Origin of the sequence: Rhizobium aouanii, from assembly GCF_037002925.1 — a bacterium.
Taxonomy (GTDB): domain Bacteria; phylum Pseudomonadota; class Alphaproteobacteria; order Rhizobiales; family Rhizobiaceae; genus Rhizobium; species Rhizobium aouanii.
In genome coordinates this window covers 341769-394547 of record NZ_JBAMYD010000005.1, presented here as the reverse complement: position 1 = coordinate 394547, position 52779 = coordinate 341769, and the positions used below count along the sequence as shown (strand labels likewise).

Sequence of the window (52779 nt, the reverse complement as noted above, 5' to 3'; positions counted from 1 at the left end):
CGCCTACAACATCATTCGTCTTCCGAAATTGATCGGATCGACGGGCGAAGTGTGTCTTATGGGAGGCAAATAGGCCAATATGATCAAGATATCGCCTGCGGCCAGCTCAAATACGGCCGATATCCGTCAAAAAATCGCACCCAAGCTCTCGATTGCGGCAACGCAGTGCCAATTTCAGCAGCCTGCTAGGGCATATCGAAGACAGCCGCATTGTCCTGAACCTCGCGAAGCCCCTTGTACGAGGCGTGGCGGAGATTGCCGTCATCCGTCCAGCCGCGAAACTCGATCTCGGCGATCAACGTCGGCTGCACGAGGACGAGGCGCTTGCCCTTCAGCGGAACGACCGGCTGGCTCGTCTTCAACCGGTCCAGCGTCTTTTTCAAATATTCAGCGTCGCTGGCAGTGAAACCGGTTCCGACGGAACCGACGTAAATCCAGTCGAGGCCTCGTCTGCCGGCCAGCAATAGGCTGCCGATGCCGCCGCGGGCGGCTGCAGACTGCTCATAGCCGACGATCATGAAGCTCTCGCTCTGGACGCACTTGATTTTCAGCCAATCGCCCGTGCGACCGCTACGGTAGGGCCGGTCGCGGTGCTTGGCAATGATGCCTTCCAGATGATGATGGCAAGCGTGCTCGAGGAGTTCTTCGGCCGGCAGATCTATCTCCTCGGAGATGCGGATCGTCTGATCGCCGCCGTCCGGTATCAGGTCTTCAAGCAGGTGCCGGCGTACATCAAGCTCGGTGCCTGTCAGATCGTGTCCATCGAGATAGAGAAGGTCGAAGGCAACGAGGATTGACTCGGTCGACACCCGCTTCCCGCCCCGCCCGCCGAGCGAACGCTGCAGGGCGCCAAAATCCGATCGGCCATGATCATCGAGTACAACGGCCTCGCCATCGAGAATGGCGGTCGTTACACCAAGCTCTTTCGCTGCCGCGGCTATGGTGGGGAAGCGGTGGGTCCAGTCATGTCCGCCGCGGGTGATGACCCGCACGCCCTTCGGCTCAATATGGATTGCCAATCGATAGCCATCCAACTTCACCTCATAGAGCCAATCCGGCCCCACGGGCACAGTCGGCTTCAGCAGTGCGAGGCAAGGCTCGATGCGCGACGGCATTGGATCGAAGGGCAGACTGGGCTGATCGGGATCGCGCTTGCGGATCGGACGAGACTGCAGCGTTGAGTGAGATTCGTCGAGCAAGGGCAGAATTGGGCGGCGCGGGCGCGTCATGATCAGGCCTAGCGCCTCCCCGGGCGGTTTTCCGCTTCGACCGACTTGCGCAGGGCATCCATGATGTTGATGACATTGCTCGGGGCCGGCTCTTGCTTTTCCTTGGACTTGGATTTTGCCCTGCTCGGCTTTTTCATCTGCTTCTTCTTCGCGTCGATGATGTCGAGGAGCTTGTCCTGAACCGGATCGGAAACCATCTTCGGGCTCCAGTGCTGCGTCTGCTTTTTAATGAGCTGCTGGACAAGCGGCATCATTTCGCTGTCGGCAGGCTGGCCATCGACTCTCTCGAAATAGGTCTCAGCGTCGCGCACCTCATCTCCATAACGTAGCGTCCAGAGCACGATGCCCTTGCCGCGTGGCTCCAGCATGACGGCGCGTTCCCGTCTCGAGATCACCAGTCTCGATATGCCGACCATATTCTCGGCGGCCATGGCGTCGCGAATGACCGAAAATGCCTCCTGGCCGACCGGATCGTCCGGAGAAAGATAATAGGGCGTATCGAGCCAAATCCAGTCGACGCCGTCACGCGGCGCGAAAACTTCGATGTCGATTGTCTTGGTACTGTCGAGCGCGATACTTTCGAGCTCCTCGTCTTCCAGAATAACATACTCGTTCTCACCGCGTTGATAACCCTTGACCTCGTCCTCATCCTTCACCTCCTTGCCGGTGACAGAATCCACGTAGTGGCTGACGACGCGGTTCTGCGTCTCTCGGTTCAAGGTGTGGAAGCGGACCTTCTCGTTTTCCGAGGTCGCCGGCATCATCTGCACGGGGCAGGTGACAAGCGAGAGCTTGAGGTAGCCTTTCCAGTGGGGACGAAGGGCCATGGCATCCTCCGATCAGCTGGCACGGCGGTGTTGAGCGGCGCCGGTGCCACGCGACTTCGCCGATGTAGCACGCGCTGCCTTCTGGCGACCTTTTCCGGCATTGGCGTTAGCTGCGGTGCGCTTGTTCTTGGCGGCCGCGGACATTCCGGCACTTTCACGCAGCGCCTGAAGCAGGTCGCTGGGCTTTGATGCGGGGGGTGCCTTCTTCTTCGGCAGCGTCCGGCCCTCGATCTTGGCCTTCACCAGCTCGGCGACTGCCTCCTCATAGCGGTCATCGAACTGCTTCGGATCAAATTCACCTTTCTTCGTATTGATGATGTGCTTGGCGAGTTCCAGCATCTCACCTTCGATCTTCAGGTCCGGCATTTCCTCGAAAGCCTTTTGCGACGAACGGACCTCATAGTCATAGTTCAAGGTGGAGCCGACCAAGCCGTTTCCGTGCGGCCGAATGAGAACGGTACGCAGACGCCGGAACAAGACCGTACGAGCAATTGCAGCAACCTTTGCCTTTTTCATGCCGTCGCGCAGCAGCTTATAGGCGTCTCCTCCTAACTTGTCGGGAGCAAGGTAGTAGGGCTTGTCGAAATAGACATCATCGACTTCATCGCATGGAATGAACGCCTCGACCGTAAGTGTCTTATCGCTGTTCGGAATCGCGGCCGCGACTTCGTCGGGTTCAAGGACGACATATCGCCCGTCCTCGATCTCGAAACCTTTGACCTGATCCTCGCGCTCGACGGGATCGCCGGTTTCGCTGTCGACGAACTCACGGCGAACCCGATTGCCGGTCTTTCGGTTCAGGGTGTTAAATGCGATCCGTTCGGACGAGGATGCGGCCGTGTAGAGCGCGACGGGAAACGCAACTTCTCCAAACTTGATGTAGCCTTTCCAATTCGCCCGCGGGGCAACCATCTGAGCGACTCCCTCACACAACCAACGCGAGTCAACTCAATCACCCGGCTGATTGTTCCGCCGCGAAACGAATCTAATTTCAAGGACTTAACGAACGACAGCCTCCCGTATTCCGAGTCTGGAGATGTTCTTGATTCGATGCATCTTTTTGCCACAGCGTGCGTTTCAAGAAGAAGGCAACCACAGGAATAGATGACATGACCAAGCGCGAACTTATCGATACCGGCACCGACAAACGCTATGTCCGCCGCAATAAGCAGGGACAGTTTAAGGAGAGCGACGACGTCGGACGCTCGCTAGCTGCCGATCGCCGTAAAAGGGCCAAGACGAAAGCAAAGGCCGGCGAGGGCGACCAAGGCGATCGCAACGTCAAGCATTGACGAGGTCGCCAATCGCATTGATCTCCCGCATCGGCCTCTTCGGCCACACAGCCGATGCTGGTCACCCGACAACCCCTTTTTCTTGGTCGCGGCAGGATCAGCGGGCGCTATACTTTGCGTCGAGATCATCCATGGCCTTGACGTTACCGGCAGAGCGGCCGTTCTCGTCAAAAGTCTGGGCAAGAAACGCGTCAGCGATCGACTTTGCAAGCTCCGTTCCGATGACGCGGGCTCCCATGGTGATGATCTGCGCATTGTTGGAAAGTGCTGCACGCTCGGCAGAATAGGTGTCGTGCGTCAGGGCGGCGCGGATGCCCGGAACCTTGTTGGCCGAGATGCAGACACCGATGCCGGTGCCGCAAACGAGAATCGCCTTGTCATAGGTGCCGTCGATGACGCCTGAGGCGACGCGGTCCGAGAGATTGGCGTAGAACGGATCGGCACCGGCGCTGGTGCGCGAGACTTCGTACACATCGAAGCGGTCCTTCAGATGGTCGGCCAGGATCTTGGCGAGACCTTCGCCGGCGCTGTCTCCTGCAATCGCAAGCTTCATTGTCTTTCTCCTCAGAGTTTGGCGGCGCATCTGGCCAGGATGTCGAGGTAACCTTCGACATCCCAGGCCGAACGGCCGATGAAGAGCCCGTCGATATGCGGGCTCGAAATCAGTTCTTCGCAGTTCTGCGGGTTGACCGACCCGCCGTAGAGGCAGGGGATCTTCCGGCCCAGCACAGTTTCGGCAACGGCGATGATTTCAGACTGGCGGGCATCCGCATAATCTGCGGTCGCCGGGATGCCCTTCTCGCCGATCGCCCAGACGGGCTCGTAGGCAAGCAGGATTTCGGCGCTTTTCTGGGCGCCCGAAAGTTTCGAAAGCGCGCCGCGCACCTGGGTTGCCAGGATGTCGGCGGCCTTTCCGCTCTCGCGGTCGGAAAGCGTCTCGCCAATGCAGATCAGCGGAATGAGACCGTGGCGAACGGCCGCTTCGGTCTTCAGACCCACAGTCTCGTCGGTCTCTCCAAAATGTTCGCGCCGTTCGGAATGGCCGAGCTCGACGAGATCGAGATTGCAGTCCTTCAGCATCACCGGCGAGACTTCGCCGGTCCAGGCGCCCTGGTCGGCCCAATGCATGTTCTGCGCGCCGACCTTCACCGAGGTCTTGGCAAGCATCGCCTTGACCTCGCGCACCGCCGTGAAGGGCGGAATGACGAAGCGCTGAATACGCGGGTCGCGCGCGGCATCGGCAGCTTCAAGACCGCGGGCGAAATGCTCGGCTTCACCAAGCGTCTTGTTCATCTTCCAGCTGGTGCCAATCCAGAAGCGCGGCTTTTCGGTCATGTCGGATCCTGCGTTGATGCAATGGTGAGCGTAATGCCCGCCTGCTCGAATTCCTCCAGAACAGCCGCATCCGGTGCGCTGTCGGTGATAATCGCGTCGAAATCGGCCAGATCCGCCATGACATGCAGGGCGGTGTGGCCGATGCGCTGGTGATTGACCAGAAGGCAGGTCCTGGTCGAGGACGCGATCATCGCCCGTTTGGCGCGAACGACGTTGTCGTCCATGTGATAGGCGCGCCCGCCGCTGACAGCGGGCGTCGAAATGAAGGCGATGTCGGCCCTCAGCCGCGACAGTGCCTCCTCGGTGACGACACCGAGATAGGCGTTGAATTTGGCCGAATAGATACCGCCGAGCGCGATCAGCCTGATGCCGGTTTCGCCTTTCAGCCGCTCCATGATCGCCGCGTTGTTGGTGATCAAGGTCAACGGCCGCTTCTGCAGCAGCATTTCTCCAAGTACGGCCGCCATCGAGCCGTCGTTTACCATCACCGTCATCCCCGGCTCGACCAGTTCCAGCGCGGTCTCGGCCATAGCCAGCTTGGCTTCGTTGCCCTGGCGTTCGCGAATGCGGAAGTCGCTTTCGAACTGCGTTCCGGCGTCAATGGTCGCGCCGCCGCGAACCTTGCGCAGGACGCCGGCCTGCTCGAGATCGTCGAGATCGCGATGGATCGTCATCTTTGACACGGTGAAGCGATCGGCAAGGTCGTCGAGATCGACGGTCTTGTTTTCGACGAGCAGGTTGACAATCAACTGCTGCCGCTCTTCCCGCCTCATCCCGGTCTCCACCCTCGTTTGATGTTAAGATAACGGAGTATGCGTGATAATCAACATTTATTATGTTATTTTGCGATCAAATGTTGTTGCTTTCGATCGTTACTTCAGCAGCGCCTGGGCGGTCCGCTCGTCGGTGATCAGCCCGAAAAGACGGCGGCTATTGAGAATTGCCCGGATGGCCGGCACTTTCGACTGTCCGCCCGCCAGCGCCACAAGCCGCTCTTTCTTGGTTTTGGGAAAAGACGCAGAGAGCGTGCGCGCCGTCAGCGCGGTCTCGAGGATATGGCCGTCGGCGTCGAAAAAATGTCCGAGGATTTCGCCGACGCCGCCCGCGGCAGCAATGTCGTCGATTTCACCGGGTTCAACCATGCCGGACAAAACAAGCTGCGCCTCGGCATCGACAGTTCCCAGGCCGACGAGCTTCAGATCGGCATTATTGGCAAGATCGAAGACCTCCTTGACGGCACGCTGCGCCTTCAGCACTTCGCGGTCCTCGCCGGTATTGGCGAAAAAGGGAACCGGCATCACATAGGCATGGGCGCCGGTCTTTTCGGCAATGCGATGCATCACGTCATAGGGATTGGCGCCGTAGTTTCGTGTCAGCCCGCCAAGCAAAGAGACGAAGCGCAGGTTCTTCGCACTCACCCTCGGCATATATTGGACGGCAGCGGAAAGCGTGCGGCCATGACCAAGGCCGATGACCGTATTTTCGCCGCGCTCGATCTCGCGCTTGAGATAGCCGGCGCCGGCATGGCCGAGTGCGCGAAGCGGCAAGCCTTCCTCGCCGAGATCGGGGGCGACCTCGCAATATTGAAGCCCGAACCGTTCCGAAAGCCGCATCTCCAGCTCGACGCATTCGACGATATCCCCGTCGATGGTAACTTTGACCACGCCATCGGCAACCGCTCTGGCGATCAGGCGATGAGCCTTTACCGACGGCACGCCGAGGCGACGAGCAACGTCGGACTGCGTCAGGCCACCGGCATAGTGAAGCCAGGCAGCACGCACGGCAAGCGTATCATCGGCGTCCGTCATCACGGCTCCTTTTCGAAGGTCATGCGGCGATTCCGCCGTATCGCAGTGCTGCCTTTTAAAGATCTCCGCCTCAGATGTTCAAGTCAGCGACGCCGGTGTCGATATGCGGCGCCCAGAAGGCGACGCTTTCGGCAATCTGCGGGATGACCTGGCGATCGTTCGGCTCGCGTTCCTTGAAGGAGAGTTCCAGGCAGATTTCATTGTCTTTCGCCCCACCTTCGGCCAGGGCCTGGAGCAGAGGTGCCGGCTGGATGCGGCCCTTGGCGTTGAATTCGGCGATAAAGGGCCGGTGCCCGCCCTTGTCCATCAGGCTCTGTTTGATGTGGATGATCGGCGATACCGGCGGGACGGCGCGCGCCCAGGCATAGGGGTCGTAGTCGTCGGGATCGGCGGAGGTGATGTCGCCATGATCGATATCCGCCATCATCCACATCGGGATGGCCATTCCGGCGGATGTCAGCCGCTCCTGCAGCGACAGGCAGGCGCCGATCGTCTCGCCGAACTCGCGGCCGATGCTCATCGGCTCCCAGAACATGTAGGAGAGGCCTGCAGCGCGCGCGTGCTCGGCGACATCGGCCCAACAATCGATGGCGATCTTGATCAGTTCCTCGCGTCTGACCGGATCGTCGAAGTCCTTATAGGTGAAGATCGCAAATTGCGTGCCGACCGAATGGCCGCCGAGATCGGCGGTGATGTCGGCAAAGGTCTTGAACCAGTCGACGTAGTAGCGGCGCACATCGGCATCCGGATGTCCGAAATGGTTGAGGCGCCCATAGGGACCGGTCATGCCCGAGGTGACCCGCACGCCGGTGCGCTTCATGGCAGCGCTCATCTTGCGCGTCAGGCGGTTAATCACGGGCGCCTGCCAGCTCGGATTGATGAACTCGTGGGTCAGCTGGAGGTCGCGGATTCGCAAATCACGCGCAACCGTATCGATCAGATCGTCTGGGTCGGCGAAGCGGTTCACCAGCGGATTGGTGTTGAGCGAAAGGGTCAGCGGCATGGCGGCATCCTTCAGGCGGCGGCAAGGCGGGTTGAAGCAAACCACTCGCCAAAGGCAGCGCGTTCCGCTTCGTTCAGATGGAGGTAGTGTTTGGTGCGGCGATAGAGGATGTCCTCGGCCGTTTCGGCCCATTCCGTGGCGACGAGATAGCGGGCCTCGGCCTCATAGAGCTGCCCACCGAAATGCCGCCCGAGCCCTTCTATGCCTGTCGCGCCGGCGACCACATTCCTGGCGCGGGCGCCATAGAGACGGCCGTAGTGATGCACGAGCTTGCGCGGCATCCAGGGATAGGTATCGCGCAGGCTGTTGGCGAAGCTCTCGTAATCGGCATTCGGAATTTCGCCGCCGGGCAGCGGCGCTTTCTCAGTCCAGTCGCCTCCCATGTTCGGGAAAATGTGCTTGAGACGCTGCATGCCGCGTTCGGCGAGCTCGCGGAATGTGGTGATCTTGCCGCCAAAGACGTTGAGCAGTGGAGCGCCGCTTGTCTCGTCGAGATCGAAGACATAGTCGCGGGTAACGGCAGACGGGTTGCCCTTGCCATCGTCAAACAGCGGGCGCACGCCGGAGAAGCTGTGCAGCACATCGTGGCGACGCAGCTTTTCCTTGAAGTAGCGATTGACCGCCTGGAGTAGATACTCGATCTCCGTCTCGTCGGCGGCGACATCCTCGGCCCGGCCTTCGTAGGCGATATCGGTCGTCCCGATCAGCGCCTTGTCACCCTCGTAGGGATTGATGAAAATGACGCGTTTGTCGTGGTTCTGCACCAGATAGGCATTGGCTCCCGGCCAGAACTTCGGCACGATGATGTGGCTGCCCTTGACGAGGCGAACATTGCGGCTGGAGTTCGACCCGGCGACGCGATTGATGATGTCCATCACCCAGGGGCCGGCGCAGTTCACCAGACATTTGGCACGAAAGGTTCGCGTCTCTCCCGTGGTGTTGCATTTCGTGACCACCGTCCAACCGCCGTTCTCGCGACGGGCCGACACGGCCGGCGAGCGGGTCAGCACCAAAGCGCCGTTTTCCGCTGCGCTCACCGCATTCAAGGTCACGAGGCGGGCGTCGTCGACCCAGCAATCGGAATATTCAAAACCGCGTGTGTATTGATCGAGGATCGGCGTGCCTTCCGGGTCGCGGAGCAGATTGAGCGTTCGGGTCCCGGGCAGCTTCTTGCGGCCGCCGAGATGATCATAGAGGAAGAGGCCGAGCCGCACGAGCCATGCGGGGCGATCTTCCGGGCTGTGCGGCAGGACGAAGCGCATCGGCCAGATGATATGCGGCGCGGCATTGAGCAGCACTTCACGCTCGATCAACGCCTCACGCACCAGGCGGAATTCGTAATATTCGAGGTAACGCAAACCGCCATGCACCAGCTTGCCCGAACGCGACGAGGTTCCCTGTGCCAGGTCGTCCTTTTCGCACAGCACGACCTTCAGGCCGCGGCCGGCAGCATCGCGTGCTATCCCCGCGCCGTTGATGCCTCCGCCGATGACGAAGAGATCCAGGAGTTCGGGTTCGGTCATGTCATGCTCCTTCGATGCCTGCTGCATCAGAATTACGCGCCCAGCGGCGACGTCGTTGCGGCTTCGGCAAGCTTGTCCCAGGCGGGTGCCATTGCCTGGCGTACATCGGTGTAGGCAGAAAAAAGCCGGTCGAACCTGTGGGCCTCGCTGGCATCCGGTATCTCCGGATCGCCGAGCAGCGGCGTCACCCAGTCGGCAATGCAATCGTCCATGCTGGAATAGACGCCGACAGCCACCGCGGCCATCATCGCCACGCCGGCCGCCCCGGTCTCCTCGCGGCGCGACTGGCGGATCGGTGCGTTGACGGCGGCCGAAAGTGAGCGGCGAAGGGCGACGGAGCGTGTTGCCCCGCCGGTGACCCGCAGCTCTTCGGGCATCGCGCCCATCGCCGCGTAGCAGTCGCGGGTGGCAAGCCCCAACCCTTCGACCACGCTGCGCAGCAGGTCGGGGAAGCCGTGACGCATCGAAAGCCCGGTGAAGCCCGCGCGCGCATTGGCGTTGACGAAAGGCCCACGTTCGCCCGCTTCGGAAATGTAGGGATGGTAAAGCACCGACCCCGGCCGGCTTTCTGCAAACCAGCCGTCGATGCGCGCAATGAGGTCTGCATGCGAAGCAGGCTTGCCCGCCTCAGCCATCAGATAGGCGGCGACATCGAGGATCCAGTCGATGTTGATCGTGGCGCCCATATTGGTCTGGACCTGAGTGACGATGCCGGGGATGGGCAGGGCGATCACATAGCCGGTGCCCTCGCGATTGAGCTGAACGTCGGCAACGGATTTGGCGCGCAAGTGCACGCCGGTCGAGCCGATCGTCGAGCAGGCGGCGTTGCGAGCGCCGCTGCGCACGCCTGCACCAAGCGCCGTCATCACCATGTCGACATAGCCGAGGCAGACCGGCGTTCCGGCAAGAAGCCCGCAGGCCTTCGCCGCCTCTGATGTCAGCTTGTGGCTGATCTCGCTGCCGTCGATGATTTCGGGCAGGAGCCCGCGTCTGTGGCCAAGGCCGAGCGCGTCGATCACGACGGCATCATACTGGCGCGTTCTGAAATTGCCGAAGGTGAAACTTGCCTCCGATGGATCGGTTGCCCGCACGCCTGTGAGGTTGAGATAGAGCCAGTCCTTGCAGTGCAGCGCCGCCTCCGCCCGATCGAGAAGATCCGGCGTGAAGCGGTCCATATGGGCGAGTTGCGCGCCCTGCTGGCAAGTGTTGAGACCGGTGCCCGTTGCCTCGAAGCGGGCCCGGTTCTGCGTTCCGCCGGCGAGCGACGTCACCGTCGGCGCGGCGCGCGCGTCGAGCCATAGCCAGGCATCGGCAACCGGCCTGTTGCCGCGGCCGACGAGCCAGGTGCCGTCGCCCTGTCCGGTGACGGCGATGGCTGCGGTGCGGGATGCGAGGGCGGGGACTTTTTCGCCGAGGCCACGCAACGCGCTGGCGCAATCGAGCCAGGTCTGATTCAGTGACTGCGTTGCCGAGCCATCATCTCCGGTGGCGTATCGGTTGCGAACGGAGGCGGTGGCGATCTGGCGGCCGGACAGATCGAAGGCGACAGCCTTGATGACCGAGGTGCCGGCATCTATCCCAATGATGATCTTCTCGGTCGATGTCATTGCAGGCCTATCTCGCCATCCTAGCAAGCGTCGCGACGGATAATACGCGCATCAAATTCATCTGAAGTCCTCCCGATCCCTCAACTCTCTGGGATGATGCATCCGGCTGCCAAATTCGGTTTTTAATCTCAGATCGAGCGCGCAGCCGAAACCTCCCTAAGCTCGCTTAAAAACATAACATAAAGATACCATAATGCCAGTAAGATTTTTCTAGCGATGTAATTTTTTTCATCTAAAATAGATGGGTACGGGCGTTGCGTCTGTGGCGCCCAGCGATTGCCGTGCGGCATCGAAAACGGTAGCGCCTGCAATGCTTAACGTGCAAAATATTGATGTGATAACAGATATATACTGCCATAATGCGATCGAATGACATGCGTGAAGCTGTTAGCATTTGCTGCCCCTTTTCGCTGCAGCGCAGCGTGATAAACAAGATGTGAGACCCTGCAATTTAATCGACAAACCTTGAAAGTGCCGTTGACAGCTCATAAAATTTATAACATCATTTACGGCATAAATAACATACTTCTATCACGGAAGCGCGCTTCCTGATGGAGAATTTGCAGGCCCAGGCGGTTGGAGGAGACGACCGCCGGTCTCGTTGAGGAGGCTTCCAATGCGAATTTTCGTCCAGAGTTGCGCTCTTGCGGGTGGCCCGCCGGCTTCTGTTCCGGTGCGACGCAATGCTTCAGCCCGCCTGCGATCATCGTCGCGCTAGCCCTCTCCATCTTGCCATTCCAAGCCAAGGCTGTCCGGACATGAGTACATCGCCCGATTATCCAGCATCAAAGCCGAGCAGCGGCAATCGCGGGCTCCTTGTCAGCGCGGCGTTGGCGGTTATCGTCGTTGCAGCGATCGCGTTCGATACGACGGTCGTCAGGATCGGTTCCGAAAACGATGTCCGCCAGCAGGCATTTTCTCCGGAAACCTTCGGCGCCGAGCAGTTCCCGAAGATCAAGGCGAATGTCGAGGAGCGGGCTGTTGCGGCCGGCGAGCTTGCGGCCGCCATTGCCGCCGACAAGAAGGCGGCGGCCGAGAAATACGGCACTGCGACGAGCACCGGACCGGTCATTCCCGTCACGCTGACCGGTGTTTTCGGCGCCCGCAAGTCGAATACCAACGAAATGAAGATCGATGGATTGCCTCCCGAGACGGTGGTCCGTGTCCAGACCGGCCCTGCGGTCAACGGCACGGACCTCCGCGATGCAACCGGCACCATCGAATTCGGCCAGTTTACCAACCAGATCCAGTATCAGGATGCCGGCTCGGCCATAAACAATGAGATGAAGAAGGCGGTTTTTGCGGGCCTGGATGCTGACGCCCTGGACGGAAAGCAGGCGACCGTGGTCGGCGTCTTCAAGCTCATCAACCCGAAGAACTGGCTCGTCACGCCGGTGAAGGTCGAGCTCAAATGAACCAGCCGCAACGCAGCAACGGGGCGAAAGGCGAGGTCGTCCTCGCTGCCCGCAACATCGCAAAATCCTACGGCAGCGTACATGCCCTGAAGGGAGTGAACTTCGACATTCGTCGCGGCCAGGTCACAACGCTGTTCGGAGAGAACGGCGCGGGCAAGTCGACCTTGATGAAGATCCTTTCGGGCGTCGCGCAGCCAAGCTCCGGCGAGATCATTCTCGACGGCTCGCCGATCAGCTTTAGCTCGTCGACCCATGCGCGCGAGTGCGGGATCTCGATCATTCACCAGGAGCTCAGCCTGGCCCCCAATCTCAGTGTCCGCGACAATATTTTCATGGGCCGGGAGATCATCAAGGGCGGTGTCGTCGACTTCGCTGAAGAGGCGCGTCAGACCCGCGCGCTGATGGAGGAACTCGAGGAAGACATCGATCCGCTGACGCGCGTCGAGGATCTTCGCCTCGGCCAGCAGCAGATCGTCGAAATTGCCCGGGCGCTCTCCGTCAATTCGCGCATCCTGATCATGGACGAGCCGACCTCGGCGCTGAGCGCGACCGAGGTGGAAGTGCTCTTCAAGGTCATCCACGATCTGACGAGCCGAGGCGTGTCGATCGTCTACATCTCGCATCATCTGGAAGAGGCGCTGCAGATCACCAATCATGCCGTCGTTCTGCGCGACGGAAACATGACGGCCTATGCCGAACGCAAGGATATCGATCTTGAGTGGATCGTCCGCAACATGGTCGGCGAGAATTTCGACCTCGGCAGCCCGCCGGAAGATCACCCGTTCGGAAACGTGTCGCTTTCCATCGAAAATCTCAGTGTCCCCGGTCCCTCCGGCGCCGCCTATAATGCAGTCGATCGTCTGTCTCTCAAGGTGCGTGCCGGCGAGATCGTCTGCATCTACGGGCTGATGGGCGCCGGGCGCACGGAACTGCTCGAGTGCGTTGCCGGACGTCTGCGCGCAAGCGGCGGACAGGTTCTGCTCGAAGGACAGGACGTCAGTGGGCTCAGCATAGCCGGGCGCATTGCCAGCGGTCTCGTGCTCGTGCCCGAAGATCGCCAGCGCGACGGCCTCGTCCAGACGATGACGGTCGGCTCCAATCTGTCGCTTGCGAGTATCCGCGCCTTCACCAAAGGGCTTTTCACCTCCGGCCATCGGGAGCGCGATCTCGTCAATGACGCGATCCGGCGGGTGCATGTGAAAACCGATGGCGGCGCAGCTTCGATCGGCTCGCTCTCCGGCGGCAACCAGCAGAAGGTCGTCATCGGCAAGATGCTGGCAACCCAGCCGAAAGTCATCCTGCTCGATGAGCCAAGCCGCGGCATCGACATCGGCGCCAAGGCGGAAGTTTTCAAGTTGCTCGCGGAGCGCGCCAAGCAGGGATTGGCGGTCATCTATTCGACGTCCGAAGTCAATGAATGCCTGAGCATCGCGCACCGCATCATCGTCATGCATCGCGGCAGGATATCGGCCGAGTTCGGCTCGGATGTCACCAAGGAAAAGATCATGGCCGCCTCCGGCGAAGCCGTGGTCGCGCACTAGATCAGGATGATTTTAGGCCCGATCAGCCTAAAATCTGAATCCTGATCTAAATCAAAGAAGTAGAGCATGATGTCGTCCGAAAACCGCGCACACTTTTCGGCATCATGCTCTAGCCTGGATTATGGAGCACTGATTATGTCAGTCACGAACGTCACCGAAAAGAAAACAGTTTCCAGCGGGCCGAAGCGCAATACCAATATCGTGCGTCTCATCCTGGAGGGCCGGGCCTTCTTCGCGCTGATCGTCATCATCGCGGTCTTCTCATTCCTGTCGCCCTATTACTTCACTCTGAACAACTTCCTGATCATGGCGTCGCACGTCGCGATCTTCGGCATTCTGGCGATCGGGATGCTGCTCGTCATCCTCAATGGCGGCATCGACCTTTCGGTCGGCTCGACGCTTGGGCTTGCAGGCTGCATTGCCGGTTTCCTGATGCAGGGCGTCACGCTCACCTATTTCGGCGTCATCCTTTATCCGCCGGTCTGGGCCGTCGTCGTCATCACATGTGCGCTCGGTGCGCTGGTCGGTGCAGTCAACGGCGTGCTGATCGCCTATCTCAAGGTGCCTGCCTTCGTCGCTTCGCTCGGCGTGCTCTACGTGGCCCGCGGTATCGCTCTCCTGATGACCAACGGCCTCACCTACAACAATCTCGGCGGCCGTCCGGAACTCGGCAATACCGGCTTCGACTGGCTCGGCTTCAACCGCCTCGCGGGCATTCCGATCGGCGTCATCGTGCTTGCGGTTCTCGCCATCATTTGCGGCATCGTGCTGAGCCGCACCGCCTTCGGCCGCTGGCTCTACGCCTCAGGTGGGAACGAGCGTGCCGCCGACCTCTCCGGCGTCCCGGTCAAGCGCGTGAAGATCATCGTCTATGTGCTTTCGGGCGTCTGTGCCGCAATCGCCGGCCTGGTCCTCTCCTCGCAGTTGACCTCGGCCGGTCCGACGGCAGGCACAACCTACGAGCTGACGGCAATCGCAGCCGTGGTTATCGGCGGCGCGGCGCTGACCGGCGGCCGCGGTACGGTCCGCGGCACCATGCTCGGCGCCTTCGTTATCGGCTTCCTTTCGGACGGCCTCGTGATCATCGGCGTCTCGGCCTACTGGCAGACCGTATTCACCGGCGCCGTGATCGTTCTCGCCGTCCTCATGAACAGCATCCAATACGGCCGCCGGGTCAAATCGTCCTGACGGCTGAGACCGAAACTTATCCACGACGGCAGGCTGGAGTCCAGAAAGCCGATTGGGGAAAGCAACGCCGGATCTTCGGCAATAACTGAGCTCACGAATGGGAGAGAGACTATGTTTAAGAAAGGCATGCGCATACTTCTGGCCGCCGCGGCCGTAGCACCGCTTCTGGCAAGCTCGGCTTGGGCAGCGGGTATGATGACGATCATCGTTAACGATCCGTCGAATCCCTATTGGCTGACGGAAGGCAATGTGGCCAAGGCAACCGCCGAAAAGCTGGGCTACACGGCCTCGGTCAACGCCCACAAGGGTGACACCAATACCGAAAGCAACCTGATCGATACGGCGATCACCAACAAGTCTGTGGCGATCATCCTCGACCCGGCAAACGCCGACGGTTCCGTCGGTGCGGTCAAGAAGGCCGTTGCTGCCGGCATCCCGGTCATCCTCGTCAACGCCGAAATCAACCAGGAAGGCCTGGCGAAGGCGCAGCTTGTTTCCAACAACGCACAGGGTGCCGCTCTCGGCGCGCAGCAATGGGTCGAAGCGATCGGCGACAAGGGCAACTATGCCGAACTGTTCGGCGCTCCATCCGACAACAACGCGGCGACGCGCTCGAACGGCTACGAGACTGTCCTTTCGCAGTATCCGGATCTGAAGAAGGTGGCCCAGGAAGTTGCCAACTGGGACCGCACCCAGGGCCACAACAAGATGCAGTCCATGCTGCAGGCCAACCCGGATATCGTCGGCGTCATCTCGGGCAATGACGAAATGGCGCTCGGTGCGATCGCCGCACTCAAGGAAGCCGGCAAGCTCGCCAATGTGAAGGTCGGCGGCTTCGACGGTTCTCCGGATGCCGTTGCTGCCATCAAGGCGGGCGAACTCCAATACACCGTCCTCCAACCGGTTGCCGTCTTCTCCGAAGAAGCCGTCAAGCAGGCCGACAACCTCATCAAGACGGGTAACACCGGCGCCAAGAGCGAGAAGCAGCTCTTCGATTGCCTGTTGATCACCAAGGACAACATCGACAAGTACACTGGCCCGTTCGTTCTGGCGCAGTAAACGGTAAAGGGCGCTCGCAAGAGCGCCCTCATTTTCGTGCTGGAAGCGATGGCCGACGATCCAACCGCCGGTTGCGTTTCGCCTTTTTGCCTTGGCGCGGCAATCACTGTACGAAGCTGGGATCCATAATTCAGCGACAGGGGTGACCCGTGACACAGAAGACCAGCCGGGACGACGATCTGTTGGACCAGCTCACCAGCGACAGCCGGCAGACGCGCCAGATCGCGCGCCGCCGCATGATTGCAGAGGCCGTGATGGGTGAAGGCTCGATGCGGATTGAAGACCTGACCGACCGCTTTGGGATCAGCCTGATGACGGCTCACCGCGATGTCGATGAACTCGTCAGCCGCGGCCTCTTCAGGAAGACGCGCGGCATCGTCACTGCGGCGGCGACCAATCTCATCGAATCCAGCGACGTCTATCGCTCGAACCGTCAGTCGGCCGAAAAGAAGCTGATCGCCGAGGCGGCAATGCAATTCGTCGAACCGGGGCAGGCGATCTTTTTCGACGACTCGACCACGGTTCTTCAGATGGCGGCACATCTGCCTTCGAAGGCGCCGGTCACCGCAATCACCAATTCCCTGACTCTGATGAATGCGCTGACGGGCCTGCATGACGTGACGCTGCTCGCCCTCGGCGGCCAGTATTACAATTGGTGCAATGCCTTCATGGGTCGCATGACCATCAACGAGATCAAGGCTCTCAGGGCCGATATCGCGTTCATCTCGATGTCGGCGATCAGCGATGGCACGGTGCTGCACCAGTCTCCTGAGACAGTCGATACTAAGCGCGCAATGTTCGATTGTTCCATAAAACGCATCCTGCTCGCCGATCATACCAAGTTCGAACGGCGTGCGCTCCACAGTTTCGCAGCACTGGATGAATTCGACGTCGTCATCGTCGACGACAAGACCCAGCCGGTGCACATCGACCGCATGCGGTCCAGAGATATCAACGTGGTCATCGCCAGGGGCGCCGGAGGGCGCTCCTGACGGCGCCGACCCGTTGCTCCTCATGAGGTAAACTTGAATGCCGACACTGCTCGGGATCGATAGTGGTTTGACAGTCACCAAGGCCGTCATCTTCGATATCGACGGCACGCCGCTTGCAGTCGCCCGTCGCCGCGTCACACAGTTCATTCCGAAGGCACGCCATATCGAGCGCGATATGGATGAATTGTGGAACGCGACGGCCGATGCCATCCGCGAAGCGATTTCACTCAGCGGACGGCCGGCAAGCGACATAGAGGGCATTGCCGCCACCGCACATGGAGACGGCATCTACCTGCTCGATCACGCCCGGAAGCCGCTCGGCCGGGCCATTCTCTCGCTGGACAGCCGGGCAGGGGCGATCGTCGACCGGTGGACAGATAGCGATGTCGCCGACCTGGCGATCGACCTGACGGGGCAGATCCCGCATGTCTCCGCGCCATCGGCATTGCTTGCCTGGATCCGTGAAATGGAGCCTGAGCGCTACAAGCGCATTGGCCATTTCATCAGCTGCAAGGATTGGCTGCGGTTCTGCCTGACCGGGATCATCGGTACGGATCGCACCGAAGCGAGCACCTCCTTCACCAATGTCAAAACGCAGAACTACAGTGAAGATGCCCTGCAGCTGTTTGGATTGCAGGATCTCGTCCACGCCCTGCCGCCAGCCTCCCGCTCCGACCAGATCGTCGGACGCGTCACCCCTGAAGCCGCGCAGCTAACGGGCCTTGCCGAAGGAACGCCTGTCGTTGCCGGTCTACACGACGTCACGGCCTCGGCGCTCGGGGCAGGAGGCTATGCCAAGGGCGTTGTCGCAGTCATTGCCGGGACCTATTCGATCAACGAGACGCTTTCGTCGGAACCGCGTGTCGACCGACGCTGGTTCTGCCGCAACGGGATTGCGCCCGGCATCTGGAACAGCATGTCGATTTCCCCTGCATCGACAGCCAATTACGACTGGTTTCTGGACACGCTCTGCGCTGCCGAGCGAACGAGTGGCGAGGTACAAGGCAACTCGATCCACGCCCTGCTGGCGCCCGAGATCGACGCCGCCTTCGAACGTCCCTCGACGGCGCTCTTCCATCCCTATCTCTTCGGCTCGCCTTACGGCGCAGCAGCCAGCGCCGGATTCTTCGGGCTCGGTGGATGGCACGATCGCGGCGACATGCTGCGCGCTGTGCTTGAAGGCATCGCTTTCAATCATCGCATCCATGTCGACGCGCTTCGCGACGGCTTTGCCTTCGATCAGGCGCGGCTCGCCGGTGGCGTCTCGCGCAATCCTGCCGTCGTGCAGATGTTTGCCGATGTGCTTGGCATGCCGGTCACGGTCACCGAGACGGATGAGGCGGCCGCCTGGGGTGCTGCGCTTTGTGCCGGGTCTGGCGCCGGTATCTTCGCCGATCCGCAGAGCGATCCGCGCGACACGGCCTCCATCACAAAGTCTTGCCAGCCCGATGCGGCGCGCAGCGCGGATTATGAAAAGCGTTACCGGGTATTCCGCGACATTGCCGACGCGATGATCCCCCTTTGGCCGAAGATTGCCGCGCTTGCGCCGGAGCAATCGGCAAACTGAAAGACAGATGCCTGCTGCGGCGGGCGATTTAGGACGATGAGCATGACCCCCGATTTGCAGCAGCGCTTCTCGAACCTCGGCGAGAACGATATCGACGTTTTGATCATCGGGGCGGGCATCAACGGCGTCGGCCTGTTCCGCGACCTCTCGCTACAGGGTGTCAATTGCCTGATCGTCGACAAGGCCGACTTTGGCTCCGGCACCAGCGCCGCACCATCGCGGCTCATTCACGGCGGCCTGAAATATCTGGAAACGGGTGAGTTCGGACTGGTTGCGCAGTCGACGCTTGAGCGCAACCTCCTGCTGAAGAACGCGCCGCATTGCGTCGAGCCGCTGCCGACCTTCATTCCGGTCTTTTCCTGGACCCGCGGCATCTGGGCAGCGATCAGGACGCTCTTCGGGTCGAAGACAGCGCCACGCAGCCGTGGTGCAGTTCTCATCAAGATCGGGCTTCGGCTCTACGACTTCTTCGGTTCCCGCGACCAGGTCATGCCGCGCCACCGGCTGATCCTGAAGAAACAGGCGCGCAGGGAGATGCCGCACATTACCCCCGCCATCGTCGCCGGGGGCATCTATTACGATGCCAAGATCAGCAGGCCGGAGCGGCTCGTCTATGAGCTCGTGCGTGATGGTCTCGATGCGAATGCGGGGAGCCTCGCGGGGAATTTCGCGACACTGGCCGCCGTTTCAGAAGGGCGTTTGACCTTCCTGCAGCCTGATGGTCGCGAGTTCAGCGTCGCTCCCAAGCTGGTCGTCAATGCGGCAGGCCCTTGGATCGATCAGGTCAACACTTTGCTCGGCGCTCCATCGCGGCTGATCGGCGGCACGAAGGGTTCCCATATCCTGCTTGACCATCCCGAATTGGTGCGAAGCCTCAACGGCCACATGATCTATTTCGAGGCCGACGACGGCCGCATCTGCCTGGTCTACGACTATCTCGGGCTGGCACTGGTCGGGTCGACCGACATTCCGGCAGGTGATCCGGACAATGTCTCCTGCGAGGAGCCCGAAACGGAGTATTTCCTCGAAAGCATCCGCTCGCTGCTGCCGACGCTTCGCTTTGATCGCGATCAGATCGTTTACAGCTATAGCGGCATCCGCCCGCTGCCGGCATCGGATGCGACCGCACCGGGGCTGATCAGCCGCGACCACTCCGCGCCGGTGAAGGAACCCGACGACGGCAGACCTTTTCCGGTCATTTCGCTGGTCGGAGGCAAGTGGACGACGTTCCGCGGCTTTGCGGAAGAGGTCGCCGACACCGTTCTCTCCCGGCTGCAGCGCCGACGCAGCCAGTCGACGCGCTATCTGGCGATCGGCGGCGGCAAGGCCTTTCCGGCGGATGCTGAGCAGCGTAACGCCTGGATCAGCGATGCCGCGGCGCGCAGCGGCGTTGCTGCCGAGCGTGCCGACGAACTGCTCGGCCGCTACGGCACGACGGCTGTGGCCCTGCTTTCTTCTGCTTCCAGCTATTCCGACGAACAACGCCTGACGGGTGCGCCGCACTACAGTCTCCGGGAGATCGACTGGATCGCCCGGAACGAAATCGTCGTCCATCTGTCGGACATCGTGATGCGCCGCACGACGCTCGCGATCGAGGGCCGGTTGACGCTGGAAGGCTTGCGGGAAATTGCCGGCGTTGCCGGGGCAGCGCTCGGCTGGAGTGCCGAACGCACGGCAAGCGAAGTCGAGGAGGTTGTCAGCCAGCTGAGCCGTTTCCACGGCCAAACGCTGACGGGCAAGCCTGCCGCTGCCCAGCCGGAAAAGGCCGCACGCCCGGTCTCAGGCTAACTTAGGTTCAAGAGAAAGCCGGATCGAGGGAACCGGATTTATAACGCTTCGCCATTTCCGAAACGGGAAGGGGCGTGATGCGGCCGGCCATGCCGGCAGTGCCGAACTGTTCGAAGCGCTCCTTGCAGAGCTTGGTCAGCGCCGTCATTGCCGGCTTCAGATATTTGCGCGGGTCGAACTCGCTTGGGTCCTCCTGCAGCACGCGGCGGATCTGACCGGTCATCGCCATTCTGCCATCGGTGTCGATATTGACCTTACGCACGCCGTTCTTGATGCCGCGCTGGATTTCCTCGACCGGCACTCCCCATGTCGGCTTCATCTGACCGCCATACTTGTTGATGATCTCCTGCAGCTCGATCGGGACCGAGGACGAGCCATGCATGACGAGATGCGTGTTGGGGAGCTTACGGTGAATTTCTTCGATAACGTTCATCGCCAGCACTGAACCGTCCGGCTTGCGGGTGAACTTGTAGGCGCCATGCGATGTGCCCATCGCGATGGCAAGTGCATCGACCTTGGTTTCGCGTACGAACTTCACAGCCTCGTCCGGATCGGTCAGCAGCTGGTCATGCGAAAGCTTGCCCTCGGCGCCGTGGCCGTCCTCGGCCTCGCCCATGCCGGTCTCCAGAGAACCGAGAACGCCGAGTTCGCCTTCCACCGAGATGCCGCCGAAATGCGCCATATCCGTCACCATCTTGGTGACGCCGACATTATAGGCCCAGTCGGCGGGCGTCTTGGCGTCCGCCTGCAGCGAACCATCCATCATCACCGAGGTGAAGCCCGCCTGGATCGCCGTCATGCAGTTGGAGGGATCGTTGCCATGGTCGAGATGCACGCAGACCGGAATATGCGGATAGATTTCGACGACGGCATCCATCATGTGCTTCAGCATGATGTCATGGGCGTAGGCGCGGGCTCCGCGCGACGCCTGCATGATAACCGGCGCCTGACACGCGTCGGCGGCCTCCATGATGGCGAGCGCCTGCTCCATGTTGTTAATGTTGAAAGCGGGAACGCCGTAGCCTTCCTCCGCAGCATGGTCGAGCAGTTGCCTCAGCGTAATGCGTGCCATCCAAGATTTCCCCATATCGATGGTCGAACGAAATGCCGCCATCTCTTCGAAACTAGAGCCCGGGCGCGAGCCGTTCAAGCGTCTTATTTTAATAGGCAAAATGGCATAGGAGGAGGAATGTAACAAGCAATAATAACAATATCACAACGAGTATGATATTTCGCCTGCCCCGGCCGAATGAAATTCAGGCATGCACTGAAGAGGCGGGCCGCCGTCACGGTCCTTGCCGGCGATGGCGAGATCTCTTCAGCCAGGCACCCATGTGGCCGCGCGGTTGTGGCTTGTGACCAATGGCAGACGGCCAGCATCAGCCTCGATTTTAAAGGCTGATGCAACCGAATGGGCAATATCCGGCAAACCGGGTCAGATGAGACCGTATTGTTCCGCCTTGTTGCGCAGGAACGGCAGGCCTTTGCCCATGACCTCTTCCATATCGCGTGCAACGGGGCGCCAGACGGCCAGGCCATAGGCTAGCTCAACCGGCATGTTGATGAAGCTTTCCATCGCAAGTCCGCCCTTGAAGCCGATTGCGGCGAGCGCGCCGTAGATCGCATCCCACGGAATATTGCCGTAGCCCGGCGTGCCTCGGTCGCTCTCGGAAAGATGGATATACTTGAGGTGATCGCGGGCAATCAGGATGCCGTTTGCCGCACCCTTTTCCTCGATATTCATGTGGTAGGTATCGAGATGGACAAAGATATTATCCGCGCCGACACGCTCCACCATGTCAACGGCCTGCTGCGCCGAGTTGATCAGGTGGTTCTCATAGCGGTTCACGGCCTCGACACCGAGCTGGATGCCGTACTTCCTAGCATGTTTTGCCGCCGCGTCGAGCACCTTGGCGATGTTGTCGTATTCGCCTTGCGTCGGCGGCAGGCCGGTGCGCTCGCCGATGCCGCCGAAGATGACGCCGGAGAGCGCCTCGGCGCTCATTTCCGCGGTCTTTTCGATCGCGACCCTCAGGTGCTCGATCGCTGCATCCGGACGGACGGAAGCCCAGGCATGTTCCGGCAGGCCGAGCGAGCAGACGGCGCGCAGCGTGTTCTTTTCAAGCAGGTCGCGGGTATGCCTGGCATCGACGGCAGGCGCATTGAGCAGCGCGATCTCGATGAAATCCATCTTGTAGTGCACGGCTCCGGCAATCGCCTTCTCGGCGCCTGCGCGGTCCCAATTCATGGTCCACATGCTGGTGTGAACGCCGAAACCTTCCATGGTCGTATCTCCTACTTCACGATTTTGATGAACTTGGCCGAGAACCACCGCAGCACCATCACGACGATGAGCAGGATGCCCCAGACGGCAGTGGTGAGATGCTGGTTGGCACCGAGCAGGTTGAGCCCCGAAGAGAGAAGCTGCAGCACGATGAGCGCCACGAAGACGGGCAGGACGCGGCCGAAGCCGCCGAAGGGATTAATGCCGCCGAGGAAGCAGGCAAGCACAGTGATCAGCAGGTAGGACTCGCCGTGGCCGACGCGCACCGAATTGAAGCGGGCAAGCATGATGATGCCGGCAACCGCCGCCATCACGCCGGAGAGCATATAGACCAGCACCAGGACCTTGCGGGTGTTGATGCCGGAATAGCGGGCAGACTCGATATTGGAGCCGATCATATAGGTGGAAAAGCCGAGCTTGGAGCGCGAGAGCAGGATGTGGCTGGCGATGACGCAGGCGATCAGGACCAGCAACGGGACGGGGATGCCGAGGATGCTGCCGTGGCCGATCGGGGCGATGAAGGTGGGGAAGCCCGAAATATCGCCGCCGCGTGTCAGGAACTCGCCGAGGCCGCGCAGGAAGATCATCATCGACAGCGAAACGAGGATCGGATGGGCGCGGGTAAAGGCGATGACCAGGCCCATGACCAGGCCGCTTGCCGCGCCGACGGCAAGCGCCAGAGCAGAGCCGAGCAGGAAGGCGCCCGGGCCGGCATCGACGCCGCCATTGGCCTGCAGCGTCCAGGCGAGCGTCAGGCCGGCGATGTTGGCGGTGAAGGTGATCGCAAGGTTGAGGCCGCCGGTGAGGATCGGCATCAGCATGGCAAGCGTCAGAACGCCAAGCTCGGGAAGCTGAAAGGCGACAGATCCGAAGGTCGCGCCCGTCAGGAAATGCGGCGAGGCGAAAGCGAAGACGACAAGCACCGCCGCCAGCGCGGCGAGGGGACCGGCCATGTCGGCCCCGAAGATGGCGTTGAAGCGGGCGGCGAGCGTGTTCATCGGTTCTCTCCCCTGTCTGCAGGCCTGCCGCCGGTCAATTTGCGGGTCGCAAACACCGGCACCAGATTGCCGATGCGGGCGCTCGACAAGGTGATCGCAACGAGGATGATCGCGCCGACGATCATCTTGAAGGCGAAGGGCGAGACGCCCATCAGGTTGAGGCCGTTCTGGGTGCTCGAGACGAGCAGCACACCCAGCACGCAACCGAGTACCGAGCCCTTGCCGCCGCCTAGCCGCGCGCCGCCGAGCACCACAGCAGCCAGGACATCGAGCTCGCGGCCATAGAGTGCGTTCGGCACGACCTCCTGCGCATAATGCGCCTGCATGAGACCGGCGATGCCTGCCATCAGTCCAAGCCAGCCGAAGGCGATGAACTGCATGGCGCCGATATTGATGCCGAAGCGGCGCGCGCCTTCCGGATTGTCGCCGAAGGCATAGAGCTGCCGGCCGGTGGTCGTGCGGGTAATGAAGAGCCAGGTGGCAAGCGTGCAGACGGCCATGACGGCAACCGGCAAGGTGATCTCAGCCCAGCTCCCATCGGCCATTTCGCGCTCGTAGATGATGACGCGGCTCGTCAGCCAGTCGGGCAGATTGTAGATCGACACGCCCTTGGTGAAGAACATCAGCAGGCCGAAATAGACGTTGAAGGTCGCAATCGTCGCGACGATCGAGATGATGCGGAAGCGGTGGATCAGGAAGGCGTTGATCATCCCGAGCACCATGCCGATACCGGCCGCGATCAGCAAACCGGACACCCAGCCGCCCCCGCCGATCCGCTCAAGCGCCAGTGCAGTGACATATTGCACGATCGAGGCGGCAACGGCGAAGGAGATGTCGATGCCGCCTGATATCAGCACCACCAGCAGGCCGACGGCGAAGATGATATTGACCGCGCTGATATTGAGCAGGTCGAAGGCGTTGCCGAGTGTGAAGAAACGATCGGTTGTAAAGGCCAGGACGATGCTCATCGCGATGATGACGGCAAACAGCACGAATTCCGTCGTATAGGCCAGGAACAGCTTACGCATAGACCGCCGCCTCCAGGTCCTTCAGTGTGGTCGCGCGCGGATTGTACCAGCCGGCGATGTGGCCCTTTTCCATATGGATGATGCGGTCGGCGTTGAAATAGACCTCCGGCACCTCGTCCGAGATGAGGATGATCGCAAGCCCCGCCTCGGCAAGGCGCGCTACGATTTCGAAGATGCCGGCGCGGGCGCCGACATCGACGCCCACCGTGGGCGCATCGAGGATCAGCACCTTTGGATCGGTGGCGAGCCATTTGGCGATCGCGACGCGCTGCTGGTTGCCGCCCGAAAGCGTCGAGATCGCATCGTCCTGCCTGCCGATCCTGACGCCGAGATCGGCGATCCAGCGCGAGACCAGCGAGCTCTTCTTTTCCGGCGAAATGAGCCGGCCGCTCAGGATGCGGTTGAGCGAGGCCATGACCAGATTGTCGGCGATGGATTGCGGCTGGTTGAGACCGAGCGAAAGGCGGTCTTCGGAGAGATAGGCGACGCCTGATGCGATCGCCTCGCGGTTGGAGGCAAAGCGCACCGCTCTTCCCTCCAGCACGATCGTGCCGGCGGCGGGCCGGCGCATGCCGAACAGCGTCAGCGCAAGTTCAGTGCGCCCGGAGCCGAGCAGGCCGGTGATCCCGAGCGTCTCGCCACGGCGCAGGTCAAAGGAGATGTCCTCGAACTCGCCGGGCCTGGACAGCTTGCTGACGGAGAGCAGAACGGGGTTCCGCGATACGTCGCGGGCGCGAACGTTCTGGTCGAAGGTGCGTCCGGTCATCTGCTCGGTGATGTCAGACTGGGTCATGCCTTCCACCGGATAGACCCCGACCAGCGCGCCATCGCGCAGCACCGTGATGCGCGAGGAGATGTCCAGCACTTCCGCAAGACGATGGCTGACGAAGACGACGGCAACGCCCGAAGCCGACAGCGTGCGCACGATCGCCAGCAGATGATCGGTCTCCGACTGGGTGAGCGAGGCAGTCGGCTCGTCCATGAAGACGATCCGGGCCTCTCCGACCAGCGCGCGGGCAATGGCGACGATCTGGCGCTGGGCGATGGCGAAATCCTTGAGGGGTCTGTCGACGTCGAGGGTGACGCCGAGCCGGGCGAGTGCTTCCTCGGCTATTCCGCGGATCGCGGCATAATTGACGAAGCGCGGGCGCGAACCGGAAAGGGTTTGGAAGGCGATGTTTTCCGCGACGCTCATTTCCGGAAAGAGCGCGAGGTCCTGCCAGATGATCTGGATGCCGCGGGACTGGGCCATGGCAGGCGTCATGTGGGATATCGTCTCACCGTCGAAGACAATCTCGGCGCCGTCTGCAGGCCGATAGACGCCGGATATCACCTTGATAAGGGTGCTCTTGCCGGAACCATTTTCGCCGGCCAGGCAATGCACTTCGCCGGGCAAGACTTCGAAGGAGACGTTTTTTAGCGCCTTCACACCGCCGAATGTCATGTTGATGCCGCGAAGCGAAAGAAGCGGCTGGGCCTTCACACCATCATCCGTTGCCATGCTCATGCCGGTTGCCTGTCCAGTCGAATGCCATGAAAAGTCAATGGTCCAGCCATGGCCGGAAACCGCTCTTTTTCCCGAACGTCGGGCCGGTCCCTATCGACCGGCCCGACACCCGGGGAGGGGGCCTCTTCAGAGGCCCATTGCGGCTAGGTCGTCGACCGTATCCTTGTTGATCGGCAGTAGCTGATCGACGATGATGTCGTTACCAACAGGCTTGATCACGCCGAGACCCGGAATGTCATCACCTTCCTTGACGCTCTCGCCCTTGATCAGGCGATCGGCGAGCGTGACGAAGACTTCGCCGGCCTGTTTCGGATTCCACATGAAGCCGCCCGATATCGCGTCGGACTTGATCAGCTTCTGGCCCTGGCCGGGCGAGAACGGGCCGAGCACGAAGATTTTGCCCGTCTTGCGGCGTTCCTCGATGGCGCGCCCAGCGCCGATCGGACCCTGGCTGCCGAAGGCGAGGAAGCCGGTCAGATCCGGATGCGCGGCAATGAGATCGAGCGCCGTCGAGCGGCTCTTGTCGACGTCTTCCGCCACGCCGTAGCGCTCGCCGACGAGCTTCATGTCCGGATAATTCGCCTTGATATAGGCGATTGCGGCATCCGCCCAGGCGTTGTGGAGCGGCACGGTCAGCGAACCGACGAAGACGGCATATTCGCCCTTGCCGCCCATCTTTTCAGCGAGCAGCTTGCCATGCGCTTCACCGAAGCCGGTGGCCGATGCGAGCTCGAAATTCCAGTCGGCGCCCTTCTGCGAGGGCGACTCATGGGTGATGACCTTGATGCCGGCGGCCTGCGCCTTGGTGAGCACGGGCTCGAGCACCTTGGCATCGTTGGGCACCACGCCGATGACCTTGACGCCCTGGGCGATCAGATCCTCGATGGCGCGCACCTGCAGCGCCGGGTCGGCGCTGGTCGGGCCGATCATGAAGGCATCGACCCCCAGTTTCTGGCCCTGTTCCTTGATCCCGGCTTCCATCGCGTTGAACCAGGGAATGCCGCCGATCTTGACGACAACGCCGACCTTCGGCGCGTCCTGCGCAAACGCGACCACCGCCCCGGCAAGCGACAGCGATGCGGCAAACGCCGCTACGATAAGGCTCCTCATCCTCACTCCTCCTCAAAGGTCGCTCATACGAACGACGACCACCGGCCGGGTTGCGGCAGGTTTTTCCTGGTTGCTTCTGGCGAGGGAAAACCCTTGCCTCCCATCCGCCTCCTCCGGCGAACCATCTTTGCACAATCGATCTTTCTTTTCTGCACAATCGATGGTGCAATGACTATCGATCAAGGCAGGGCTTTCGTCAAGAGGGGTTTGTTTCTAAGGAACGACAGCGGAAAGGCGAGATATGGCAAACATCAGCAAGAAGAAGGCGACCATCTACGATCTCTCGATCCTATCGGGTGCGTCGGCTTCCACCGTCAGCGCCGTACTGAACGGAAGCTGGCGGAAGCGGCGTATCAAGGAGGCGACGGCGCAGCTCATCCAGAATCTGGCAAACGAGCACGGCTATACGGCGAACCTGCAGGCTCGTGGCCTGCGTTCGTCCCGCTCCGGCCTCGTCGGTCTTCTGTTGCCGGTGCACGACAACCGCTATTTCTCCTCCATGGCGCAGTCTTTCGAGGCACAGGTCAGAAGCCGCGGCCAGTGCCCTCTCGTCGTCAGTGCCTGTCGCGATCCGGAGGAGGAGCGCAAGGTCGTCGAGACGCTGATCTCCTATTCGATCGACGAGCTTTTCATCGCCGGCGCAACCGATCCGGATGGCGTGCACAAGGTTTGCGAAAAGGCAGGGCTTAAGCACGTCAACATCGATCTGCCGGGCACGCTGGCGCCGTCGATCATCAGCGACAATTATGAAGGGGCGCGCATGCTGACACAGGCAATCATCGAACGCGCGCAGGAGGATGGCCCGCTTTCACCTGATGATCTCTACTTGTTCGGCGGCCGCAACGACCATGCCAGCCATGAGCGAATTCGCGGTTTCCGCGACGTAAAGCGCGCATTGCTGGGCGCGGATCCCGACGTCTGCATCCAGCCGACCGGCTATTCACCCGCCATGACTGCCCGCGCCTTCGAAGCCTTCTACGAAGGCCATGGAAAGCTGCCGCGCGCATTCTTCGTCAATTCCTCGATCAACCTCGAAGGGCTGATGCGCTTTCTCGCCCTGCATCCGCACGAGACCTTCGCCGATATCATCGTCGGCTGCTACGACTACGACCCGTTCGGCTCCTTCCTGCCTTTCCCGGTTTTCATGATCCGGCAGGACAGCGAGGCGATGATTACCAAGGGGTTTGCGATCCTCGATGCAGACCGCGGCCCACCAATCACACATCTGGTGCGGCCGACTCTCGTACCCCCACGCACGGCGCTGACCGGCCCACTCGATGCACTGAAGGATATCGAGTAGCGTCCTGCCTCGCCGGAGACACGCTGGGCTGACGAAGAACGGACTCTTTGATGCCGATCGTGTGGCATCGACAACTGCCTTATCGGATCTAGCTTTCTGTGATGCGGCGATCTTCATCCGAGCCGACGGAAAGCTGCTTCCAGTCCAGGTCTTCCTGCAGCTCGAGATATTGCGTCGCGCCGATCTGGTCCGTGTCGCGCAATTCCTCGAGGCGCTGGCGCTCAGCGAGAACGGCGGCGATCGTCAGGTCGCGGCGGCGATCGAGCGGCGAAGTCTTGATTGCATCGCTTGATGCGGCCCAATGTTCCTTGCAGATCGTCCGGATCGCTTCGGCCTCAGTGCCGTCTTCCTTCTCAAGTCGCTGAAAGGCGGCTTCGGCGAGTGATCTTCGGGCCGCCTTGAGTTCATCGCGGACTTCTGCCTGCCGACCGAGTTTCAGGAGATGGATCATCGGTGCCAAGGTCGCCCCTTGGATGACCAGAGTTGCGAGCACCACCGAGAAGGCCGTGAGCACGACCAGGTCTCGTTCCGGAAAGTCGGCGGGGAGCGCGAAGGCGGTCGCCAGCGTAACGAGGCCGCGCATACCGGCCCAACCCACCAGCAAGGTCTCGCCGGATGTGAAAGGCGCCAATTCATGACCTCTTCGGTGGCGAAACGCGACGACGGCGTGAAGCAGGAACGCCATCGCCATGCGCGCCAGAATAACGCCGACCACCACGATGGCGGCAAATCCCATCGCCCGCTGAAGCTCTTCAGCCGACATCGTCTCGAGGATGCGACGCGCCTGCAGCCCCATCAGCAGGAAAGCCACCACGTTCAACAGGAAGACGACCGTCGTCCAGACCGCGAAGGAATGCACCCGCATCCGTGGCGAATCCTCGACCGAAGAGAGGGTGGCGATCGTCATTGCGCTCGCTACTGTGGCAAGGACAGCCGACAGGTGCAGATGTTCCGCAATCAGCCAGGTCGAAAAAGCGTAGACGAACTGAAGCAGGGTCCCGCCGACTGTGTTTTCGGTTATCGGCCGAAGCCGTGAGACGAAAAAGCCGAAGGCGATGCCGAACAGGATTCCTCCAGGTGCGGCGAACCCCACCTGAAGCGCCGTCCCGGCATCCAGCCCACCATGCGCCTGGACAGTGAGCGCGGCCCCGAAAAGCAGCAGCGCGGTCGCATCGTTGAACAGGCTTTCTCCCTTGAGCAGGGCATCCACACGGCGCGCGACGGGCAAATTGGAAAGGACCGCCGTGGCGGCTGCGGCATCGGGCGGCGCAACGATTGCGCCGAGTGTGACTGCAACCGCAATCGGAAGCCCGACAGTCAGCATGCTGATCGACACGACCACGCCTGTCGTGACGAGAACGGCAACGACGGCATAGAAGAACAGCGGCAGCAGCATGCGCCGCGCCGCGCCGACCGGAAAATCATAGGCCGAGTCGACAAGGACCGGCGCGATGAACAAAGCGAGCGCCGTCGGCGGATCGATCGGGATCGTGGGCGCGCCGGGCAGCATCGCCACGGCGACGCCGGCGGCAGCCAGAATGCCGGGGTAGGGCAGGCGCGTGCGACGCGTCACCTGCAGCAACAGGATGGCAACCGCCAGCAATGCAACAAGTGTTTCGAAGAACGTCATTTCGGCATACTAGCAGGCTTTCGAGCACATTGAAGCGGGTGCAGCCCCGATGTAAAGCTTGTGTCGTATCAAGCTGCTGACGCAGCGGCGGGGATGGCGATGGACTACGAGGTTGCGATTGTCGGCGCCGGCGCGGCCGGCATTGCGGCAGCAAAAAGGTTAGCCGATACCGGACGCTCGGTCATCATCCTGGAGGCCGGCACCCGCGTTGGCGGACGAGCCTGGACAATCGAACTCGCCGGAATGCCGCTGGATATGGGGTGCGGCTGGCTGCATTCTGCAGAGCGCAATCCTCTCGTCGCCATCGGCCGTGCCGCCGGGTTCAACATCGAGCGCGGAACTACGGCGTGGCAAAGCCAGTGGCGCGATCTCGGTTTCACGCAGGATGAGCGCGCGGCGGCGGCGGGGGCCTGGAGGGCGCTTGGAGAGCGTATGCGGGCCAGCCCCCCCGCGAGCGACAGGGCGTCGGACGCGCTGGAGCCGGGCGGCAAATGGAACGCCTACTGCCAGTCGCTCAGCGGATATCTGAACGGCGCATCGCTGGATCGGCTGTCGGTCTCTGACTTTCTTGCCTATGACAGTGCTGCGACCGACACCAATTGGCGGGTGCACGAAGGCTATGGAAGTCTGATCAGCGCGGCCGTTCCGAACGTGGCCTTGCGCCTTTCGACTCCCGTTCGACGCGTGGCAATGACCGGAAACGGCATCCGTCTGGAGACCGACCGCGGTCCTGTCACATCGGGTGCCGCGATCATCACGGCATCGAGCACCGTTCTGGCCGGCGGAGCCATTATCTTCGACCCGGAGGCCGACGATCACCTCCATGCCGCGAGTCAGCTGCCGCTTGGCCTCGCCGACAAGCTGTTTTTGGAACTCCATGGTAATCATGGTCTCGAGCCGGAAACCCATCTGCTCGGCGACCCGCAAAGTGCCGAGACCGGCAGCTATTATATCCGGCCATTCGGCCGGTCCGTCGTCGAAGGCTTCTTCGGCGGAAACGGCGCTGTCGTCATCGAGCGCGCGGGTTTGGTGGAGGCATTTGCCTTCGCACTCGACCAGCTTTCATCACTGCTCGGCAGCAACATCCGCCGCCACCTGCGGCCGCTGGCAGCCTCTTCCTGGTGTCGTGCTGATTGGATAGGCGGCTCCTACAGCCATGCACTGCCCGGCCATGCGGGCGCACGCGCAGTCCTGGCGCGCCCGGTCGGCGACCGGCTGTTTTTCGCCGGCGAGGCGACGCACCAATCCGACTTTTCCACCGCGCATGGCGCATGGGAAAGCGGGTTGCGGGCCGCCGACCAGGCCGCAGCTGTTCTGCCACCCACATAATATGGAAGGGTGAACTCGTGACCCTCGGCGCACCGATACCACTGGCCGACCATCACCAGCTGGCAGAATTTCATGGTTGCCCAGTTCGGGTTGTCTTGCGTGGATTATAGATCGCTTATGCTGACAGTGCTGGCTTTTCGTCGTGCTATCGAAGGTTCAATTTAGCTGAAACCGCCAGTGCCATTGCCCGGCGACTTACCCCCAGTTTAGAAAACACGTTCTTAAGGTGGAATTTTACCGTAGGCTCGGAAAGCCCGAGCGCGCGGGCGATTTCCTTGTTGCTCTTACCTTCGCGCAGGCAGAGCAGGACCTGTTGCTCGCGTTGACTGAGAAGACTTTTGCCGCAAGCAAGAGGACCCTTTATCCGGCGGCCGTTATCGGCGGGTTTGCCGAAGACGCTTTTTTCACCCTGGCCAACTATGCGACCGATGAAGTCGACGGCATCGGCACTGAAAACCTTCAGGCCGAAACGCCGCACGATCGCTCGTACGACCGTGGAGAATTCGAGTCCCTCGTCCTCGAAGAGCTGGGTCACCTCGTGCGAGCGAGCGCGCGCGATCGCAAACTGGAAATATTCGAGCGCCTGGGTATGCCGGCCGTCGTTCCAGGCGGCAACCGTTGCCAGGATTTCCGCCGCCAGCAGGTGATAACCGCTGCCGTTCGCGCGGCTTCGCGCCATCACGATCTCCAGATTGGCTAGCCCTTCGCCTGGTCGTCCCTGGGCTTTGAGAAGGCGCGCTTGTGCGACGAGGAAATCGCTTTCCTCGCGCCATGTCCAGAAGCGCCCGAGTTCTGGATCGCGCAGAGATGAAACCAGCCGCTCGGCCAGAAGCACCGCCGATTCAATCAGGCCGGTCTTCGAGAAGATATCGACCCGCATGATGTCGGCCGCAATCTTCAGGCGCGGCAGCGCGCGCTCGACGGCGACCTCTTCCGCCTTGTCGATCGCTGCCATTGCCAGATCGAGACCGCTCAGCCGCAGCCGGCTGCGGGCCAGCAGCGAAAATATCCGGGAATAGATATCGACCCAGCCCTCACCATGAACCACGTGAGTAACGGCCTCACCAAGTGTCCTTTCGACCAGCGCTATCTCGCCCTGGAGGTAGAGAACATCCGCCGTCGCCACCCGGCATATCGCTTCGAGATTGACGTCGGTCCACTGCGCGCTTTGGATCAGGTCCTGCGCCTCCCTGCAGAAAGTCAGCGCCGCCGAGAAGTTGCCGGCGAGCGTATTGACCAGCCCCAGATGGATCAGCATGAAGATCTGGGCATAGGCCGTTTTTTCCTCGCGATAATAGGCCAATGCCTTCAAGGCACTCAGCCGTGCGAGGTCGAGATTGCCGCGCCTGGTATAGGCGATGCACAGATGGTTGTAGATCCAGCCGAGCTCCCAGGTCGATTGCGGCGAAAAACCTGATGCCATTCGTTCGAGATGCAGGATCTGAGCATCGTCGAGATGAAGATCCTCATAGATATCGACCAGCCCGTCGATGTGATGGAGCGTCGATGCCTCGATCGTCAGGAACTCGTCGCCATGCAGGGCCCGGCCTTGCTTGATCGCTTCCATCCGCTCGCGCGCCGTCTTGATGTGCCCCTTCTTCGCGAGGACCAGCACGTAACACAGTGACAGGCTCGGAGATTCGTGGATGACGCCAGCGGGCAGGTCGTCGATCAGATGTTCGAGCACAGTGTGGCCGGCGCGGATGAAGAGATTGACGCCTCCGGCCTGTCGGATGGTCTGCGCGGCGAGCGAAAAATTGCCGGCACGCGCCGCATGCGCAACGGCTCTTTCCAGGAACCCGCGCTCGGCAAACCAGATCGCTGCCATGGAGTGAAGCGTTGCCTCGTCGATCTGGGGATCACCTGCAAGCTCGGTCGTCAGGCACTTCCGCACGATCGGATGAAGCCTGTACCAGGCCGCACCGGTCTGGCTCTTTTCGATCAGCGGGCTCATATCCTCGAGCAGCCGAAGGTCATCTGCCTGCAGATCGGTGCCGGAGAGATGGCTTGCCAGCTCCAGCGGGAATTCCTCCAGGATCGAGGTGACGCGCAGCGTTCGACGAAGCGCCGGCGACAGCGGACGCAGGATCGCTTCGTCGATATGGCGGAAAAGATCGGGATGCTCTCCGGCCAGCAGCCTGTTGCGCTCGTCTGTACCGCCGCTCTCCATCACGCCGAGCGCGATCTGCGTCAAGGCCGGCCATCCACGGGTGGCGCGTACGAAATTTGCGACGTCGCCGGTGTTGATGTTGCGTGGAAACAGGCTGCGGATCTCGTTGCGGCTGAAGGCAAGGTCGACGGCGTTGATCTCCGTGACAAGGCCGCGCACCCTGAGGCGAGCGAGCGGCAGCGGCAGTTTCTGCTGCGATGCGCAGACGATCCTCAGATTGTCGGGGGCGGTTAGGAAAAATCCGTCGAGGAAAGCCTGCGCGTCGGGTGAGGAAGCGATATCGAGCTCGTCGATAAACAGGATTGCGCCGCTTTCCCGGTCGGCGACGATGTCGAACAGCTCCCGCAGGGAGGCGGGAGGCTGTGGAGCGCGTATGCCGAGCGCCAGGCAAAGATCGGCTAGCAGTTCGGCAGGCCGGCCATGCGCGGGGTCCAGTGTGATCCAGCCGCAATGACCGACGCCGCCATCGAACAGCGACTGAAAATAATCGGAGCCGGAAGTGACTGCCTCATATCCTGCCTTGAGCAGCGCCGTCTTGCCGAAGCCGGACGGTGCATGGACGACGACGATCTGGCGCGCCAGACCGTCGCGGATCTTCGAAAGGGGAAAGGGACGGTCGATGGCGGTGAACAGCATGCGCGGCGGGCGAAAACGGGAACCTAGCGTCTTCAGTTCACCACCGCCGGAGCGACTTGCAGTTTTGCCTTCGGAACGACTGTGATGCATCCAAAAACGCCTCGCTCATTCGACCATCCTAACTAGCGAGCTTTAAGAAGCATATCCCGTGCCAGCCCAGATCTAACCGGCCTCGAGCGGTGCGTAATTCTGCGTCAGGCCGAAGGCGGCGGGGCCGAAGACGTCCAATGCCTCCGGTGTGCGCATGATCGGCGGCACTTTGACGCCAAGCACGTTGACCCGCTGGCCATAACGCAGGCGTTCGGTGGTTATCGGTTCGGCAGTATCGGCTTCGAGGATGCAGATGAGATCCGGCACGATCGCCAGCACCCTGCCGTCTTCCTCGGCTACCAGATTCTCGTTCTGGATCTGGATGCGCACCGGCCTGCGGCTTGTGTCGAAAGGTTCGATCGTCACGACGCCGACCGACCAGCCGTTCTGCTCGCGCCGCGAGACGTCGACCACCTTTCCCGAGGCCAGAAGGCGCGCGGTCTCGTAATGCGTTCCGGAGAAGAATTCGATCAGGTCGGCGAGCGGATCGCGATGCGCGGCAAGCGCCAGCCGGATGGTACGCCCGATGCCGATGGCAAGCGACATCGTTCCGGGAACGGATACGCGACGGGTCGTGCGGCCATCCATGCCGTAATTGACGATGTAGGACTGGCCGCCCATGCGGATCGTCACGCCGCGAGCGAGCCATTCCGCCTTGGCCGCACTTTCCGTCTCGATGATGACGACGTTGCCCTGCTCGTCGGCGACGGTCACGGGTGCGGCAGGCACGCCGTAGACGTTGAAAGTCTCCATTTCGAGCTGCGGAAAGGCGCGGCCCATGCCGTCCGCGTCGATAACCGGGAGCCGGCATTCCGCCGCCAGCATGATCGGCACCATTGAGTTGATGCCGCCGGCCTCGAAGGGGATGATCGCCCCCATCGCCTTGCCGACACGTTTCTCGTAGGCCCTCAGCGCAAGCCCGATTTCTTCGCCGCTCGGCATCTTCTCGATCAGGATCGTCGGCGCCCCCATCGCGCCGCAGGCGGCGACCTCGATGCCGTCAGGCACGTCGTCAAGCGGCAGAAGATCGACAGGACCGTGGCGTTCGATCGCCGCTTTCGCCATGAGTTTGCCGATATAGGGATCGCCGCCGCCGCCGGTGCCGAGAAGGGCCGCGCCGACCGCCAGATCGTCGATATCCTCGTTGGTGATGATTGCCATGTGTTCAGCCGATCTCTTCGATGGAAATGAAGGGTTCCTTCAGCCCGAAGCAGGCAGGGCCGAAGACATCGAGCGCCTCCGGTGTCCGCATGATTTCGGGAACGGAAACGGCAAGCACGGTGACGCGCTGTCCGTAGCGCAGGTTTTCGCTGGTGATGGGTTCGGCCGTTTCCGTGTTCATGATGCAGATGAGATCGGGCACGATCGCCTTCACCTTGCCGTCGACGCGGGCGATCAGGTTCTCGTTCTGGATCTCGATCTCCATGGTCGAACCGAAGGGCGGCAACCCGCCGATCGTAACGCGGCCGATCGAAAATCCGGCCTTGGTCTCGCGCATGACATCGATGATCTTGCCGCCGAAGATGATGCGCCCATAGCGATAGAGCGTCGAAGGCAGAAACCCAAGCAGCGCTTCGATCGGATTTTCGTGCGAGCTTTTGGCGTTGCGCAGGACTTCGCCGATGCGGATGGCAAGGCTCAGCGTGTTCGGAATGGCAGTGCGTTTTACGTCAGCGCCCGACATTGCATATTCGGCGATATAGGCGCAGCCGCCCATGCGGATGGCAACGGCGCGCGAAAGCCATTCCATCTGGCGGTTGTCAACCGCTTCGATGATGGCGCAATCGCCATATTCGTCGCTGACGGCCATCGGGCTGCCGGACACGCCATAGACGCCGAAGGTCTCCATTTCGAGAAAGGGAAAGGCGCGTCCCATGCCGTCTCCATCGACGATCGGCAGGCCGAGGCGGGCGCCGACGACGAGCGGGATCGTCGAGTTGATGCCGCCGATCTCGATCGGCATGGTCGCCTGCGCCTTGCGGCCGAGATGGCGTTCGAGCCGCTGCAACGAGAACATCGCCTCCTCGCCGCTCGGGATCTTCTCGACCAGCACGGTCGGCGCGCCCATCATGGCGGTCGGAATGACCAGCATGTCGTCGGCCAGTTCCTTGGGGTCGATGATGTTCACCTCGAGGCCTTCGTCGAGGCATTGCTGGACCATCAGCCGGCCGACATAGGGATCGCCGCCGCCGCCGGTCCCGAGAAATGCCGCGCCGACGGCGAGGTCGCAAAGTTGTTGACTGTTGAGTTTCATAGGATCCTCATCCGATCACGAGATCGCCGATGGCTTTGACGCGGATGCGCGTCGCACTGCCCGGCAGATAGGCGAGCGGTACTTCCTCGATATCCATGATCTTGACCGTTCCGGCCTCGGCGCCCGCCTTGACGGCACGCTCTTCGGCTTCCTTCTTGGCCCCGCCAAGCACGATGTCGCGGGAAGTGCCTTCGAGCGAGAAGATGCGGTCGACCTCGCCGCCGACCTGCGCGATCGCCGCGCCGATCGCATTGGCAACGGAAGCGTTCTCGGGGCGGATGACGCGCGACGCGGAGGGCAGGTCGCGCGAGATCAGGATCGAGCCACCGCCGACGAGGATGACCGGCAGGGGCTCGGCGCTCGTCTTCATCCGGTCGACGGCCTCGTCGGCCATGCGGTGGATGGCATCGAGCGCCGTGTCGATCGTCCTTGCCGGGATACGAGCGACACGCGAACGGTCGCCGATATCCTCGAGGCCGGCCGCGACGATGATGTCTGTCGTGGTCAGGGTATCGCCGCCGAAGATCAGGGCGCGGGAGGTGATTTCGTAGCCGACCGAATCCGGGCCAATGCGGGCGCCGTCGTCGCGCACGATCGAGCCGCCGCCGAGACCGATGGCGAGCACGTCGGGCATGCGGAAATTGGTTCTGACCCCGCCAATATCGACGGCGACGGCGGATTCGCGCGGGAAGCCCTGCATCAGCATACCGACATCCGACGTGGTCCCGCCGATATCGACGACCATCGCCTCCTTTTCGCCGGCAAGCATCGCCGCGCCACGCATGGAATTGGTCGGGCCGGAGGCGAATGTCAGCACCGGATAACGCTCGACGTAATTAGGCACCATCAGCGTCCCGTCGTTCTGGCTGATATAGAAGGGCGCATTGATCGCAAGCTCCTTCAGCGCGTTGCGGAAGGAGTTGACGACCTTGCGCGACAGGTCGGCGAGCGACGCATTCATCACCGACGCGTTTTCGCGCTCGAGGAAACCGACGCGGCCGACCTCATGGCTGAGCGATATCGACAGGCCGGGAACTTCGTTGCCGAGGATTTCTGCTGCCCTTAGCTCCATGTCGGGTGTTACCGGCGAGAACACCGAAGTGATCGAGGCCGCCGTGAGGCCTCGGCTGCGGATTTCACCAGCGATGCGCAGGATCTCGGACTCATCGAGCGGCGCGATCTTGCGGCCGTCGAATTCGTTGCCGCCGCGCACCATGAAAGTGTGGCGGCCGAGCGTGTCGGCCAGATCCTTCGGCCAGTCGGTCATCGGCGGCAGCGCCTTGGTCGCCGGCAGGCCGAGCCGGATGGCCGCGACTTCGAGCAGCCGCTTGCGCTCGACGACGGCATTGGTGAAATGCGTCGTGCCAATCATCACCGCCTGGATTTCCGCGACCGAAACGCCTGTCATAGACAGCACCTGCTTCAACACGGCGACAATGCCCGAGCCGACATCGCTGGTGGTCGGGCTCTTGCATGCGCCGAGCACCAGCGAGCCGTCCATCAGGGCAGCATCGGTATTCGTGCCGCCCACATCTATTCCAATACGCATCATGACCTCCGTGAGAATATGCTTGGCCGTGGCGCCGGGGCGGATGGCTCCGGTGCTGGCGATGATCGTTGTTTCCGTGTTGGCTTCAGGCGACGAGCGCCTCGGATCGGTCGGGGTCCCAGCCGACCGTGACGGCGGCACCCGGGGAAAATCGTTCGGTGCGGGACTGGTTCTGGCGCTCGGCGACGATCTCCTGCGAGCCGACGGCCAGCCGGTAGCGCACCAGCGCGCCCTGGTAGGTCTCGCTGAGAACGGTTGCAGGGAGGCTGACGCCGGATGAGCTGTCGGGGCCGATGATGACGTTCTCGGGTCGAACCACCAGCTTTGCCGCCTGCCCGGCGGCCAGGCCCTCGGGACCCCGCGTCGGCAACACGGCTCCCTCCAGCAGCACCGTCATGCCTTGCTCGTCATTGGCGCCAACGGTGACGTCGATCACGTTCGAATGACCAATAAAAGTGGTGACGAACAGCGTCTTTGGCCGTTCGTAGATTTCCTCGGGCGTTCCGACCTGGACGATGTGCGCCTTCTGCATGACGCCGATGCGGTCTGACATCGTCAAGGCCTCATCCTGGTCGTGGGTCACGTAGACGGTGGTGATGCCGAGCTTCTTCTGTAGATCCTTGATCCAGTATTTCATTTCCTCCCTGAGGCTTTTGTCGAGCGCCGACAGCGGCTCGTCGAGAAGGAGGATGCGGGGCTCCGTGACCAGCACGCGGGCAAGGGCGACGCGCTGCTGCTCGCCGCCCGACAGCTGGCGCTGGAAGCGTTCCTCATATCCCGAAAGCCCGACCTGACGCAGCGCGGCGGTGACGCGCTTGCGGATATCCTCCTTCGGCAGCTTCCGGAGCTTCAGGCCGAAGGCGATGTTGTCGGCAACGTTCATGTGCGGGAAGATCGCATAGTTCTGGAACACGATGCCGATGGCACGTTTCTCCGGCGGCAATCTCGTCACGTCGTCGCGGCCGATCAGAATCTCGCCGCCGCTCGGCGGCACGAAGCCGGCGATCATCCGCAGCGTCGTCGACTTTCCGCATCCCGATGGGCCGAGAAGAGAAAAGAACTCTCCTTCGGCGATATGCAGGTCGATGCCGGCGACCGCGACGCTGTCGCCATAGGATTTGGCGAGCTTTTTCAGATGGATATCGGACATGCGGCGAAGGCTCTCCTGTTATGAAGGTGAGCAGTGGGCGGCGTGGAAGCCGCCCGCTGCTGCGGCATCAGCTGGCGAAGATGCCGTTGACGGTTTCGACGATGTCGTCTTCGTTTTCGAGGTAGGAATTCCAGTCCGGCACCCAGAAGCCCTTGATGGCGTCGGCGCTGTTGACGACGCCGGCCTTGGCGAGATTGTCGGGCAGGACCGCGTTGCTGACCGTCGGACGCAGGTAGAATTCCTTGCCCATATTGCCGATGAAGGTCGGATCGAGGGCGCGGTCGAGAAGAGCGAAGGCGAGCTTCTTCTGCATCGGCTCGGCGTAGCGGCTGATCGTATAGGTCTGCGTCAGGATCGGCTGCTGTTCAGTCCAGTACCAGAAGGCGAAAGGCGCGCCCTTGTCGCGGGCCTGCATCGGCTCGGCATCGTCGAGCACGGCGACTATTACTTCGCCGCGGTCCATCAGTGTCTGCATGTTGCCGGTGAAATCGGAGATCTTGGCGGGCATCAGCGCCTTCATCGCTTCGTAGCCGGCATCAAGATCGTACTGATCCTTGCCGAAGATACCGCAGGCGACGAGGAAGAAGTCCATCTGCAGCGTGTTAGACGTGATGTAGGTGCCGCGCTTGCCGGCGAATTCAGGCTTCCAGAGGTCCTTGAACGACGAGGGCGGCGGCGAAACCAGATCGGTGCGGTAGGCATAACCATACTGGTTGAAGGCCCATGTGACGCCGACGCCGTTGGCGGTGGCGAAGGGCCACAGGTTCTTGGCGTTCGGTACGTTCGGCAGCAGTTCGTCGAGTTTCAGGAAGAAATCGCCGGCCTTTGCCGTCTTGAACATCTCCGGCAGGTTCCAGTTGGTGATGTCGAGCGGCGGCTTCTCGGCGCCGCCGGCGACGAATTTCGGGAACCAGGGCCAGGTCGAGTCATACTCGATCTTGCAGTTGAACTCTTTCTGGAAATCGGTCAGCAGGTATTTGTTGACCAGCTCGCCCCAGGGACCGCCCCATTCGCCGACGCGCAGCACCGCGCCGCCGGCATCGAAGACCTTGCCGTCGAAGGCGACATCCTGCGACCAGGCGTGATTGATGTTGAACAGGGGCAGTGTTGTGGCAGCGACGCCCATCTTCAGGATCGTGCGGCGGGTATGCCCTGTCGTTTTCTCAGTCATGAAGTTCCCCTTTTTGCTCTATCGTTGATGTGACGGCGTGGCGGTATTCACCCCCCGAAGGTGCGTTTCAGGTTGACGAGTCTGGAAGTCAGCACGGTGGAGAGAATAACGAGCACGATGGCGAAGATGCCCGCGGCGGCAGCCGTCGGCTCGAACTGGTAGCGCATCGAGACATACATCGCGATCGGCAGCGTCTGCAGGTTCGGCGTCGAAAGGAACAGCGTGACTTCGAACTGGCCGAACGAAACGATGAAAGCGAAGATCGTGCCCGCCGAGATCGCCGGTCCGATGATCTTCAACGTTACCAGCCGGAAGGCGGTGAAGGGCGAAGCGCCAAGGCTGCGGGCGGCCTCCTCCAGCGAGCGGTCGAAACCGACCAGCGCCGCCGTCACCGTCGCGATGACGAAGGGGCAGGTGACGATCACGTGGCCGATGATCAGCCCCGGCATGGTGCGGGCAAGGCCGATGCCCGTGGTCACGTAGAAGACATAGAGGGCAAGGCCGAGTACCACGCCGGGCAGCACGATCGGCAGCATGAAGAAGCCGCGCAGGATGCTGGAGGTACGGCTCTGCGAGCGTGTCAGATAGATCGCCGCCATCGTGCCGATCACGGTCGAGATCAGCGTCGAGACCAGCGCGATCATGAAGCTAACGCCATAGGCCGAGAGGAATACCGGCGAAGTCAAAAAGGCCTGTATCCAGCGCAGCGACAGGCCCTCCGGCGGAAAGGTCAGGTAGTTGCCCGAGTTCAGGCCGGCAAGAACCACGATGAAGACCGGCACCAGCAGGATCGCCAGCGACAGCAGCGAAATGGCCTTGAAGGCAAAGGGGATGGCGGATTCTTCACGCATCAGGTGCGCCCTCCCGAGGTTCTGACCGCCGCCTGGTGATAGACTGCAACGGCTGCGATGCTCGTCACGAAAAGCACCACGGCAATGGCGGCGCCGAACTGCCAGCGCCCGACCTCGGCAATCTGCTGGTAGATATGGATTGGCAGCACCATCACCTTCCAACCGCCCATCAAAGCGGGCACGACGTAGGAGCTGATCGAAAGCGCAAAGACCAGAAGCGTGCCGGCGAGGATGCCGGGCATGGAGAGCGGCAGCACGATGGTGACGAAGGCGTGCCAGCGCGAGGCGCCAAGGCTGCGCGCCGCCTCCTCCAGCGAAGGATGGATGGCCTTGATGATGCCGATCAGCGATAGCACCATGAAGGGCAAGGTGATCTGCACCAGCCCGACGATGACGCCGAAGACATTGTACATCAGCGGCAGCGGCGTCGTTATTGCCCCGACCCTCAAGAGAAATCCATTGATGAGGCCGTTATCGCCGAGCAGCACCATCAGCCCGTACATGCGGATGACCATGTCGAGCTGCATGGAGGAGAGCACGAGGATCATCAAAAGCGTGGCGCGGCGCGGCTTCACGGTTTTCGCGATGACGTAGGCGAGGGGATAGCCGAAGAACAGCCCGGCGGCGCCTACGATGGCGGAAATCCAGATCGAACGCAGGATCGATTCATAATAGCTCGCCCGCGTGAAGATGCGGACGAAATTGTCGAAGGTGATCTGGCTGTTGAGGGCGATGACGCCGGCGACGGACTTGTTGAAGGCGAGCCCGAACAGCGACGCGGTCGGGATCACGAAGAAGACGAGGAAGACGAGGAACGCGGGAATGACCAGCCACCACAGGCGGAAATCCTGAAGGGCAGCGGTCGATCCTTTCCGCTTTTCCGTTTGTGTCATGGTGTCCGTTTGCGCAATCGCCATCTCTGTCCTCTCAATGGAACGTCCAGCGTTCTCTCATTCGGCCGCAAGCGGCATGGGCAGATGAATATAGTCGTAACCGAGCAGCTGTTTTTCGGGCGGCTGCGGGAAAGTCAGCTTGCTGTGGGCAAGGTTCGAGCGCACCAGCGCTGCGGCAACCGAGATGGCGGCGGGAATGGGGTCGACAACAGGCACGTCGATCCCACGCGCCAGAAGCCCCTCGCGCAAGGCGAAGGCGCAGCCCATCAGGCCGGTGCAGCCGAAGACGAGCGCCTCGGCGCCATCTTCCTCGACCGCGCGGATGCCTTCCTTGATCAGCATCGCCTTCGTCCGGTCGAGGTCCTCCTCGAGTTCAAGAACGGGAATATCGACGCTGCGCACCGAGGCGAGCTTGGTCGAAAGGCCGGCGACTGCCGCGGTATTTTCGAAGGATGCGCGCAGCCGGCGCATGACGGTGAGGACGGAGAACCGGTGGCCGAGCATCGCCGCAAGATGCATGCCCGTCTCGCAGGGGCCGAGCACCGGGATCGTCACGGCTTCCCGCGACGGCCTGAGACCCGGATCGCCCATGCAGTCAATGATGATGGCATGGACACCTTCATTCTGTGCCTTGATCACTTCGGCGATCGTTCCTGGCACCGAGAGGGCAGCCTCGAACTCGCTCTCGATCGATCCCGGTCCAGCCGTGATCTGTGAGTGACTGACCTTGATGCCTGGATATTCTAACGCCCGGAGATCGGCGACTTTGCGAAATCCTTTGGTGACGATCGGTGACACCACGCGAATTTCTACGACGCTATCCTGCACGGCCGGCCTCCTTGATGCGCAATTCGCTCTGGGCAATTCATGGGCTTACGGTGCCGCAGTCCGCCCCGGCTTGGAAGTTCGGAAATGAGTAGGTGCGGAAGTGATTTGGATGGGTCATCGGCCGGTACGGATGGCAGTGAACCTATCCGAATGGATAGGGATACTTAGAAAAAAGTATTTAAAAACAAATACTTGTCGATCTGCCGATTCTGGAGGCATCGCATACCGGCATGAAAATCCGCTGCAGGCAGGGGGTTTGACGAGGCCGAGCAGACGAATAACCCTGCATCAATGACAGCAGGTTCAAGACCGCCTGCTCATCACGGGGAATCGTGCCATGCCTTCGGCCAAAGCCGCGTCCGCATCATCCTTCCAGAACCGCGCCAGAACGGCGTGGCGCCTATTTGCCAATTTCGCTTATGACTATCGCCGTTTCCGTCGCGCCTCCTTCATCGATGGTGCACAATCGCGCGAAAACCGGCGGGCACATATCCATCTCCTGGCGCATATGCTGGAATACGGAATGTCCCTTTCCAATCCGCGCAATGGCTTCGGCATGGACAAGGTGCGGCTGCTGGCGGCAGAGACGCGCGACTATATCGAGCAGCACGGCCGCGACGCCTCGGCCGATACCGGCCTTTCCGTGCTCTCGGCCTATGTCGCCTTCAATGCGGAGCAGGGCGATGTCAGCGAGGCACAGGCACTGCTGGACGATCTGCTCGTCGTCGCCGGCGCCGCGCGCAATATCCGGCCCGGCGGCAGCGAGGCGGTCAGTGCAGCCGAGATCGCCAGGCACGCACGGATGGATTTCGTCTCCTTCATGGAGGCACGCCACAGCGTGCGCCAGTATGACAGCAACAGGACAGTCGCGTTCGAGAAGATCGAAAGAGCCATCCGTGCGGCCCAGCAATCGCCTTCGAGCTGCAACCGACAGACATGCCGCGTCTACGCCTTCACCGAGAAGCCGTCGATCGCCCGCGTTCTCGCCCATCATGACGGCAATCGCGGCTTCGGCGAGCAGCTCGGCGGCGTATTCCTCGTGACAGTCGACCTGTCGCATTGGAATACGGTCGGCGAACGAAACCAGGGATGGGTGGACGGCGGCATGTTCGCCATGACGCTGGCGCTCGGCCTCCACGCGGAGGGGCTAGGCGCCTGCATGCTGAACTGGAGTGCTGCGCGCGAGCAGGATATCAAGATGCGGACCTGCGTCGGCATTCCCGACAACGAAATCATCATCACGCTGATCGGTTTCGGCCACATGCGCGATGAATTCCGCGTGCCGGTATCGACCCGAAAGCCGATCGACATGGTCCTGACACACGAGCCGTCGCTTCGATAAGCCTCAATCGTCGAGCGATCGCAGCGCTGGGCACCCTCGGCAAGATCGCGTTGAGGCCCAACGTCAGGACGAGGAGCCTGATGAAATGGATGCGCTCGCTCAGAGAAGCGGTTAGTCGGCAGCTTTATCATTGCCGAAGCTGCGGAGCCGGCCTAAAACTCTGCAATATCGAATGAGAGTTTATCCATTGGTGCCCGGCAGGCCGAACGCCTGCTGAAAATATCGGCGAAAGGCATGCATGGCCGGATTGAAGTCGGTGTTGGCGCGCCAAGCGAGACCGACATCCATCGGTGGCACCGGATCCGTAATGTTGATCGTCTCGATCCGCCGGCCTTCCAGCGACCAGGGGCGGTGCACCATATCGGACAGGATCGCCACGCCGAGGTTGTTGGCAACCATGGAGCGTACCGCCTCGATCGACGACGTGCGTAGCATCACGCGGGGTTGATAGGGCGTCGTGCTCCAATACTTCAATGATGAATAGGCCGCCTCGTCCACCGTCAGCATGATGTAGGGCTCCTCGGCGATGTCCTGCAGGCCAACGCCCGCGCGCTTCAGCAGCGGATGCTGCGCCGGCACCCAGAGCCTGCGGACGGAACGCAAAAGCGTCTCTGTGGTAAGTGCGTTATTCAGGATATTCGAAGTGAGAAGCACCGAAATGTCGTAGCGGTTGACCAGCAGGCCTTCCTCGATCGACTCGCGGTTCACCTCGTAAAGTTGGATGCGCAGCTTGGGATAGAGCCGGCGCATGCGCTCGATGTGGAGCGGCAGAAAATAGCCGATGACGGTGTAGGTCGCCGCGACAGTCAGATCGCCCTCGATGTCGCTGCTAACATAGTTCAGGTGCGTTGCCTCATCGACCTTGGCGAGGATCTCGTAGGCGTAGGAAAGAAACTGCCGGCCAGCAGCGGTCAGCTCCATGCCTTGCGGCATGCGGGAAAACAGTGCGACGCCGATTGACTTTTCCAGTTCCTTGATTGCGGTCGTCACTGCCGATTGCGAGATCGAGAGTTGTGCAGCGGCATAGGAAATCTGTCCCTGCTCGGCCGTGGCGACGAAATAGCGGAGTTGGCGGAAACTGAGGCTCATTGTCTGTATTTCCCATCGAATTATCTGAATTCAGCGCCAATAAATTCGATCGGCTGCATTTGATTTATGCGCGGACCTCGTGCTTTCGAGGCAAAATAGTACTAACCTACTGGAAATAAACACAAAGTTTTTGCCCTAGATTTGAGCGCAGGTATCTCTTTTCCTGATAATGATGACGCGAAAATTGAATTTTTCAAATCCTGTTTTGTCACGTAGCGTTTTCCTCAGATGACAAAGGCGGAAGACAGTTTGAAAAACATCGTCGACATCAACTGCGATATGGGAGAGGCCTTCGGGCGTTGGCGGATCGGCGACACGCAGGATTCGCTGCTGATCTCTCACATCAGCTCGGCCAATATCGCCACAGGCTTCCATGCCGGCGACCCGAACCTCATCGACGAAACCGTGGCACTGGCCGCCGCCCACGGCGTCGGGGTGGGCGCGCATCCCGGCTATAACGACCTGCAGGGCTTCGGCCGCCGCAAGATTGTCGGCAGCAGCAAGGAGCTGGTCAACGACATCATCTATCAGGTGGGGGCGCTGCGCGAGTTCGCCCGCCGTCACAGCGTGCCGGTGCAGCATGTCAAGCCGCATGGCGCGCTTTACATGGAAATGGCGGTCAATCCAGATTTGGCGCAGATCTTCGTCCAGTATCTGCGCACCGTCTCGCCCAACGCGTTTGTCTTCTGCATGGGTGGCTCGGCGACGCACAGGGCGGCGCTCGGTGCCGGACAGCCTGTTGTGCGCGAGTTCTATGCTGACCGCGACTACGACGACAGCGGTTCGATCGTCTTTACCCGCGATGCCGGCCGCCCGGACCCGATGGTGCTGGCGCAGAAAGTGCTGCGCGCCTGCCAGGAAGGCAAGGTCCGCACGGTCACGGGCAACGATATCGACATCGACTTTGAATCCATCTGCTTTCATTCCGATACGCTGGGCGCGCTCGATATCGTTCTCAGCATGCGCGAGCTGCTGATCGGTGCAGGAATTAGAATCGCGCCGGTGTCTCAGATCCTTGGCCAATAGATTTTGCGGAGACGACCAATGAGCAAGATTGAAATCCGTTCGCCCCTGCCGGGTACCTTCTACCGTGCATCGGCGCCCGATGCTCCGCCCTTCAAGGCGGACGGTGAAGACGTCACCGAGGCCGAGACGATCGGCGTGATCGAGGTGATGAAGACATTCCAGGAAGTTCCGGCCGGTGTTACCGGCAGGACGATCACCTTCCTCGTCGACAATGAGGAACCCGTCATGGCAGGGCAGGTGATTGCGGAGGTCGAGGCATGACGATCGGCTCGGTGCTCGTCGCCAATCGCGGGGAGATTGCCGTTCGCGTCATCAAGGCGGCGAAGGCGCTCGGCATCCGGACCGTGCAGGTGTATAGCGCAGCAGACGCAGATATGCTGGCGGTGCGGCTTGCCGACGAGGCGGTGAACATCGGCCCCCCGGCGCCGACGAAATCCTATCTCGATATTGCGGCAGTGATCGCCGCCGCCAAGGCGGCCGGTGTCGATGCCGTGCATCCTGGCTACGGCTTTCTGTCCGAAAACGGCGATTTCGCCGATGCGGTGCGCGACGCCGGCATGATCTTTGTCGGCCCCTCCGGCGATGCGATCCGCACGCTCGGCGACAAGGTGGCGGCGCGGCAGGTGGCAAAACGCGCAGGTGTACCGACGGTACCCGGCAGCGATGGGCGCGTCGCCGGGATCGACGACGCGCGATTGCTCGCAGGCGAGATCGGTTTTCCCGTGATGATCAAGGCCGCGGCCGGCGGCGGCGGACGTGGTATCCGGATCGTCGACAGCATCGCGGAGCTGGAACAGCAGTTTCCGCTGGCCTCGGCCGAAGCACTGGCCGCCTTTGGAGACGGCGGACTTTATATGGAAAAGGTCATCGGCCGCGCCCGGCACGTCGAGGTGCAGATCTTTGGCGACGGACAGAATTTCGTGCATTTCTTCGAACGCGAATGCTCGCTGCAGCGGCGGCGCCAGAAGGTATGGGAAGAGGCGCCCGCCTTTCTGCTGCCTGCCGACATGCGCGAACGGCTTTGCATGAGCGCCGTAGCGCTTGCGCGCGAGGTCGGCTATTGCGGCGCCGGCACGGTCGAATATCTCTACGACGACGAAACTGCCAACTTCTACTTCATCGAAGTCAACACCCGCATCCAAGTCGAACATCCCGTGACCGAGATGATCACCGGCTTCGATCTGGTGCAGGAGATGTTCAAGGTCGCGGGCGGCGCGGTCCTTTCGGTCGCACAGCGAGACATCGCGGCCAGCGGCCATGCGATCGAGTGCCGCATCAATGCCGAGGATCCGTTCAAAGCCTTCCAGCCGTCGCCGGGCATGATCACGTCGCTGTCCATTCCGGAAGGCGAGGGCATCCGGTTCGATACGATGCTCTACGAGGGCTACACGATCCCGCCTTTCTACGATTCCCTGCTCGGCAAGCTGATCGTGCACGCAGAGACACGCGAGGCCTGCCTTGAAAAGCTCGCCGCAGCGCTCGCGGCACTCACCATCGAAGGCGTGCCGACGACAGTGCCGCTGCATCTGGCGCTCGCCCGCGACGCAAGCGTCGCCACCGGCGCCTTTCATACCCGCTTTCTCGAACAATGGCTGGAGCACGATGTCCCCGCTTCGGCCGACCGGACCCAGGAGGTCGCCTGATGCCTGCGCGATATACGTTCGGAGGTGACGAACACCTCTTCGTCGAATGCAGCAACGAGATGTCACTCGAGGCCTTCTTCAAGAGCCTGTCCATGGCGACGGCGGTCCGCGAAAGCCGGATCAAGGGCGTCACCGAGATCTGCCCGGCCAATGCCTCCTTCCAGGTGAAGTTCAATCCCGATCTCATCAAGCCGGACGACATCCTGCGGGAGGTGCAGGCGATCGAGGGCGTGGCGGAAAAATCCGAGCCGGTCCTGAAGACCCGCATCATCGAGATCCCGGTCTTTTACAATGATCCATGGACGCACGAGACGCTGATGCGCTTTCGCGAGCGGCATCAGGAACCTGGTGGAACCGATCTCGATTATGCTGCGCGGATCAATGGCTATGGCGCTGTCGAGGATTTCGTTGCCGCGCATGCGGGTTCGCCCTGGTTCGTGTCGATGGTTGGCTTCGTGGCCGGGCTACCCTTCATGTACCAGATGGTCGAGCGGCAGCGGCAGATCGAAGTGCCGAAATATCTGAGGCCCCGCACCGATACGCCCAAACTGACGGTCGGCCATGGCGGTTGCTTTGGCTGCATCTATTCGGTGCGCGGCGCCGGCGGCTACCAGATGTTCGGCGTCACGCCGATGCCGATCTTCGACCCGACGCAGCAAACGAGTTACCTGCGCGATTTCATGGTGTTCTTCCGTCCAGGTGACATCGTCAAGTTCAAGCCGGTCGATCGCGACGGTTACGACACGGCAGTCGAAGAGGTCGACAAGGGGCTTTTCAGCCCGCCGATCCGCGAGGTCCGGTTCGATCTTCGCGAATTCAGCAAGGATATCCACGGTTACAACGCCGCGCTGGAGGGCGTTCTCCATGGCCATTAAGGTGCTGCACCCGGGACTGTCGACCAGCGTCCAGGATCTCGGCCGTCCGGGCTATTTCCACCTCGGCATCCCGATCGGCGGCGCCATGGACCGGTACGCCATGCGCGCCGCCAATCTGCTCGTCGGCAACGACGAAGGGGCGGCGGGTCTCGAGGCGGTCTTCATGGGACCGAAGCTCGAATTCACCGAGGATGCTCTGGTGTCTGTCACCGGTGCCGACATGCCGGCCAAGGTCGACGGAGTGGCGCAGCCCGGCTGGACGGCTTTCAGGATCAAGGCCGGCCAGGTGCTGAGCTTCGACTTCCTGAAATCCGGCGCGCGCATTCTGATCGCGGTCTCGGGCGGCATCGATGTGCCGGAAGCACTGGGCAGTCGCTCCACCTATCCGATCGGTGCGCTTGGCGGCTTCAAGGGCAGGGCACTGGCGGCCGGTGACGAACTGCCGGTCGGAAAGGCCGACCTTGCCGAAGAAGGAAAAACCGTCGCCGAAGAGCTGCGGCGCAGACCTGAAACGCCGGTAGAGCTGCGCGTGTTGCCGGGGCTCTACTGGGACCGGCTGACGGATGCCGCCAAGGCGAGCTTCTTCGCCGACGAGTGGAAGGTGGCGCCCGAGGCCGACCGCATGGGCTACCGCTTCCGCGGCGGTCGCAGGCTCGAATTTCTGGACCGCAAGCAGCCCTTCGGCGCCGGTTCGGATCCGTCGAACATCGTCGACAGCTGCTATCCCTACGGCTCGATTCAGGTACCGGGCGGGACGGAGCCGATCATCCTCCATCGCGACGCGGTCTCCGGCGGCGGCTATTTCATGGTCGGCACGGTGATCTCGGCGGACATGGACCTCATCGGCCAGTTGCAGCCGCATACGCCGGCGCGCTTCGTCGAGGTGACGATGGACGAAGCGCTGAAGGCGAGGGCCGATCGGGCAGCACTGCTCGACCGCCTCCGCCAAAGCCTGTCGTGAGGTGACGACGATGGCTGGCCGATCACTCGACGTGCGTCAGGTAATCGGCGGTCACGCTCGGGCCGGGGATGATGGCAACGATCTTCATCTGGGCGATCATGCGCTTCATCGAGGCATCGAGATGGGTCTCCAGCATGGCGGCGGCCGCATCGATGGCGCCGCGCATCAAAAGCTCGACGATCAGCCGCATCTCGGTAATCGCGGTCGGATCATCGGGCAGGCCGAGATGACGCAGCAGCCGTTCGGCGGCGTTGACCGGCAACAGATTGTTGCGGATCAGTTCCCGCGTCTTTTCGTTTGCCGTCGTCAGCACGCAGATATCGATCATCTGCTCCTGAAGTTCCTCGAGTTTTTCGAGGTGGTCGACCGGCTGCGAAGCTTCGAGGCCGGCCAGGCGGGCAAAGAGCTCGGTCAGGCGCTCGCGGTCGACGGCGGCAGCGCCGGCCTTGAGCGCCGCGGGCTCCAGCATGCGTCGAAGCGTGAAGTGATCTTTGATCGTCTGGGCGGTCAACGGGCCGGCGATCCAGTGGGAACTCTGATTCTTCCGGACGAGGCCGCGTTCCTGCAACCGGCTGAGGACGTCGCGCACCACCGTGCGGCTGACCTTGAAATGATTGGCGAGTTCGATCTCGATGATGCGGTACTGGCCAAAGACGACGCAGCCAGCCACGTCGCGCTCGACGGTGTTGTAGATGCGCGCCCAGGACGACCGGCTTTGCAACGCCTCGTCGGCATGCTGGGCTATGACAAGGCCGAAGGACTTGATGTCCGTGCGGTTTGGCGTGAGACCCTTATCCTGAGGGCCGACCAGGAAGCCACGTCCCTGGAAGCGGTGGACGAGGCCATCGGCCTCCAGACGAAGCAGGGCGCGCTGCACCGGCGCGCGCGAGGTTTGGAGAATATCGGCGATCGGCCCCTCGAGCAGCACCAGACCCAGCGGCAACTGTCCGCCGACAATATTGTCGCGCAGGATATGCTCGGCAATCTCGTACCGACGCTGGGCCGCCTGTGCTGGGAGATTGCGTATCATCGGGCGGGGCATCCTCCATCCAATCGCGGATGGCAACAAAGTCGGAATTCTCTTTAGTGTATTTCGCCGTTCCGGACTATGTCAAAATAAATGTCTTTTGCATACCAAGATTGCATTTATTTTCATAGCATCGCGTGAGGCGGGATTTCATATTCGTCTAGGCCATTTTGCACCGCAGATGGTCAGACGGTGCGGATAGTTGCGCGTCAAGCGCGCAAATGATGCCGAAATGCGCGATTTTTGCCGAAGTTCCGGCGCATCACCGCCAGGAATGCCTGGATCGTGTTTTTCAGAATTCCTGCACCAAGACCGCGGTTTTGTGACTTTTTATTGCTCTGCACAAAATGTCGACTGTTCCACGGAAAAGCCTATTGAATACAAAGATCATTTATGTCATCAATTCTGCATAGGGATGCCGCTAGAAGCATTCCGAGGGTGAACGACAAAAAACATCAGAATGCCGATCGACCTACCGCCGTGTGTCTCGACGCCCACGAACGGTTTCGGCTGCCGTTTCGCAAGGCGCGCGGCGGCATAGGAGCGATCCGCGGCTGACGCAAAATGGAGAGGCTCGTGTCTTCGGTTCTCAAGCTCGCAGGTGTCACCAAGGCTTATGGTGCGCTGAACGCGCTCGACGGCATCGACCTGTCGCTGTCGAACGACAGCTACGTTTCGCTTCTGGGGCCGAGCGGATCGGGAAAGACGACGCTGCTGCGCGTCATCGCCGGTTTCGAGCAGCCGGACCTCGGCACGGTGATCTTCAAGGGCCAGCGTATCGAGACGGTGCCGCCGCACCGGCGCGACATCGGTTTCGTCTTCCAGAATTTTGCCCTTTTCCCGCATCTGTCGGTCTCCAGGAACATCGCTTTCGGGCTGGAGAACCGTGTCGAGAACTCCGTGACCGATCCTGATATCGTGCAGGCCAGGGTCAAGGACATGATCGCGCTCGTCGGCCTATCGGGCCTCGAGGATCGCGGTGTCGGGCAGATCTCCGGCGGTCAGCGACAGCGCGTGGCATTGGCGCGCACCCTGGTGACGGAACCGTCGCTGGTGCTGCTCGACGAGCCGCTTGGCGCGCTCGATGCCAATCTTCGCGCCCGCATGCGCAGCGAGCTCAGGCTGATCCGCGAGCGCTGCGGCGTCACCTTCCTGCACGTCACCGGCAGCGAGAGCGAGGCGCTTGCCATGGGCGACATGGTGCTGGTGCTCGACAGCGGCCGGATCGCGCAGGCGGCGGACGCCGACACGATCTACAACCGGCCAAAATCGCTGTCGGTCGCGGGCTTCCTCAACTGCTACAATCTTTTCGAAGGCCGCCTCGCCGGGGAGAGCTTCCTCGGCGCCCATGGCGCTTTCCCGCTCGGCGACCAAATGCGGTTCCACGACGAGCGCACCGGTTACGCGATCCGCTACGACCGTGTTGCGATCCGCGCGGCCGAAGCGCCCGTCGCCGACGACGAGGTGAAGCTCGAGGCGACCTTCGTCGCCGACGAATATTCGGGCGCCGCGATCAACTCCTTCTTCTCACTCGATGACGGCCGCGTCTTCGAAGTGGAATCTCATTTGAGCCAGAGCCTGCCGCCCGCCTGCACGCCGCAGTCGCGCTATGCGCTCGTCTGGAAGCGCCGGGACGCCCTGGTTTACGCCTGACACCCTTACCGCGCTACGCGGGACCGGAGACTGATTGATGTCGATAAGTGCCACAACAGCCGAGACCGAAACCGCCGTGGAACCGGTCAAGAAGGCATCCGGCAAGACGCTCTGGCTGTTGGCGCCGGGCGTCATCTGGATGCTGCTTTTTCTGGTAACACCCATCCTGATGATGATCTACGTGTCCTTCTGGACGCAGACGACATTCAAG

Annotated in this window: 47 protein-coding genes (1 of these 47 cut by a window edge); 19 read left to right on the top strand and 28 right to left on the bottom strand. The window is 61.5% G+C overall.

From position 1 onward, the window contains the following. The coding region (locus V8P77_RS11940) for a hypothetical protein (protein WP_335912883.1) at positions 1 to 189 on the top strand (189 nt) is incomplete at its 5' end. Here V8P77_RS11940 and ligD read toward each other — a convergent pair. The 3 genes from ligD to ku (V8P77_RS11925) are packed head-to-tail and all read right to left on the bottom strand — an operon-like array spanning position 186 to position 2968. Continuing rightward, positions 186 to 1229, bottom strand: coding sequence for a non-homologous end-joining DNA ligase (ligD, locus tag V8P77_RS11935; protein ID WP_335912878.1), 1044 nt, complete (start codon positions 1227 to 1229; stop codon positions 186 to 188). The two genes, V8P77_RS11940 and ligD, sit on opposite strands and share 4 nt — an antisense overlap. Positions 1230 to 1237: 8 nt before the next feature. Further along, a complete protein-coding gene (gene ku, locus V8P77_RS11930; RefSeq protein ID WP_335912876.1) occupies positions 1238 to 2056 on the bottom strand; it encodes a non-homologous end joining protein Ku in 819 nt (272 codons plus the stop codon). Positions 2057 to 2068: 12 nt separating this feature from the next. Then, positions 2069 to 2968 carry a non-homologous end joining protein Ku gene (gene ku, locus V8P77_RS11925; protein WP_335912874.1) on the bottom strand — a complete coding sequence of 300 codons (900 nt, stop codon included), beginning with the start codon at positions 2966 to 2968 and terminating at the stop codon, positions 2069 to 2071. 197 nt (positions 2969 to 3165) lie between these two features. On the opposite strand from ku (V8P77_RS11925), the gene V8P77_RS11920 reads away from it, so the two are divergent. Then, the gene (locus tag V8P77_RS11920; RefSeq protein WP_335912872.1) at positions 3166 to 3348 is read left to right on the top strand and encodes a hypothetical protein; all 183 of its coding nucleotides are present in this window, start codon (positions 3166 to 3168) and stop codon (positions 3346 to 3348) included. A 97-nt stretch (positions 3349 to 3445) separates the two neighbouring features. Here V8P77_RS11920 and derI read toward each other — a convergent pair whose 3' ends face one another. The 7 genes from derI to V8P77_RS11885 all read right to left on the bottom strand — a co-directional run bounded on the left by derI (position 3446) and on the right by V8P77_RS11885 (position 10624). Further along, positions 3446 to 3901, bottom strand: a complete 456-nt coding sequence (gene derI / locus V8P77_RS11915; protein WP_072641292.1) for a D-erythrulose-4-phosphate isomerase — start codon at positions 3899 to 3901, stop codon at positions 3446 to 3448. An 11-nt stretch (positions 3902 to 3912) separates the two neighbouring features. Next, complete coding sequence (locus V8P77_RS11910; RefSeq protein ID WP_335912866.1) at positions 3913 to 4683, bottom strand: triose-phosphate isomerase; 771 nt, start codon at positions 4681 to 4683, stop codon at positions 3913 to 3915. After that, a complete protein-coding gene (locus V8P77_RS11905) occupies positions 4680 to 5456 on the bottom strand; it encodes a DeoR/GlpR family DNA-binding transcription regulator (RefSeq protein WP_335912865.1) in 777 nt (258 codons plus the stop codon). The genes V8P77_RS11910 and V8P77_RS11905 overlap by 4 nt, the downstream gene beginning before the upstream one ends. Before the next feature lie 99 nt (positions 5457 to 5555). Next, positions 5556 to 6491: a sugar-binding transcriptional regulator gene (locus tag V8P77_RS11900; RefSeq protein WP_335912864.1), complete on the bottom strand. Its 936-nt coding sequence runs from the start codon at positions 6489 to 6491 to the stop codon at positions 5556 to 5558. A 70-nt stretch (positions 6492 to 6561) separates the two neighbouring features. Next, positions 6562 to 7494 (bottom strand): sugar phosphate isomerase/epimerase family protein, encoded by a 933-nt coding sequence (locus tag V8P77_RS11895; RefSeq protein WP_335912863.1) that lies wholly within the window; start codon positions 7492 to 7494, stop codon positions 6562 to 6564. Positions 7495 to 7505: 11 nt separating this feature from the next. Continuing rightward, a complete protein-coding gene (locus V8P77_RS11890; RefSeq protein WP_335912862.1) occupies positions 7506 to 9017 on the bottom strand; it encodes a glycerol-3-phosphate dehydrogenase in 1512 nt (503 codons plus the stop codon). Between the two features lie 32 nt (positions 9018 to 9049). Next, positions 9050 to 10624, bottom strand: a complete 1575-nt coding sequence (locus V8P77_RS11885; protein WP_335912861.1) for an FGGY-family carbohydrate kinase — start codon at positions 10622 to 10624, stop codon at positions 9050 to 9052. A 758-nt stretch (positions 10625 to 11382) separates the two neighbouring features. Between V8P77_RS11885 and V8P77_RS11880 the strand changes: the two genes are divergently transcribed. The 7 genes from V8P77_RS11880 to V8P77_RS11850 all read left to right on the top strand — a co-directional run bounded on the left by V8P77_RS11880 (position 11383) and on the right by V8P77_RS11850 (position 20174). After that, positions 11383 to 12039 carry a DUF2291 family protein gene (locus V8P77_RS11880; protein WP_335912859.1) on the top strand — a complete coding sequence of 219 codons (657 nt, stop codon included), beginning with the start codon at positions 11383 to 11385 and terminating at the stop codon, positions 12037 to 12039. Next, a complete protein-coding gene (locus tag V8P77_RS11875; RefSeq protein ID WP_335912857.1) occupies positions 12036 to 13580 on the top strand; it encodes a sugar ABC transporter ATP-binding protein in 1545 nt (514 codons plus the stop codon). Before V8P77_RS11880 ends, V8P77_RS11875 begins: the two co-directional genes overlap by 4 nt. Before the next feature lie 135 nt (positions 13581 to 13715). Continuing rightward, positions 13716 to 14768, top strand: coding sequence for an ABC transporter permease (locus V8P77_RS11870; RefSeq protein ID WP_335912856.1), 1053 nt, complete (start codon positions 13716 to 13718; stop codon positions 14766 to 14768). A gap of 111 nt (positions 14769 to 14879) precedes the next feature. After that, positions 14880 to 15827 (top strand): D-ribose ABC transporter substrate-binding protein, encoded by a 948-nt coding sequence (locus V8P77_RS11865; protein WP_017956522.1) that lies wholly within the window; start codon positions 14880 to 14882, stop codon positions 15825 to 15827. A 149-nt stretch (positions 15828 to 15976) separates the two neighbouring features. Then, entirely contained in the window at positions 15977 to 16819 is an 843-nt protein-coding gene (locus V8P77_RS11860; RefSeq protein ID WP_335912855.1) for a DeoR/GlpR family DNA-binding transcription regulator, read from the top strand. Positions 16820 to 16856: 37 nt separating this feature from the next. Continuing rightward, positions 16857 to 18386, top strand: coding sequence for an FGGY-family carbohydrate kinase (locus V8P77_RS11855; RefSeq protein WP_335912854.1), 1530 nt, complete (start codon positions 16857 to 16859; stop codon positions 18384 to 18386). 36 nt (positions 18387 to 18422) lie between these two features. Next, positions 18423 to 20174, top strand: a complete 1752-nt coding sequence (locus tag V8P77_RS11850) for a glycerol-3-phosphate dehydrogenase/oxidase (protein WP_335912852.1) — start codon at positions 18423 to 18425, stop codon at positions 20172 to 20174. 7 nt (positions 20175 to 20181) lie between these two features. On the opposite strand, the gene fba is transcribed toward V8P77_RS11850, so the two are convergent. The 6 genes from fba to V8P77_RS11820 all read right to left on the bottom strand — a co-directional run bounded on the left by fba (position 20182) and on the right by V8P77_RS11820 (position 27101). Beyond that, entirely contained in the window at positions 20182 to 21246 is a 1065-nt protein-coding gene (gene fba, locus V8P77_RS11845; RefSeq protein WP_151520169.1) for a class II fructose-bisphosphate aldolase, read from the bottom strand. A 363-nt stretch (positions 21247 to 21609) separates the two neighbouring features. Further along, entirely contained in the window at positions 21610 to 22458 is an 849-nt protein-coding gene (locus V8P77_RS11840) for a sugar phosphate isomerase/epimerase family protein (protein ID WP_335912849.1), read from the bottom strand. A gap of 11 nt (positions 22459 to 22469) precedes the next feature. Beyond that, entirely contained in the window at positions 22470 to 23456 is a 987-nt protein-coding gene (locus V8P77_RS11835; protein WP_335912848.1) for an ABC transporter permease, read from the bottom strand. After that, the gene (locus V8P77_RS11830) at positions 23453 to 24484 is read right to left on the bottom strand and encodes an ABC transporter permease (protein ID WP_335912847.1); all 1032 of its coding nucleotides are present in this window, start codon (positions 24482 to 24484) and stop codon (positions 23453 to 23455) included. Before V8P77_RS11830 ends, V8P77_RS11835 begins: the two co-directional genes overlap by 4 nt. Beyond that, positions 24477 to 25991 carry a sugar ABC transporter ATP-binding protein gene (locus V8P77_RS11825; protein ID WP_335912846.1) on the bottom strand — a complete coding sequence of 505 codons (1515 nt, stop codon included), beginning with the start codon at positions 25989 to 25991 and terminating at the stop codon, positions 24477 to 24479. Before V8P77_RS11825 ends, V8P77_RS11830 begins: the two co-directional genes overlap by 8 nt. A gap of 126 nt (positions 25992 to 26117) precedes the next feature. Further along, the gene (locus V8P77_RS11820) at positions 26118 to 27101 is read right to left on the bottom strand and encodes an autoinducer 2 ABC transporter substrate-binding protein (protein ID WP_129417506.1); all 984 of its coding nucleotides are present in this window, start codon (positions 27099 to 27101) and stop codon (positions 26118 to 26120) included. Between the two features lie 241 nt (positions 27102 to 27342). Between V8P77_RS11820 and V8P77_RS11815 the strand changes: the two genes are divergently transcribed. Then, positions 27343 to 28401, top strand: coding sequence for a LacI family DNA-binding transcriptional regulator (locus V8P77_RS11815; RefSeq protein ID WP_335912843.1), 1059 nt, complete (start codon positions 27343 to 27345; stop codon positions 28399 to 28401). Positions 28402 to 28489: 88 nt separating this feature from the next. On the opposite strand, the gene V8P77_RS11810 is transcribed toward V8P77_RS11815, so the two are convergent. Then, the gene (locus V8P77_RS11810; protein WP_335912841.1) at positions 28490 to 30031 is read right to left on the bottom strand and encodes a cation:proton antiporter; all 1542 of its coding nucleotides are present in this window, start codon (positions 30029 to 30031) and stop codon (positions 28490 to 28492) included. Between the two features lie 99 nt (positions 30032 to 30130). Here V8P77_RS11810 and V8P77_RS11805 point away from each other — a divergent pair, with 99 nt between their 5' ends. Beyond that, positions 30131 to 31360, top strand: a complete 1230-nt coding sequence (locus tag V8P77_RS11805; protein ID WP_335912840.1) for a flavin monoamine oxidase family protein — start codon at positions 30131 to 30133, stop codon at positions 31358 to 31360. Positions 31361 to 31505: 145 nt separating this feature from the next. Here V8P77_RS11805 and V8P77_RS11800 read toward each other — a convergent pair whose 3' ends face one another. From V8P77_RS11800 to V8P77_RS11760, 9 genes are all read right to left on the bottom strand, one after another. Further along, positions 31506 to 34256, bottom strand: coding sequence for a helix-turn-helix transcriptional regulator (locus V8P77_RS11800; RefSeq protein WP_335912838.1), 2751 nt, complete (start codon positions 34254 to 34256; stop codon positions 31506 to 31508). A gap of 72 nt (positions 34257 to 34328) precedes the next feature. Continuing rightward, positions 34329 to 35417, bottom strand: coding sequence for an S-methyl thiohydantoin desulfurase family protein (locus V8P77_RS11795; RefSeq protein WP_028742496.1), 1089 nt, complete (start codon positions 35415 to 35417; stop codon positions 34329 to 34331). A 4-nt stretch (positions 35418 to 35421) separates the two neighbouring features. Further along, on the bottom strand, positions 35422 to 36510 hold the full coding sequence (locus tag V8P77_RS11790) for an S-methyl thiohydantoin desulfurase family protein (RefSeq protein ID WP_335912835.1): 1089 nt from the start codon (positions 36508 to 36510) through the stop codon (positions 35422 to 35424). A gap of 7 nt (positions 36511 to 36517) precedes the next feature. Beyond that, positions 36518 to 38059: a hydantoinase/oxoprolinase N-terminal domain-containing protein gene (locus V8P77_RS11785; protein ID WP_335912833.1), complete on the bottom strand. Its 1542-nt coding sequence runs from the start codon at positions 38057 to 38059 to the stop codon at positions 36518 to 36520. An 85-nt stretch (positions 38060 to 38144) separates the two neighbouring features. Continuing rightward, positions 38145 to 39209 carry an ABC transporter ATP-binding protein gene (locus tag V8P77_RS11780; RefSeq protein ID WP_335912832.1) on the bottom strand — a complete coding sequence of 355 codons (1065 nt, stop codon included), beginning with the start codon at positions 39207 to 39209 and terminating at the stop codon, positions 38145 to 38147. A 67-nt stretch (positions 39210 to 39276) separates the two neighbouring features. Next, on the bottom strand, positions 39277 to 40380 hold the full coding sequence (locus tag V8P77_RS11775; protein WP_033183206.1) for an ABC transporter substrate-binding protein: 1104 nt from the start codon (positions 40378 to 40380) through the stop codon (positions 39277 to 39279). Between the two features lie 47 nt (positions 40381 to 40427). Then, the gene (locus tag V8P77_RS11770; protein WP_335912828.1) at positions 40428 to 41231 is read right to left on the bottom strand and encodes an ABC transporter permease; all 804 of its coding nucleotides are present in this window, start codon (positions 41229 to 41231) and stop codon (positions 40428 to 40430) included. Beyond that, a complete protein-coding gene (locus V8P77_RS11765; RefSeq protein WP_335912826.1) occupies positions 41231 to 42148 on the bottom strand; it encodes an ABC transporter permease in 918 nt (305 codons plus the stop codon). Before V8P77_RS11765 ends, V8P77_RS11770 begins: the two co-directional genes overlap by 1 nt. 33 nt (positions 42149 to 42181) lie before the next feature. Next, a complete protein-coding gene (locus V8P77_RS11760; protein WP_335912823.1) occupies positions 42182 to 42952 on the bottom strand; it encodes an aspartate/glutamate racemase family protein in 771 nt (256 codons plus the stop codon). A 337-nt stretch (positions 42953 to 43289) separates the two neighbouring features. On the opposite strand from V8P77_RS11760, the gene V8P77_RS11755 reads away from it, so the two are divergent. Next, entirely contained in the window at positions 43290 to 44294 is a 1005-nt protein-coding gene (locus V8P77_RS11755) for a nitroreductase family protein (protein WP_335912821.1), read from the top strand. Positions 44295 to 44474: 180 nt separating this feature from the next. On the opposite strand, the gene V8P77_RS11750 is transcribed toward V8P77_RS11755, so the two are convergent. Next, positions 44475 to 45383 (bottom strand): LysR family transcriptional regulator, encoded by a 909-nt coding sequence (locus V8P77_RS11750; protein WP_335912819.1) that lies wholly within the window; start codon positions 45381 to 45383, stop codon positions 44475 to 44477. A 249-nt stretch (positions 45384 to 45632) separates the two neighbouring features. Here V8P77_RS11750 and V8P77_RS11745 point away from each other — a divergent pair, with 249 nt between their 5' ends. From V8P77_RS11745 to V8P77_RS11725, 5 genes are read left to right on the top strand one after another with little or no spacing between them, the layout of a single operon-like run. Then, positions 45633 to 46409 carry a 5-oxoprolinase subunit PxpA gene (locus tag V8P77_RS11745; protein ID WP_335912817.1) on the top strand — a complete coding sequence of 259 codons (777 nt, stop codon included), beginning with the start codon at positions 45633 to 45635 and terminating at the stop codon, positions 46407 to 46409. A gap of 18 nt (positions 46410 to 46427) precedes the next feature. Continuing rightward, positions 46428 to 46670, top strand: coding sequence for an acetyl-CoA carboxylase (locus V8P77_RS11740; protein ID WP_222358004.1), 243 nt, complete (start codon positions 46428 to 46430; stop codon positions 46668 to 46670). Then, the gene (locus tag V8P77_RS11735; RefSeq protein WP_335912813.1) at positions 46667 to 48052 is read left to right on the top strand and encodes an acetyl-CoA carboxylase biotin carboxylase subunit; all 1386 of its coding nucleotides are present in this window, start codon (positions 46667 to 46669) and stop codon (positions 48050 to 48052) included. Before V8P77_RS11740 ends, V8P77_RS11735 begins: the two co-directional genes overlap by 4 nt. Next, on the top strand, positions 48052 to 48927 hold the full coding sequence (locus V8P77_RS11730) for a 5-oxoprolinase subunit B family protein (RefSeq protein ID WP_335912811.1): 876 nt from the start codon (positions 48052 to 48054) through the stop codon (positions 48925 to 48927). The genes V8P77_RS11735 and V8P77_RS11730 overlap by 1 nt, the downstream gene beginning before the upstream one ends. Next, on the top strand, positions 48917 to 49888 hold the full coding sequence (locus V8P77_RS11725; protein ID WP_335912810.1) for a 5-oxoprolinase subunit C family protein: 972 nt from the start codon (positions 48917 to 48919) through the stop codon (positions 49886 to 49888). Before V8P77_RS11730 ends, V8P77_RS11725 begins: the two co-directional genes overlap by 11 nt. Positions 49889 to 49910: 22 nt before the next feature. Here V8P77_RS11725 and V8P77_RS11720 read toward each other — a convergent pair whose 3' ends face one another. Beyond that, a complete protein-coding gene (locus V8P77_RS11720) occupies positions 49911 to 50930 on the bottom strand; it encodes a GntR family transcriptional regulator (protein ID WP_335912808.1) in 1020 nt (339 codons plus the stop codon). Between the two features lie 549 nt (positions 50931 to 51479). On the opposite strand from V8P77_RS11720, the gene V8P77_RS11715 reads away from it, so the two are divergent. Next, entirely contained in the window at positions 51480 to 52568 is a 1089-nt protein-coding gene (locus V8P77_RS11715) for an ABC transporter ATP-binding protein (protein WP_335912806.1), read from the top strand. 37 nt (positions 52569 to 52605) lie between these two features. Further along, positions 52606 to 52779: the start of an ABC transporter permease gene (locus V8P77_RS11710; RefSeq protein WP_335912805.1), read on the top strand. Its footprint extends 726 nt past the window's final position; only the first 174 of its 900 coding nucleotides appear in the window; it begins with the start codon at positions 52606 to 52608; its stop codon lies beyond the right edge, outside the window.

Coding starts and splice junctions, on each gene's coding strand:
- V8P77_RS11875 (WP_335912857.1), top strand. CDS start 12,036: ATGAACCAGCCGCAACGCAGCAACGGGGCGAAAGGCGAGGTCGTCCTC.
- V8P77_RS11855 (WP_335912854.1), top strand. CDS start 16,857: ATGCCGACACTGCTCGGGATCGATAGTGGTTTGACAGTCACCAAGGCC.
- V8P77_RS11825 (WP_335912846.1), bottom strand. CDS start 25,991: ATGAGCATGGCAACGGATGATGGTGTGAAGGCCCAGCCGCTTCTTTCG.
- V8P77_RS11720 (WP_335912808.1), bottom strand. CDS start 50,930: ATGCCCCGCCCGATGATACGCAATCTCCCAGCACAGGCGGCCCAGCGT.
- V8P77_RS11785 (WP_335912833.1), bottom strand. CDS start 38,059: ATGCGTATTGGAATAGATGTGGGCGGCACGAATACCGATGCTGCCCTG.
- V8P77_RS11830 (WP_335912847.1), bottom strand. CDS start 24,484: ATGCGTAAGCTGTTCCTGGCCTATACGACGGAATTCGTGCTGTTTGCC.
- V8P77_RS11750 (WP_335912819.1), bottom strand. CDS start 45,383: ATGAGCCTCAGTTTCCGCCAACTCCGCTATTTCGTCGCCACGGCCGAG.
- V8P77_RS11815 (WP_335912843.1), top strand. CDS start 27,343: ATGGCAAACATCAGCAAGAAGAAGGCGACCATCTACGATCTCTCGATC.
- V8P77_RS11805 (WP_335912840.1), top strand. CDS start 30,131: ATGGACTACGAGGTTGCGATTGTCGGCGCCGGCGCGGCCGGCATTGCG.
- V8P77_RS11880 (WP_335912859.1), top strand. CDS start 11,383: ATGAGTACATCGCCCGATTATCCAGCATCAAAGCCGAGCAGCGGCAAT.
- V8P77_RS11920 (WP_335912872.1), top strand. CDS start 3,166: ATGACCAAGCGCGAACTTATCGATACCGGCACCGACAAACGCTATGTC.
- V8P77_RS11835 (WP_335912848.1), bottom strand. CDS start 23,456: ATGAACACGCTCGCCGCCCGCTTCAACGCCATCTTCGGGGCCGACATG.
- ku (WP_335912874.1), bottom strand. CDS start 2,968: ATGGTTGCCCCGCGGGCGAATTGGAAAGGCTACATCAAGTTTGGAGAA.
- V8P77_RS11885 (WP_335912861.1), bottom strand. CDS start 10,624: ATGACATCGACCGAGAAGATCATCATTGGGATAGATGCCGGCACCTCG.
- V8P77_RS11795 (WP_028742496.1), bottom strand. CDS start 35,417: ATGGCAATCATCACCAACGAGGATATCGACGATCTGGCGGTCGGCGCG.
- V8P77_RS11765 (WP_335912826.1), bottom strand. CDS start 42,148: ATGGCGATTGCGCAAACGGACACCATGACACAAACGGAAAAGCGGAAA.
- V8P77_RS11740 (WP_222358004.1), top strand. CDS start 46,428: ATGAGCAAGATTGAAATCCGTTCGCCCCTGCCGGGTACCTTCTACCGT.
- V8P77_RS11775 (WP_033183206.1), bottom strand. CDS start 40,380: ATGACTGAGAAAACGACAGGGCATACCCGCCGCACGATCCTGAAGATG.
- V8P77_RS11725 (WP_335912810.1), top strand. CDS start 48,917: ATGGCCATTAAGGTGCTGCACCCGGGACTGTCGACCAGCGTCCAGGAT.
- V8P77_RS11810 (WP_335912841.1), bottom strand. CDS start 30,031: ATGACGTTCTTCGAAACACTTGTTGCATTGCTGGCGGTTGCCATCCTG.
- V8P77_RS11905 (WP_335912865.1), bottom strand. CDS start 5,456: ATGAGGCGGGAAGAGCGGCAGCAGTTGATTGTCAACCTGCTCGTCGAA.
- V8P77_RS11850 (WP_335912852.1), top strand. CDS start 18,423: ATGAGCATGACCCCCGATTTGCAGCAGCGCTTCTCGAACCTCGGCGAG.
- ku (WP_335912876.1), bottom strand. CDS start 2,056: ATGGCCCTTCGTCCCCACTGGAAAGGCTACCTCAAGCTCTCGCTTGTC.
- V8P77_RS11730 (WP_335912811.1), top strand. CDS start 48,052: ATGCCTGCGCGATATACGTTCGGAGGTGACGAACACCTCTTCGTCGAA.
- V8P77_RS11870 (WP_335912856.1), top strand. CDS start 13,716: ATGTCAGTCACGAACGTCACCGAAAAGAAAACAGTTTCCAGCGGGCCG.
- V8P77_RS11820 (WP_129417506.1), bottom strand. CDS start 27,101: ATGAGGAGCCTTATCGTAGCGGCGTTTGCCGCATCGCTGTCGCTTGCC.
- V8P77_RS11890 (WP_335912862.1), bottom strand. CDS start 9,017: ATGACCGAACCCGAACTCCTGGATCTCTTCGTCATCGGCGGAGGCATC.
- V8P77_RS11910 (WP_335912866.1), bottom strand. CDS start 4,683: ATGACCGAAAAGCCGCGCTTCTGGATTGGCACCAGCTGGAAGATGAAC.
- V8P77_RS11735 (WP_335912813.1), top strand. CDS start 46,667: ATGACGATCGGCTCGGTGCTCGTCGCCAATCGCGGGGAGATTGCCGTT.
- V8P77_RS11895 (WP_335912863.1), bottom strand. CDS start 7,494: ATGCCGCTGACCCTTTCGCTCAACACCAATCCGCTGGTGAACCGCTTC.
- derI (WP_072641292.1), bottom strand. CDS start 3,901: ATGAAGCTTGCGATTGCAGGAGACAGCGCCGGCGAAGGTCTCGCCAAG.
- V8P77_RS11840 (WP_335912849.1), bottom strand. CDS start 22,458: ATGGAAGGTTTCGGCGTTCACACCAGCATGTGGACCATGAATTGGGAC.
- ligD (WP_335912878.1), bottom strand. CDS start 1,229: ATGACGCGCCCGCGCCGCCCAATTCTGCCCTTGCTCGACGAATCTCAC.
- V8P77_RS11900 (WP_335912864.1), bottom strand. CDS start 6,491: ATGACGGACGCCGATGATACGCTTGCCGTGCGTGCTGCCTGGCTTCAC.
- V8P77_RS11770 (WP_335912828.1), bottom strand. CDS start 41,231: ATGCGTGAAGAATCCGCCATCCCCTTTGCCTTCAAGGCCATTTCGCTG.
- V8P77_RS11780 (WP_335912832.1), bottom strand. CDS start 39,209: ATGTCCGATATCCATCTGAAAAAGCTCGCCAAATCCTATGGCGACAGC.
- V8P77_RS11715 (WP_335912806.1), top strand. CDS start 51,480: ATGGAGAGGCTCGTGTCTTCGGTTCTCAAGCTCGCAGGTGTCACCAAG.
- fba (WP_151520169.1), bottom strand. CDS start 21,246: ATGGCACGCATTACGCTGAGGCAACTGCTCGACCATGCTGCGGAGGAA.
- V8P77_RS11800 (WP_335912838.1), bottom strand. CDS start 34,256: ATGCATCACAGTCGTTCCGAAGGCAAAACTGCAAGTCGCTCCGGCGGT.
- V8P77_RS11790 (WP_335912835.1), bottom strand. CDS start 36,510: ATGAAACTCAACAGTCAACAACTTTGCGACCTCGCCGTCGGCGCGGCA.
- V8P77_RS11755 (WP_335912821.1), top strand. CDS start 43,290: ATGCCTTCGGCCAAAGCCGCGTCCGCATCATCCTTCCAGAACCGCGCC.
- V8P77_RS11865 (WP_017956522.1), top strand. CDS start 14,880: ATGTTTAAGAAAGGCATGCGCATACTTCTGGCCGCCGCGGCCGTAGCA.